The organism is Sporolituus thermophilus DSM 23256, assembly GCF_900102435.1.
In the GTDB taxonomy this organism is placed as follows: Bacteria; Bacillota; Negativicutes; order Sporomusales; family Thermosinaceae; genus Thermosinus; species Thermosinus thermophilus.
The window spans coordinates 1-57,671 of record NZ_FNBU01000001.1 but is presented as its reverse complement, the minus strand read 5'-3'; the positions used below and the strand labels follow the sequence as shown (position 1 = coordinate 57,671).

General features: G+C 57.7%; 56 protein-coding genes and 1 pseudogene (1 of these 57 running past the window's edge). 56 read left to right on the top strand and 1 reads right to left on the bottom strand.

The window, feature by feature from the left end:
* The 19 genes from BLQ99_RS00290 to spoIID all read left to right on the top strand — a co-directional run.
* Positions 1-860, top strand: the 3' portion of a protein-coding gene (locus tag BLQ99_RS00290) for a CaiB/BaiF CoA transferase family protein (RefSeq protein ID WP_093686987.1). It extends 334 nt beyond the left edge of the window; the window shows 860 of its 1,194 coding nt (coding positions 335-1,194); its start codon lies beyond the left edge, outside the window; it ends in the stop codon at positions 858-860.
* 13 nt (positions 861-873) lie between these two features.
* Positions 874-1,791 carry a hydroxymethylglutaryl-CoA lyase gene (locus BLQ99_RS00285; protein ID WP_093686985.1) on the top strand — a complete coding sequence of 306 codons (918 nt, stop codon included), beginning with the start codon at positions 874-876 and terminating at the stop codon, positions 1,789-1,791.
* A gap of 346 nt (positions 1,792-2,137) precedes the next feature.
* Positions 2,138-3,166 carry a glycosyltransferase family 4 protein gene (locus BLQ99_RS00280; RefSeq protein WP_093686983.1) on the top strand — a complete coding sequence of 343 codons (1,029 nt, stop codon included), beginning with the start codon at positions 2,138-2,140 and terminating at the stop codon, positions 3,164-3,166.
* A 107-nt stretch (positions 3,167-3,273) separates the two neighbouring features.
* Entirely contained in the window at positions 3,274-4,470 is a 1,197-nt protein-coding gene (gene wecB, locus BLQ99_RS00275) for a non-hydrolyzing UDP-N-acetylglucosamine 2-epimerase (protein WP_093686981.1), read from the top strand.
* Positions 4,471-5,019: 549 nt separating this feature from the next.
* Complete coding sequence (locus BLQ99_RS14695; RefSeq protein WP_143005849.1) at positions 5,020-5,187, top strand: anion permease; 168 nt, start codon at positions 5,020-5,022, stop codon at positions 5,185-5,187.
* A 3-nt stretch (positions 5,188-5,190) separates the two neighbouring features.
* Entirely contained in the window at positions 5,191-5,523 is a 333-nt protein-coding gene (locus BLQ99_RS00270; protein WP_245690195.1) for an anion permease, read from the top strand.
* Between the two features lie 224 nt (positions 5,524-5,747).
* Positions 5,748-5,960, top strand: a complete 213-nt coding sequence (locus tag BLQ99_RS00265) for an AtpZ/AtpI family protein (RefSeq protein ID WP_093686979.1) — start codon at positions 5,748-5,750, stop codon at positions 5,958-5,960.
* Between the two features lie 6 nt (positions 5,961-5,966).
* Positions 5,967-6,371, top strand: a complete 405-nt coding sequence (locus BLQ99_RS00260) for an ATP synthase subunit I (protein ID WP_093686977.1) — start codon at positions 5,967-5,969, stop codon at positions 6,369-6,371.
* 4 nt (positions 6,372-6,375) lie between these two features.
* Entirely contained in the window at positions 6,376-7,056 is a 681-nt protein-coding gene (atpB, locus tag BLQ99_RS00255) for a F0F1 ATP synthase subunit A (RefSeq protein WP_093686975.1), read from the top strand.
* Between the two features lie 55 nt (positions 7,057-7,111).
* Positions 7,112-7,363: a F0F1 ATP synthase subunit C gene (atpE, locus tag BLQ99_RS00250; protein WP_007289588.1), complete on the top strand. Its 252-nt coding sequence runs from the start codon at positions 7,112-7,114 to the stop codon at positions 7,361-7,363.
* Positions 7,364-7,435: 72 nt separating this feature from the next.
* Positions 7,436-7,939, top strand: a complete 504-nt coding sequence (gene atpF / locus BLQ99_RS00245) for a F0F1 ATP synthase subunit B (protein ID WP_093686973.1) — start codon at positions 7,436-7,438, stop codon at positions 7,937-7,939.
* Positions 7,933-8,499 carry a F0F1 ATP synthase subunit delta gene (locus tag BLQ99_RS00240; RefSeq protein ID WP_093686971.1) on the top strand — a complete coding sequence of 189 codons (567 nt, stop codon included), beginning with the start codon at positions 7,933-7,935 and terminating at the stop codon, positions 8,497-8,499. Before atpF ends, BLQ99_RS00240 begins: the two co-directional genes overlap by 7 nt.
* Position 8,500: 1 nt before the next feature.
* The gene (gene atpA / locus BLQ99_RS00235) at positions 8,501-10,042 is read left to right on the top strand and encodes a F0F1 ATP synthase subunit alpha (RefSeq protein ID WP_093686969.1); all 1,542 of its coding nucleotides are present in this window, start codon (positions 8,501-8,503) and stop codon (positions 10,040-10,042) included.
* Positions 10,043-10,048: 6 nt separating this feature from the next.
* Complete coding sequence (gene atpG / locus BLQ99_RS00230) at positions 10,049-10,900, top strand: ATP synthase F1 subunit gamma (RefSeq protein WP_093686967.1); 852 nt, start codon at positions 10,049-10,051, stop codon at positions 10,898-10,900.
* 12 nt (positions 10,901-10,912) lie between these two features.
* Entirely contained in the window at positions 10,913-12,322 is a 1,410-nt protein-coding gene (atpD, locus tag BLQ99_RS00225; RefSeq protein WP_093686965.1) for a F0F1 ATP synthase subunit beta, read from the top strand.
* 3 nt (positions 12,323-12,325) lie between these two features.
* Positions 12,326-12,742, top strand: coding sequence for a F0F1 ATP synthase subunit epsilon (locus BLQ99_RS00220; RefSeq protein ID WP_093686963.1), 417 nt, complete (start codon positions 12,326-12,328; stop codon positions 12,740-12,742).
* Positions 12,743-13,043: 301 nt separating this feature from the next.
* Complete coding sequence (locus BLQ99_RS00215; protein WP_171904553.1) at positions 13,044-13,823, top strand: YwmB family TATA-box binding protein; 780 nt, start codon at positions 13,044-13,046, stop codon at positions 13,821-13,823.
* A 26-nt stretch (positions 13,824-13,849) separates the two neighbouring features.
* Entirely contained in the window at positions 13,850-15,109 is a 1,260-nt protein-coding gene (gene murA, locus BLQ99_RS00210) for a UDP-N-acetylglucosamine 1-carboxyvinyltransferase (protein WP_093686959.1), read from the top strand.
* A gap of 158 nt (positions 15,110-15,267) precedes the next feature.
* Positions 15,268-16,263, top strand: coding sequence for a stage II sporulation protein D (spoIID, locus tag BLQ99_RS00205; RefSeq protein WP_093686957.1), 996 nt, complete (start codon positions 15,268-15,270; stop codon positions 16,261-16,263).
* 51 nt (positions 16,264-16,314) lie between these two features.
* Here spoIID and BLQ99_RS00200 read toward each other — a convergent pair whose 3' ends face one another.
* Entirely contained in the window at positions 16,315-16,503 is a 189-nt protein-coding gene (locus BLQ99_RS00200; RefSeq protein ID WP_093686955.1) for a hypothetical protein, read from the bottom strand.
* A 206-nt stretch (positions 16,504-16,709) separates the two neighbouring features.
* On the opposite strand from BLQ99_RS00200, the gene BLQ99_RS00195 reads away from it, so the two are divergent.
* From BLQ99_RS00195 to msbA, 37 genes and pseudogenes are all read left to right on the top strand, one after another.
* Positions 16,710-17,435, top strand: a complete 726-nt coding sequence (locus tag BLQ99_RS00195) for a M23 family metallopeptidase (RefSeq protein WP_093686953.1) — start codon at positions 16,710-16,712, stop codon at positions 17,433-17,435.
* A 108-nt stretch (positions 17,436-17,543) separates the two neighbouring features.
* Positions 17,544-17,810, top strand: a complete 267-nt coding sequence (spoIIID, locus tag BLQ99_RS00190) for a sporulation transcriptional regulator SpoIIID (protein WP_093686951.1) — start codon at positions 17,544-17,546, stop codon at positions 17,808-17,810.
* 160 nt (positions 17,811-17,970) lie between these two features.
* Entirely contained in the window at positions 17,971-18,996 is a 1,026-nt protein-coding gene (gene mreB, locus BLQ99_RS00185) for a rod shape-determining protein (RefSeq protein WP_093686949.1), read from the top strand.
* Between the two features lie 38 nt (positions 18,997-19,034).
* The gene (gene flgF / locus BLQ99_RS00180) at positions 19,035-19,778 is read left to right on the top strand and encodes a flagellar basal-body rod protein FlgF (RefSeq protein ID WP_093686947.1); all 744 of its coding nucleotides are present in this window, start codon (positions 19,035-19,037) and stop codon (positions 19,776-19,778) included.
* Positions 19,779-19,937: 159 nt separating this feature from the next.
* Entirely contained in the window at positions 19,938-20,726 is a 789-nt protein-coding gene (gene flgG, locus BLQ99_RS00175; protein ID WP_093686945.1) for a flagellar basal-body rod protein FlgG, read from the top strand.
* Positions 20,727-20,735: 9 nt separating this feature from the next.
* A complete protein-coding gene (gene flgA, locus BLQ99_RS00170) occupies positions 20,736-21,473 on the top strand; it encodes a flagellar basal body P-ring formation chaperone FlgA (RefSeq protein WP_093686943.1) in 738 nt (245 codons plus the stop codon).
* Positions 21,474-21,482: 9 nt separating this feature from the next.
* Positions 21,483-22,079 carry a flagellar basal body L-ring protein FlgH gene (locus tag BLQ99_RS00165; RefSeq protein ID WP_093686941.1) on the top strand — a complete coding sequence of 199 codons (597 nt, stop codon included), beginning with the start codon at positions 21,483-21,485 and terminating at the stop codon, positions 22,077-22,079.
* 14 nt (positions 22,080-22,093) lie between these two features.
* Positions 22,094-23,203 (top strand): flagellar basal body P-ring protein FlgI, encoded by a 1,110-nt coding sequence (locus BLQ99_RS00160; RefSeq protein ID WP_093686939.1) that lies wholly within the window; start codon positions 22,094-22,096, stop codon positions 23,201-23,203.
* Between the two features lie 8 nt (positions 23,204-23,211).
* On the top strand, positions 23,212-23,571 hold the full coding sequence (locus BLQ99_RS00155; RefSeq protein ID WP_093686937.1) for a rod-binding protein: 360 nt from the start codon (positions 23,212-23,214) through the stop codon (positions 23,569-23,571).
* Positions 23,572-23,875: 304 nt separating this feature from the next.
* A complete protein-coding gene (locus tag BLQ99_RS00150; protein ID WP_093686934.1) occupies positions 23,876-25,339 on the top strand; it encodes a phosphodiester glycosidase family protein in 1,464 nt (487 codons plus the stop codon).
* A gap of 40 nt (positions 25,340-25,379) precedes the next feature.
* On the top strand, positions 25,380-25,688 hold the full coding sequence (locus tag BLQ99_RS00145; protein ID WP_093686932.1) for an HlyD family efflux transporter periplasmic adaptor subunit: 309 nt from the start codon (positions 25,380-25,382) through the stop codon (positions 25,686-25,688).
* Positions 25,689-25,693: 5 nt separating this feature from the next.
* Positions 25,694-27,499 (top strand): SpoIVB peptidase S55 domain-containing protein, encoded by a 1,806-nt coding sequence (locus tag BLQ99_RS00140; protein WP_093686930.1) that lies wholly within the window; start codon positions 25,694-25,696, stop codon positions 27,497-27,499.
* Between the two features lie 191 nt (positions 27,500-27,690).
* On the top strand, positions 27,691-28,461 hold the full coding sequence (locus tag BLQ99_RS00135; RefSeq protein WP_093686928.1) for an MlaE family ABC transporter permease: 771 nt from the start codon (positions 27,691-27,693) through the stop codon (positions 28,459-28,461).
* A gap of 18 nt (positions 28,462-28,479) precedes the next feature.
* On the top strand, positions 28,480-29,238 hold the full coding sequence (locus BLQ99_RS00130; RefSeq protein ID WP_093686926.1) for an ABC transporter ATP-binding protein: 759 nt from the start codon (positions 28,480-28,482) through the stop codon (positions 29,236-29,238).
* Positions 29,235-30,509, top strand: coding sequence for an MlaD family protein (locus tag BLQ99_RS00125; RefSeq protein WP_093686924.1), 1,275 nt, complete (start codon positions 29,235-29,237; stop codon positions 30,507-30,509). The genes BLQ99_RS00130 and BLQ99_RS00125 overlap by 4 nt, the downstream gene beginning before the upstream one ends.
* Before the next feature lie 92 nt (positions 30,510-30,601).
* Positions 30,602-31,180, top strand: a complete 579-nt coding sequence (locus tag BLQ99_RS00120; protein ID WP_093686922.1) for a Uma2 family endonuclease — start codon at positions 30,602-30,604, stop codon at positions 31,178-31,180.
* Between the two features lie 390 nt (positions 31,181-31,570).
* Complete coding sequence (locus BLQ99_RS00115) at positions 31,571-32,866, top strand: TolC family protein (RefSeq protein ID WP_093686920.1); 1,296 nt, start codon at positions 31,571-31,573, stop codon at positions 32,864-32,866.
* 78 nt (positions 32,867-32,944) lie between these two features.
* Positions 32,945-33,337 (top strand): hypothetical protein, encoded by a 393-nt coding sequence (locus BLQ99_RS00110; protein ID WP_093686918.1) that lies wholly within the window; start codon positions 32,945-32,947, stop codon positions 33,335-33,337.
* A gap of 147 nt (positions 33,338-33,484) precedes the next feature.
* Positions 33,485-37,816 carry a translocation/assembly module TamB domain-containing protein gene (locus tag BLQ99_RS00105; RefSeq protein ID WP_093686916.1) on the top strand — a complete coding sequence of 1,444 codons (4,332 nt, stop codon included), beginning with the start codon at positions 33,485-33,487 and terminating at the stop codon, positions 37,814-37,816.
* A gap of 16 nt (positions 37,817-37,832) precedes the next feature.
* Entirely contained in the window at positions 37,833-38,480 is a 648-nt protein-coding gene (locus tag BLQ99_RS00100; RefSeq protein ID WP_093686914.1) for a sigma-70 family RNA polymerase sigma factor, read from the top strand.
* Positions 38,481-38,635: 155 nt separating this feature from the next.
* Positions 38,636-39,181, top strand: a complete 546-nt coding sequence (locus BLQ99_RS00095) for a hypothetical protein (protein WP_093686912.1) — start codon at positions 38,636-38,638, stop codon at positions 39,179-39,181.
* Between the two features lie 19 nt (positions 39,182-39,200).
* Positions 39,201-40,961, top strand: coding sequence for a BamA/OMP85 family outer membrane protein (locus tag BLQ99_RS00090; RefSeq protein ID WP_093686910.1), 1,761 nt, complete (start codon positions 39,201-39,203; stop codon positions 40,959-40,961).
* A 74-nt stretch (positions 40,962-41,035) separates the two neighbouring features.
* Positions 41,036-42,331: a hypothetical protein gene (locus BLQ99_RS00085; protein WP_245690194.1), complete on the top strand. Its 1,296-nt coding sequence runs from the start codon at positions 41,036-41,038 to the stop codon at positions 42,329-42,331.
* 97 nt (positions 42,332-42,428) lie between these two features.
* Complete coding sequence (locus tag BLQ99_RS00080) at positions 42,429-42,902, top strand: OmpH/Skp family outer membrane protein (RefSeq protein ID WP_093686908.1); 474 nt, start codon at positions 42,429-42,431, stop codon at positions 42,900-42,902.
* A 125-nt stretch (positions 42,903-43,027) separates the two neighbouring features.
* Positions 43,028-43,960, top strand: a complete 933-nt coding sequence (locus BLQ99_RS00075) for a coiled-coil domain-containing protein (RefSeq protein ID WP_093686906.1) — start codon at positions 43,028-43,030, stop codon at positions 43,958-43,960.
* A gap of 65 nt (positions 43,961-44,025) precedes the next feature.
* Positions 44,026-44,451 (top strand): OmpH/Skp family outer membrane protein, encoded by a 426-nt coding sequence (locus BLQ99_RS00070; protein WP_093686904.1) that lies wholly within the window; start codon positions 44,026-44,028, stop codon positions 44,449-44,451.
* Between the two features lie 108 nt (positions 44,452-44,559).
* Entirely contained in the window at positions 44,560-45,591 is a 1,032-nt protein-coding gene (gene lpxD / locus BLQ99_RS00065; RefSeq protein ID WP_093686902.1) for a UDP-3-O-(3-hydroxymyristoyl)glucosamine N-acyltransferase, read from the top strand.
* A 384-nt stretch (positions 45,592-45,975) separates the two neighbouring features.
* A complete protein-coding gene (locus BLQ99_RS00060) occupies positions 45,976-46,602 on the top strand; it encodes a YjbH domain-containing protein (RefSeq protein ID WP_093686900.1) in 627 nt (208 codons plus the stop codon).
* A gap of 250 nt (positions 46,603-46,852) precedes the next feature.
* Positions 46,853-47,362: pseudogene (locus tag BLQ99_RS00050) on the top strand (type III toxin-antitoxin system ToxN/AbiQ family toxin).
* Positions 47,363-47,687: 325 nt separating this feature from the next.
* Complete coding sequence (locus BLQ99_RS00040; protein ID WP_093686892.1) at positions 47,688-50,048, top strand: ABC transporter permease family protein; 2,361 nt, start codon at positions 47,688-47,690, stop codon at positions 50,046-50,048.
* A 240-nt stretch (positions 50,049-50,288) separates the two neighbouring features.
* On the top strand, positions 50,289-51,062 hold the full coding sequence (locus BLQ99_RS00035) for an amino acid ABC transporter ATP-binding protein (protein ID WP_093686890.1): 774 nt from the start codon (positions 50,289-50,291) through the stop codon (positions 51,060-51,062).
* 83 nt (positions 51,063-51,145) lie between these two features.
* Positions 51,146-51,979 carry a UDP-3-O-acyl-N-acetylglucosamine deacetylase gene (lpxC, locus tag BLQ99_RS00030; protein ID WP_093686888.1) on the top strand — a complete coding sequence of 278 codons (834 nt, stop codon included), beginning with the start codon at positions 51,146-51,148 and terminating at the stop codon, positions 51,977-51,979.
* Positions 51,980-52,000: 21 nt separating this feature from the next.
* The gene (gene fabZ, locus BLQ99_RS00025) at positions 52,001-52,435 is read left to right on the top strand and encodes a 3-hydroxyacyl-ACP dehydratase FabZ (protein WP_093686886.1); all 435 of its coding nucleotides are present in this window, start codon (positions 52,001-52,003) and stop codon (positions 52,433-52,435) included.
* A gap of 162 nt (positions 52,436-52,597) precedes the next feature.
* Entirely contained in the window at positions 52,598-53,419 is an 822-nt protein-coding gene (lpxA, locus tag BLQ99_RS00020; RefSeq protein ID WP_093686885.1) for an acyl-ACP--UDP-N-acetylglucosamine O-acyltransferase, read from the top strand.
* Between the two features lie 230 nt (positions 53,420-53,649).
* Positions 53,650-54,453 (top strand): LpxI family protein, encoded by an 804-nt coding sequence (locus tag BLQ99_RS00015; protein ID WP_093686884.1) that lies wholly within the window; start codon positions 53,650-53,652, stop codon positions 54,451-54,453.
* A gap of 271 nt (positions 54,454-54,724) precedes the next feature.
* Entirely contained in the window at positions 54,725-55,873 is a 1,149-nt protein-coding gene (lpxB, locus tag BLQ99_RS00010; protein WP_093686882.1) for a lipid-A-disaccharide synthase, read from the top strand.
* Positions 55,873-57,594 carry a lipid A export permease/ATP-binding protein MsbA gene (gene msbA, locus BLQ99_RS00005; RefSeq protein WP_093686880.1) on the top strand — a complete coding sequence of 574 codons (1,722 nt, stop codon included), beginning with the start codon at positions 55,873-55,875 and terminating at the stop codon, positions 57,592-57,594. The genes lpxB and msbA overlap by 1 nt, the downstream gene beginning before the upstream one ends.
* The last annotated feature ends 77 nt before the right edge of the window (positions 57,595-57,671 follow it).

The following is a 57,671-nucleotide window of genomic DNA, read 5'->3' as shown; positions in this document are numbered from 1 at the left end:
TGAAAAAAGTCAATCCCCGGCTCATTTATGGCTGCGTGTCCGGCTTTGGCCACTACGGACCATATAAAGACCGCCCAGGCTATGATATCATCGGTCAGGCTATGAGCGGCCTGATGAGCACCACCGGCTGGCCGGGCGGGGAACCTACCCGCACCGGCACGGCCATGGCCGACGTGCTTGCCGGCCTGTCGGTCACAATTGGCATTTTAGCTGCTTTGCGCTATCGCGATGTAACCGGAATTGGTCAGAAAGTGGATGTGGCCTTGGTCGATTCGGCCGTCGCCAGCCTGGAAATCATTAACCAGATTTACTTGGTGGAAGGACGTATTCCTCAGCGCATTGGCAACCGCTACGAGTCCACCTATCCCTATGATTCCTTCCGGGCTAAGGACGGCAGCTTGGTTATTGGCGCTGCCAATGACAAATTATGGCAAAAGGTATGTGAACTCATGGGTGATCCTGACTTAGCCTTCCGGCCTGAATTTGACAAGAATTACAAGCGTGTACAAAACCATGAAGAAGTGAAAAAGCTGGTTGAGGCCTGGACGATGACCAAAACGGTGGACGAACTCGTCGACGCGCTGCTCGCGGCCGGGGTACCGGCGGCGCCTATCAACACTATTGACAAGGTGGTAAATGATCCGCATATCGCCGGTGCCCGTGAAATGTTTATCGAAATCGATCACCCCAAAGCCGGCCGCATGAAGATTGCTGGCACGCACATTAAAATGTCCGACACCAAGCCCTGCGTTAGGACGCCGGCGCCGCTCCTCGGACAGCACAACGATGAAGTGTACCGCGACCTGCTTGGCTTAAGCGCCGACGAGATCGCAGCCTTAAAAGAACAAGAAATTATATAAGCTGGTGATAAGCATGATGGAATTTCCTGCCCGCGTCGAGGTAGTGGAAGTCGGCCCCCGCGACGGCTTTCAAAATATCAAGACCTTTATTCCTACAGCAATGAAACTGCAAGTGATTGAGCAGCTGATTGCTGCCGGGGTGCGTAAGATGGAAGTCACGTCTTTCGTTCACCCCAAGGCCATCCCTCAGATGGCTGACGCCGCTGAAATTGCCGAAGCGGTCTGCGCCAAGCATCAAGGTACTGATTTTGTCCCCCTGGCCTTGGTACCCAACCTGGTGGGGGCCAAGAACGCCTACCGTTGCGGTATCCGTGAAGTCGCTTACGTTACCTCGGCCAGTGAACAGCATAACCTGGCAAACATCAACCGTACCCGCGAGCAGTCGCTGGCCGAACTGGCCAGTATCACAGCCGAACTTCCGGACCTGAAGGTGCGGCTCGATGTGGCTACCGCCTTCGGTTGCCCTTTTCAGGGCCGGGTAAACGAAAACTTGGTGCTCAGTCTTATCGAGGCAGGTCTGCAGCGGGGGGTGGCCACAGTTGTACTCTGCGACACCATCGGGGTGGCCAACCCAAAACAGGTGTATAATTTGGTGCGGGCCGTGCGGGCCGCTTTTCCGGACGTACCACTGGGTCTGCATCTCCATGACACCCGCGGTATGGGCCTGGCCAATACGCTGGCCGGATTGGCGGCCGGCGTGACCATGTTCGAAACATCGGTCGGCGGTCTGGGCGGCTGTCCTTTCGCGCCCGGCGCTGCCGGCAATACAGCTACCGAAGACATGGTAAATATGCTCCACGCCATGGGGGTTGATACCGGCATTGACCTCGACAAGTACCTTGCCGCCGTACAGACAGTGCGCGACCATATCCAGCCGGAACTGACAGGGCATATGGTAAAAGCTTGCAAATATGAGAATTTATCGGAGTAGCACAAAAATAACTCGCTGCTTTAAAGCGGCGAGTTATTTTTGTGCTTAGCCAAGTCTTGACGCAATCTCGCCGCGCCGGCCCAGGTGACAAGCGGTGCTAATTGTGGTACAATGGCAACGGATGATTTAAGCTGCGGCGCTTAGCGGCGGATGAACGTGCCATGCTGTCTTTTTTGATGTATATAGTTATTGGTTATGAAAATAATAATTTTTAAGAGATATTTGGCGGTTAACCGCCGTTTGACACAGTTAGCCGGCGCGGAGTACAATATTCCTGTTTGTTGGAATTTCGCCGTCATTAAGTGGCACTTAAGAAAGTGGCCTTACTAGAAACGGGGTGTTCGCAGTGCAGACATACGTTGTGGCCTTTACCGTAGCCTTGGTTGTAGCTTATTTTGTGACGCCGCATGTAAAAGAACTGGCAATAAAGGCGGGAGCGCTCGACGCGCCCGATGCCCGTAAGGTGCATACCCATCCCATTCCGCGTATGGGCGGACTGGCCATTTATCTCGGGTTTGTCCTGGCGGTGCTGGCCAGCATGCATATTAACCGGGAAATCATGGGCCTCTTGATGGGCGGTACGGTGATTTTGGTTGTCGGGATTATCGATGACCTTAAGCAATTGCCGGCGCGGGTGAAACTGCTGGGGCAGATTGTGGCCGCGATGGTGCTGCTTTTGTTCAACGTGCGCATCGAATGGTTGACCAACCCCTTCGGCGACATGATTTATCTCGATTATTTCTCCATCCCGCTTACCATTTTATGGGTGGTCGGGCTGACTAATACCGTAAACCTGATTGACGGGTTAGATGGGTTGGCGGCAGGCGTTTCGACCATTGCCTCCATCACCATCCTGCTTGTAGCCCTGCAGCAGAATTTCTGGACGGTAGCGATTTTGACCGCCGCCCTGGCCGGCAGTGCGCTCGGCTTTCTCCATCATAACTTTAACCCGGCGAAAATTTTCATGGGCGATACGGGCAGCATGTTTCTCGGCTATATGCTGGCGGCCGTGTCGATTCTCGGCACGGTGAAGAGCGCGGCCACCATTGCGCTGGTTGTGCCCATTGTCGCGCTGGGACTGCCGATTATGGACACCGCTTTCGCCATTATTCGCCGTTATTCCAGCGGACAACCAATCTTTAAGCCGGACAAAGGGCACTTGCACCATCGACTTCTGGCCATGGGCTTAACCCAGCGGCAGGCGGTGCTCTTGATGTATGTGATCAGCGGCTGCCTGGGACTAAGCGCCATCGCGCTTACGGAAGTGAACAAGGTCATAGGCATGCTCATCATTGTGGTGCTGCTGGCGGTGGCGTTCTTTGGTGCAAAGAAAATCGGCGTCTTAAAAGACGTAGACTCGGTAAAAAGCCATTAGTGGAACAAAATGGGCGGGCCTGGGGCCCGCCTGTTTGATTGTGGAAAAGGGAAAGCGGAAAGTGGATAATGGAAACGATAAAAAAGCGGTTTGGAGTGTGATGCAGATTGTCGCCCATCAAAGTCATGACTGTCTTTGGCACCCGGCCCGAGGCCATCAAAATGGCACCGGTGGTGCTCGAGCTTGGTAAATATCCTGAGCTGATTACGCCGGTGGTGGCCGTTACGGCCCAGCACCGGGAGATGCTTGACCAGGTGCTGCATCTTTTCCGCATTCAGCCTCACTACGATCTGGATATTATGTCCCAGGGGCAGACGCTGTTTGATATTACCTGCCGGGCTATGCAGGGGCTCAATGAAGTGCTGATGCGGGAAAAGCCGGACATCGTTTTGGTTCACGGCGATACGACCACGACTTTTGCCGGTGCCCTGGCCGCCTTTTACCATCAGACGGCGGTAGGCCACGTCGAGGCCGGCCTCAGGACCTGCCATAAATATTCGCCCTTTCCGGAGGAAATGAACCGCAAATTGACGGGGGCGCTCACCGACCTTCACTTTGCTCCGACGGCCACGGCGCGGAACAACCTGCTGCGCGAAGGCGTGGACGCCGACGCGATTTTCGTAACCGGCAACACGGTCATCGACGCCCTGATGGCTACGGTGGCCAAAACGTACCGCTTTACCGATGCGGACTTGGCCAAAATCGGCGAAGCCGGCCGGCGGGTGATTTTGGTTACGACTCACCGCCGGGAAAACCTGGGCGAGCCTATGCGGCAGGTGTACCAGGCCCTGCGCGATATCGTGGCCCGCTATGACGACGTGGAAGTTGTCTTCCCGGTCCATAAAAATCCCTTGGTGCGGCAGGTAGTGAACGCCGAGCTGGGCGGCGTCGACCGCGTCACCCTCATTGACCCGCTGGATTATCAGCCCTTTGCCAACCTCATTGCCCGTTCGCACCTGGTTCTCACCGATTCGGGCGGCATCCAGGAGGAGGCGCCGTCGCTCGGCAAACCGGTCCTGGTGCTGAGAGACACTACCGAACGGCCAGAGGCTATCGCCGCCGGCACCGTCAAGTTGATCGGCACCGACCGCGAGCGGGTATACGCCGAGACGGAACGCCTCTTAACCGATAGCGCCGAATATCATCGTATGGCCACCGCCTGCAACCCCTACGGCGACGGCAAGGCGGCGGGGCGGATTGTTGAGACCATTTTGTGGCGGTACGGCTTACGCAGCAGCCCGCCCCGGCAGTTTGACTGCCCCGCGCCGGGGTTGGCCGCGGCCGCGCTGACCAAGGATAAGTAAGCAAGGAAATTAAGGCTGCCCGTGTATTACGGGCGGCTATTTTACTACCGCAAAGATATTCATGCCAATAAATTGGCACCACAAAGCATGAAAAGTAAGTTTATGAACTAATCTCGCGCGACAACTGTCGCGCGCGTAGCCCTTTGCGTTCTTCGCGGCCTTTGCGGTTTTACGCTTTTCAGGGTAGTGCACGAAGAGCACGAAGTTGCGTAAAGTCTTTTTCTTTTTTGGCGCGCCATGCCTCGCGCCCGCTATACCCTTTGCGTCCTTAGTGCCCTTTGCGGTTTCGTTAAAAAGGCGCGCTAGCGCTTTTGTTCTTTTGCTTTTGGCGATGAGAACAGATGGCGTGGGGCTTGGGGGTTCAGCGGTTCGGCGGGGAATATATCGCAATTATCTTGATTATTGGCCTGAATAATCGTAAACTAAAAAGGAATGTGTGCGTAAATTTGATATTTTCCAATTTTTTCGCAGAGGTGGTGGGATAGGCAACGGATAAGTTTGACTATTAAAGCTGTATTTGTTTTGTTTTTGCATGGGGGGAGGAATTAAATGCTTAACAATCGTTTAGTAAGGCTGCTTATTCCTGTTGCGCTGGCCGGCATTTTCTTCCTGACGCCGGCCCCGGTTGGTTTAAAGCCGGCCGCGTGGAAACTGTTCGGTATTTTCATCGCCACTATTGTCGGCCTTGTCGTCCAATCACTGCCGGAAGCGGCCTGACTGATGGTTACAATGACGGCTGCCGCAGTCTTGGTAGTCCATTATTTATTTGCCTCGCTCGTCGGTTATGTCGCTTCGTTCGCCCCGCTGGCCTACTCGGTGATTGCCGCTACTGACGTGCCCCGTTATCCGGCGGTGTTTTTGGTCCTTTTCCTTATGGTTGTTTCCTCCACGCTTACCCATTATGGCAACGGCGTTGGCCCCATTTTGTTTGCCAAGGGTTATAACGATAAAAAGTCGTGGTGGAGCATTGGTTTGCTTGTAACCGCACTGCATACCGTGATCTATTTAACAATTGGTCTGGTTTACTGGAAATTTATTGGACTGTGGTATTAAAAATATACCTACCCCTGGCTGACCGTTGGCAGCCAGGGGTTTAATGCAACTTAGGCCTACTTTCCTTAAAGTGCTATATTTTATCGAAAAAAAGCAGGATTAACTCAAATTGTGACGAATAAAAATAATCTGCCATATAGTTTGGCGGACAAAAGGGATTGTCTTAAATTACCGGATATAGGGCATAATATCTTGCGTAATCCCATCGCACGAGGTGCAAGCACATGGAGGACGACGACAAGCGCCAGCTATTTTCCGCCTTGGGACTGGCCGGAACCATTGGCCTACACATGGCTGTATCGGTGGCGGTAGGCCTTTTCGGGGGACGGATGGTGGACAACTGGCTCGCTACCTACCCGTGGGCCACTGTGGCTGGCATCGTCCTTGGCATGATTTCCGGCCTGTGGAGTACATATAAACGGATTGTGGGAAAGTAGGGTTTTATGCGGGAATACGCCATTGAAGCAAGACGCACGCTGCTGCAAATCGCCGCCCTGGCGCTTTCGGCCATCGGCTGCGCCCTGTTGGCCGGACGCGCCGATTGGGCCCGCGGTTTGGCCTTCGGGTCAGTGGTGAGCGCTATTTATTTTTGCCTGCTGTGCTACCGGGTGCGCCGCAGCGCGGAAATGCCGGCGGCCAAAGCGGTGGCTTACATGCGGTCAGGCTGGCTGGTGCGCCTGGTGTTTATTTCCCTGGCGCTTGTTCTGGCTCTCAAGCTGACAACCGTCAACTTCTTAGCGGCTGTGACGGGATTATTTTCCCTTCATATAGTCATCTTTTTGAATGCCGCCGTTCTGGTAGCTAAAGAGATGCTTAGCAGCAACCGACAATACGCAAGAAAGGGGTGAAGGTATGGGACATGGTGGAGGGCATGAAATTGGCGGTCACAAAGTCGCTTATTTTGCCGGTCTGGCGTTCAATATGGATACGCTGTATATGACCTGGCTGACAATGGCCATTGTCATCATCCTGGCCGTTCTGGCCACGCGGCGCTTAAGCCTGGTGCCCAGCGGCTGGCAGAACGCGCTGGAAATGGTGATATTGGCCCTTTTAGAGCAAATTGAGGCCGCCATGGGACCGAAAGGCAAGAAATTGGCGCCGCTGCTCATCACGCTATTCCTCTTTTTACTGGTAGCGAACGAGCTGGGGCTTGTACCCGGTTTCACGTCGCCGACTAACGACCTCAACACCACCCTGGGGTTGGCGCTGTTGGTCATCGCTGTCGTTCATGTCGCCGGAGCTGCTAACAAAGGACTTTTCAATTATCTCAAGCACTTTCTGGAGCCGAACGTGCTGTTTTTGCCGATCAACATCATCGAAGAGGTGTCCAAGCCTGTAACGCTTTCTTTCCGTTTATTCGGCAATATCCTCGCCGGGGAAATTCTGATAATCATTCTGGGGATTTTAGTACCGTATGTCATCCCCACGGCTTGGTTGGCATTCAGCGTTTTCGTCGGCATTGTCCAGGCGTTTATCTTTACCATCCTGTCGATGTCGTACATTTCCAATGCGTTAAAAGACGACCACCATTAACCAATAACATCAAGCAAAAACACATTTTTTTAAATAGCTGAAGGAGGAGTTCATTGTGGAACACGCCATCATTGTTGCTGCCTCTGTAATTGCCGCTGCGCTGGCCATCGGTCTGGCCGCTTTTGGCGCGGCCATGGGTGACGGCCAGGTAACGGCCAAGGCAATCGAGGGCATGGCACGACAACCGGAAGCCAAGGGTACGATTCTGGTCAACATGCTCATTTCCGTGGGCTTGATCGAGTCTATTCCCATTATTGCCGCCGTTATCGCCATCGTGCTGGTCTTTGCCAATCCGTTTATCAAGTAATTGGGCGTAGATCGGGCGACGGAAAGTTTTTCCGTCGCCTCCCTTACACGCCGGAAAGAGGAGGGGCCCTCGTTGGTTGAACTCAACGCGACACTAATCGCGCAAATTATAAATTTTCTTATTCTGGTGGCCATCCTGACCAAGGTGGCCTATAAACCGCTTATGCAGGCTCTGGCCGACCGGCAGGCCCGCATTGCCGACAGCATTGCGGCGGCCGACCGGGAACGGGCGGCGGCGGAAGAGCTTCGCCGCGAGTACCAGCAGCAGCTCACTGAGGCCCGTACTCAGGCGCAGGCCATTGTCGAAAAAGCAATGAAACTGGCGGAGCAGACCAAAGAGCAAATTTTGGAAGAGGCCCGGGCCGAACATGCCCGGTTGCTCAAGGAAGCGCAGGCCGAGATTGCCCGTGAGCGCGAGCGCGCCCTTGCGCAGATGAAAAACGAAGTGGTGTCTCTGTCGCTGGCCGCCGCTACCAAAATTATCGGCCAAAACCTGGATGAAAAAGCCAACGCCAAGCTGGTGGAAGATTTTATCGACAAGCTTGACCGGCAAAAAATAGGTGGTATGCCATGCTAAAGAGCCAGTTGGCGCTGAAATACGCCCAGGCCATTTTTGAACTGGCCCAGGAAAAAGGCATGCTGGACGAGGTGGAAAAACAGCTCACCCTGGTAGAAAGCACAATTTCCGGCCATGACGACCTGGCCACCCTGTTTTATCACCCGCGCGTGCCGGCGGAAGCGAAAAAGGAAATCATTCGCCAAGTTTTTGCGAGCGAGCTGACCGAATATGTCCGCAACTTTCTCCTGCTGCTTGTTGACAAGCGCCGGGAGACGGCCTTGCGCGCCATTGTCCACGAATTTATCCAGTTAGCCAATCAGGCCCGTAATATCGTTGAAGCCCAGGTCACGACCGCCAGGCCCCTCAGCCCTGAGCAAAAGCAGGCGCTGGCGGCCAAACTCAGCGCCGTGACCGGCCGCAATGTGGTCCTTAAAACCGCTGTGGACGACTCCATCCTCGGCGGTGTTGTCGTAAAAATTGGCGACAAGCTGATCGACGGCAGCGTGGCGCGTCAGCTCACTTCGCTGAAGGCGGCGCTGCTTAGCACTGAACTGACTAAGATTGGGGTGACAGACTAGCATGAAGATGAGGCCAGAAGAAATAACGGCTATCATTAAGCAGCAGATAGAGCGCTATCAGGTGGACCTCAATGTCGATGACGTCGGCACGGTCATCGAGGTGGGCGACGGCATCGCCCGCATTCACGGCCTCGAAAAGGCCATGGCCGGCGAACTCCTGGAATTTCCCCACGGGGTATACGGCATGGTGCTCAACCTGGAGGAAGACAGCGTCGGCGGCGTGCTGCTTGGTGGCGAAACGTTCATTAAAGAAGGCGACACGGTGCGCCGCACCGGCCGGATTATGGAAGTGCCGGTCGGCGAGGCCCTGATTGGCCGGGTCGTCAATCCGCTGGGCCAGCCGCTGGACGGCAAAGGCCCTATTAATGTTACCGAGCACCGTCCCGTCGAATATCGGGCGCCCGGCATCGCTGACCGGCAGTCGGTAAAAGAACCGCTGCAGACCGGCATTAAAGCGATCGATGCCATGATCCCCATCGGCCGCGGCCAGCGGGAATTGATCATCGGCGACCGCGGCACCGGCAAGACGGCCATCGCCGTCGATACCATCATCAACCAAAAGGGCCAGGGCGTTATTTGCATTTATGTCGCCATTGGGCAAAAAGCGTCGACGGTGGCCCGCGTCGTGCGGACGCTGGAGGAAGCCGGCGCCATGGATTATACCATTGTCGTTGCCGCTACCGCCGCCGACAGCGCCCCGCTGCAATACCTGGCTCCCTATGCCGGCGTCGCGATGGGTGAATACTTCATGTACAAGGGCGGCCATGTGCTGTGCGTATACGACGACCTTTCCAAACACGCCCAAGCCTACCGGGCCATGTCGCTGCTGCTCCGCCGTCCGCCCGGACGGGAAGCTTATCCCGGCGACGTGTTCTATCTCCACTCCCGTCTGCTCGAACGGGCCGCAAAACTGTCCGACGCGCTTGGCGGCGGCTCCATCACCGCCCTGCCGATTATCGAAACGCTGGCCGGCGACGTGTCGGCTTACATTCCCACTAACGTCATTTCGATTACGGACGGCCAGATTTTCCTCGAGAGCGAGCTGTTTTACTCGGGTATCCGGCCGGCGATCAACGCCGGTATCTCCGTATCCCGTGTCGGTGGGGCGGCGCAAATTAAAGCGATGAAGCAGGTTGCCGGCCGTCTGCGCCTGGATATGGCCCAGTACCGCGAGCTGGCGGCCTTCGCGCAATTCGGCTCCGACCTGGATAAAGCGACCAAGGCACTTATTGACCGTGGCCAGCGGACGCTGGAAATTCTTAAGCAGCCCCAATACGCGCCCATGCCGGTTGAGGAGCAGGTTATGGTCATTTACACCGCCGTCAACGGGTACCTTGATGATGTGGCCGTCTCGGATGTCACGAAATTTGAGCAGGATTTCTTAAAGTTCATGCGCGCCAACTATGCGGAGATTGGCAAGACGATCCGCGAGAAGAAAGTCATTGACAGCGAAACCGAAGCGGCCCTGCAAAAGGCCATCAAGGAGTTTAAAGACACCTTCGTGTCCATCAGCCAGGAAGGCGCCGCCGGCGCGGCGAGGTGATGACAAATGCCTAGCGCAAGGGATATCCGGCGCCGCATTAAGAGCGTCAAAAACATCCAGCAGATTACCAAGGCCATGAAAATGGTGGCTGCGGCCCGGCTGCGCCGGGCCCAGGAACGGGCCGCCGCCAGCAAGCCTTACACCCAGAAAATCCGGGAAGTGCTGGCTAGTGTTGCTGCCAGTACCCGCGACGCCAGCCATCCGCTGCTGGCGGTGCGCGAGGTAAACCGCATCGGCTATCTCATCCTGAGCGCCGACAAAGGTCTTGCCGGCGCCTACTCGGCTAACCTTATCCGCGAGGTACTGCCCCAGGTTCGCGGCAAAGACAACATCGGGATGGTTATTGTCGGCCGTAAGGCGCGCGATTATTTCAAGCGCCGCGGCTACACCATTGACAGCGAATATATCGGCTTTTCGGAAAAGCCGACCTACGACCACGCGGTGAAAATTGCCAAGGAACTCTCTAGCGCCTTTATTTCCGGGAAATATGACGAAATCCGCCTGGTTTACACCCAGTTCTTTTCACCGATCAACCAGAAACCGACAACCGTCAGATTGCTGCCGCTTACCGATACGCCGGACGGCGGTGAAGCGGCGCAGACCGAATATATTTTTGAACCGTCGGCGGCAGAAGTTTTGGACCTGCTGCTGCCCAAGTACCTGGAGACGGTGATTTACAGCGCCCTGCTGCAAGCAGCGGCGAGCGAGCTCGGGGCCCGGATGACGGCCATGAGCTCGGCCACCGACAATGCCCAGGAACTTATCCAAAAACTCATTCTCAATTACAACAAGGTCCGCCAAGCCACCATCACCCGCGAGATCACCGAAATCGTGGGTGGCGCCGAGGCACTAAAGTAGGAGGGGAAACTGTTGAACACTGGTAGAGTAATTCAGGTAATCGGCCCTGTCGTTGACATAGAATTCCCCCCGGAACAACTGCCGGCTATTTACAATGCCATCAGGATTGAAGGCCAAAACGGCGACGTCAACGTCAAGCTGACGGCCGAAGTCATGCAGCACCTGGGCGACAGCGCCGTCCGCTGCGTGGCCATGTCCTCGACCGATGGCCTGGTCCGCGGCATGACGGCCGTCGATACCGGCGCGCCGATCAAAATCCCTGTCGGCAAAGGTACTCTGGGGCGGGTATTCAACGTACTGGGCGAAACGGTGGACAACGACGACCGGGAGGTTATTGCCGAAGACTACTGGCCCATCCACCGGCCGGCGCCCAGCTTTGAGGAACAGGAAACTTCCACCACCATTCTCGAAACCGGCATCAAGGTCGTCGACCTGATCGCCCCTTATGCCAAAGGCGGTAAAATCGGTCTCTTCGGCGGTGCCGGTGTAGGCAAAACCGTACTTATCATGGAGCTCATCCGCAACATTGCCACCGAGCATGGCGGCTTCTCCGTGTTCGCCGGCGTCGGCGAGCGGACGCGCGAAGGCAATGACCTGTGGATGGAAATGCGCGAGTCCGGCGTTATTGATAAGACCGCCCTGGTATACGGCCAGATGAACGAGCCGCCTGGCGCGCGGATGCGGGTCGGCCTCACCGGCCTGACCATGGCCGAGTATTTCCGCGATGTGCACGGCCAGGACGTGCTGCTGTTTATCGACAACATTTTCCGCTTTATCCAAGCCGGTTCGGAAGTGTCGGCCCTGCTGGGGCGCATGCCGTCGGCGGTAGGTTATCAGCCGACGCTGGGTACCGACGTCGGCGCGCTGCAGGAACGCATCACCTCTACCAAAAAAGGCTCCATCACTTCCGTGCAGGCGGTCTATGTGCCGGCCGACGACCTGACCGACCCGGCGCCGGCGGCGACTTTCGCCCACCTCGACGCCACTACCGTATTGTCCCGGCAGATCGCCGAGCTGGGCATTTACCCGGCCGTGGACCCGCTTGATTCGACGTCGCGGATCCTCGACCCCAACATCATCGGCCAGGAGCATTACGAAGTGGCCCGGGGCGTCCAGGAAGTGCTCCAGCGGTACAAAGAACTGCAGGATATTATCGCCATTCTGGGCATGGAAGAACTGTCCGACGAAGACAAACTCACCGTCGCACGGGCGCGGAAAATTCAGCGTTTCCTCAGCCAGCCCTTCTTCGTTGCCGAGGCCTTTACCGGCACGCCCGGTAAATACGTACCGCTAAAAGAGACCGTTCGCGGCTTTAAGGAAATCTTAAGCGGCAAGCACGACGACCTGCCCGAAGCGGCCTTTTATATGGTCGGCACTATTGATGAAGCGGTGGAAAAGGCGCGAAAAATGAAGGGGGAATAACAGGTGGCCAAAACGGTTAGACTGGACATTGTCACCCCCGAGCGCCTGGCTTATTCCGACGATGTTAACATGGTCATCGCCCGCGCCACCGACGGCGATATCGGCATCTTGCCCGGCCATGCGCCCCTTATCGCCGGACTGGAGATTGCCCCCTTGCGCATTCTGAAAGATGACGGCGAGAAGCGCATTGCCATCTGCGGCGGCTTCATCGAAGTCCGGCCCGATAAGGTGACCGTCCTGGCCGGCTGCGCCGAACTGCCCGAAGAAATTGACGTAAAACGGGCGGAAGCGGCGCGCGAGCGGGCCGAGGCCCGTCTTAAGGGCAATCGTGAAGGCATCGACGTGGCTCGCGCCGAGCAGGCCCTGAAACGGGCGCTCATGCGGCTCGGCGTTGCCGAATTTCACAAATCCAGGATGTAATTAAGTAAAACCGGGTCAGCTCGGAGCTGGCCCGGTCTGTTTTTATATTAGAATTGTATGTTTTTAACCGCGAAGTACACGAAGTTACGCGAAGGGTTGACGGCGCGGCTTCGCCGCGCTGATAAAAAGTTATAAAGCGTGCCCTTTGCGTCCTTTGCGTCCTTGGCGGTTTTGTTAAAAATGCGCGCTTTGGTTGTGGCGAAATTTTCATCGTATAACTCCCCTAAAAACTGGCAAGAATTGTGTTAGGGAAAAAACTGCCGCAAGACGGTGAATTAGACGGGACGGGGAGAAAATGGTTTTGCGCCGCAACGGATGGATTTTCGGCATTATCATCGTTTTGGTTTTCCTGGTGCTAATTGCTGCCACGGACAGCCAGCTGCCAGCCGGGTTGAGCCGGCCCGCCGGCGACCAGGCGGAGACGGCGCTGCTGGTGGAGGCTTTGACGGCTACCGGCGCGAGGCTGCACGATTTCAGTCTGAACGGCTGGGCGGAGTTACCGACGGCCACGGTAACCGACAATGAACTGGAAGAGCTTGTGCGCGTGGCCATGGCGCGGCTCGGTATAGATCCTGCCGACTATAAGCTAAATAATAACCGCGGCCGGCGCCACCGGTTGGTGCGGGCCGATGCAGCCGGCGACCGCATTCACGTTGTCGCGATCGCGCAAGTTATGGAGCTGACGTCGGGCGAAGCCGAAGCCTATCTGGTTGTAAATGTCGATGCCATAAACGACGGTGGGCCCATTGACGCCTGGCGTCATAAAATTGATAATATAATCAGGGATGCCGGCGGTTCGCCGCGGCTTGCTACTTGCCTGGCGGGTTATATTGATGGTAAACTAGAGGAGGCGGAGCGGGCCAAAAGGCTGGCAGCCGCCTTTGACCGCATTGGCGGCACTACTGTCGACCAGGTGCATTACGCCAATTTTTCCAGTTTCAGCGGTTACTCACCGGCAATTGCCGACTGGCTGCAGGTCGGCGGCCAGCGCGTGAACGTTAATATGGCCATGCGCTATAGCCCTTATGATGATCGCACCTACGTTTTAATTGGCTCGCCGGTTATCACGCGCGAGCATTAGCAGCTTGCATTGTGGGAGGAACTTTTGTGGACAAACTTATTATAAGCGGGGGCAAACGGTTATGCGGCACCGTAAAAGTAAGCGGCGCGAAGAACGCCGTCTTGCCGATTATTGCCGCGGCGCTGCTCGGTACTTCGCCCAGCCGGCTGATGGAAACGCCCAAGTTGGACGACGTGCGCACCATATCCGAGGTCATTGAATGTCTTGGCGCCAAAGTGCGGTGGGAAGATACGGACACGTTGGTCGTGGACAGTACCGACATTACGAGCTGTGAGGCCCCTTACGAGCTCGTGCGGAAGATGCGGGCCTCCTTTTTGGTTATGGGGCCGCTCTTGGCCCGCACCGGTTGCGCGAAAATTTCCTTGCCGGGCGGCTGTGCTATCGGCACCCGGCCCATTGACCTACACCTTAAAGGTTTTGAAGCTCTTGGCGCCGAAATCGTGCTTGGCCATGGCTATGTCGAGGCCAAAGCCCCCCGGGGTCTGCACGGGGCCCGCATTTACCTTGATTTTCCCAGTGTAGGGGCTACGGAAAACATCTTAATGGCCGCAGCGCTGGCCAAGGGAACGACGGTCTTGGAAAACCCGGCCGAAGAACCGGAAGTAGTCGATTTGGCCAACTTCCTCAATGCCATGGGGGCCAAAATCCGCGGCGCCGGCACCAACGTGATCAAGGTCGAAGGTGTAAATGAACTGCGGGGCGCCACCCACACCGTCATTCCCGACCGCATCGAAGCCGGCACATATATGGTGGGGGCGGCGATCACCAATGGCGACGTCTACATTGAAAACGCCCTGACCGATCATCTCAAGCCGGTCGTCGCCAAGTTGAAGGAAGCAGGCGTGCGCATCGAGGAAGATATAAACGGCGTGCGGGTGCAAGGCACTGGTTTTCTGCGCACTGTCGATATTAAGACCCTCCCGTATCCCGGTTTTCCCACCGATATGCAGGCCCAGTTCATGGCGCTTATGACGGTGGCGCACGGGACCAGCATCATTACCGAGACCGTTTTTGAAAACCGCTTTATGCATGTGGACGAACTCAAGCGGATGGGGGCGAATATAAAAATCGAGGGCCGCAGCGCCGTTGTGGAAGGCGTGCCCCGTCTCCAAGGCTGCCCGGTTAAGGCGACTGACCTCCGGGCCGGCGCAGCCCTGGTTCTTGCCGGACTCGCCGCCGAAGGCCGGACCGAAATTAGCTGTGTTCATCACATTGACCGGGGTTATGACAACCTCGTTGGTAAACTCAAAAGCCTCGGCGCCGACATTGAACGGGTTACTGGCTAGCACTCATAGATTTTGATAACCAGCGTGCCTCCCGGCTAATTGCCGGGAGGTTTAATTTTTGCGTCCTTTGTGGCCTTTGCGGTTTAATAAATTTTTGGCATTAAGACCGCTACAGTTTGCATAGTATGTACTGCTTACAGGCGGGAGGAGGCGCGGGCGTGAGACAAGTGGCGGCCCTGACGGCGATGATCGTCATATTAATCGTAATTGTCCTGCCGGCAATCATCGTGCGCGGTATCCCCGCCGCCACGGTCGAGCAGCCGCGGACCAAAGTCCACAAGGGAGAGGATATACCCATTAAGGTTTACCTGCACGAGGCGGATAAAATTGTGGAGATGAACCTGGAGGAATACGTAAAGGGGGTAGTGGCCGCCGAGATGCCGGCCGAGTTTGAGCTGGAAGCGCTGAAGGCCCAGGCGGTCGCCGCCCGCACCTATGCCGTCAAGCAGATGGCGCTGTTTGGCGGCAGCGGCCTGCCCGACCGGCCGGGCGCGGATGTGAGCACCGACCACCGGCAGAGCCAGGCATGGCTGAGCGAGGCGCAGCTCCGCCAGCGCTGGGGGCCGTTTAAGAGCGACTTGTACTGGCAAAAAATCAGCCAGGCCGTGGAGGAAACGCGCGGTCTCATTCTGACCTATAGCGGCGAACCCATTCACGCCGTCTTTCACTCGACCAGCGGCGAGCGCACCGCCAGCGCCCTGGAAGTATGGGGCTTTGATTACCCCTATCTTAAAAGCGTGCCTTGCAAATGGGACCAGAAGTCACCCCGTTATGCCGACACCAGGGAAATTACACTTACCGAGCTTGAGCAGCGCCTGGGCGCCGACGCCGGGGTACTGGCGGCGGCCAAAACCGGAGAGACCGGCATAGCCCAAGTCCTTGACCGTACCGAATCAGGACGGGTCGATAAAGTGCGGATCGGGGCTAAGACCTTTTCCGGGACGGCCGTGCGGGAAAAACTTGATCTCCGGTCGGCCAATTTTATCGTAGAAACCAAGGAAGACCGCCTGGTCTTTAAGACCATTGGCTACGGTCACGGCGTTGGCCTGTGCCAATACGGCGCCAACGGCATGGCGAAAGAAGGCCGCACTTTTCGCGAAATTCTTACCTATTATTACACCGGTGTCGCCATCCGGGACATCCATGGTTCATAAAAAAGCAGGCAGCATATCTCTGGTAGAGATATACTGCCTGCTTTCGCTTTGTTACCGGGGCTGCAGATGGGTATGGAGCGAGAAAGAGCCGCCGTCATGACGGTCTTTAGGCCGCAGCAGGCCGGCGACGATAAAGGAAACCGGCGAAGTGACAATCAGCAGGAAGATGAACACCGGCGCCAGGAGACAGCTTAACAGGACAAAGGGGATGCCAAGCACGATTCGCAGTGGGATGGACATACTGCACACCGTCCTTTTTGTGAAAATCCGAACTACCTCTCTAATAACATTATATTATATCTCTATAAGAAAAACCATATAAAATTATAAAAAATTATTATATTTTCAAAATTCTTCCTGGTCAATAACGAAACGGTTATGGCAGTGCGGCAGCGCCTTATAAAAAAGGCAAATTATGGGCATGATGGTAGGGAGGTGATTGTAAGGTGCGCGCTAATTTAGACCAGTTAATAGGACAGACGGCCGGCCTGGTCCGAAAAGCGGCGGTGGCCGCTGGGCTGCTCAGCGTGGCCGGGGTGCTTGTGCTGGCGGTCGTCGTCAGCCTTCACGCGCCGCCGCCAGCAGCCCCGCTATCGCCGCCGCCGGCTGCAGCCGATAAACAACCCGCCGCGGCTTTGGCGCCGGCCGCGGCGGCCACCGCGCCGGCAGGAGCTGAACCGGCAGCACCGGCTGCGGCCAAGGAGCTCGCAAGTCAGCTTGAACCCGCACAATCGGCCAAGTCCGAACCAACGCCGAAAAGTATGCCCCAAGTCCGGCCCGGATCGGCCCATTGGCCGGTAGCGGGGCAAGTGACGCGCGCGTTTGGCTGGTATGAAGATCCGCTGTTTAAGGATTGGCGCTACCATACCGGCATTGACGTGACGGCCCGCGCCGGACAAGCCGTTACCGCCATGTGGGACGGGATGGTCGCCGCTGTCTATACTGACCGGCGCACCGGTCTGACGGTGCGCGTAACGACTGGCGACTATACCGTGGATTATGGCTCGCTGGCCACCGCGGCGGTAGCTCCGGGTGATTATATCCGGGCCGGCATGGCGGTTGGCACGGTTGGCGCGGCTACGGCTGAGGACTATCCGCATCTACACTTAAGCGTGAAAAAAGGTGAAAAATATTGTGACCCGCTAACCATTCTCCCCGCCACCGCCCGCTAATTGCCGAAACTTTCGCCAACTTCTCTTTAATGCGTGGAAATACCCACGCATTTTTTATTTTTGTCCGCATATAGTTTAGCAAATGGAGGCGAGGGGGAGGAAAAACACATGAAAGACTATATCCGCAAGCGGGTGCTGGACATTTGCAACTATATTATCGAAACCAAACAAACGGTGAGGCAAACGGCCACCGTTTTCGGCGTTAGTAAAAGCACGGTACATAAAGACATGATTGAGCGGCTGCCGACCATTAATAAACGACTGGCGAATAAGGTTAAAGCCATTTTAGAAATGAACAAGGCCGAACGCCACATCCGCGGCGGCGAGGCAACCCGTAAAAAATACAAAGAGACAAAAGAAAATAGCGAAAAATAAAGGACTTTTGTCCAAAATGTAGAAAATATACACGCTAAGTTATATGCTCCTTGTCCTGTTCGTTTTGAACTGTTTCTTCACAACTACGCTGATTACGCTCCATTTTTTATTGCTTACGCGCAGGACAAGCTGGCAGCGGCAGGGGAAAGGAGTTTTACGTGTGTTTGGGTCAATGGATATCGGGGTCGATTTAGGCACGGCCAATGTTTTGGTATACATAAAAGGGAAGGGCATTGTGCTGCGCGAGCCGTCGGTTGTCGCTATCGACCGCGACACTAACCGCATTCTGGCCATTGGCGAGGAAGCGCGGCGCATGCTGGGGCGAACGCCGGGCAACATCATCGCCATCCGGCCGCTGCGGGAAGGCGTTATCGCCGATTATGACACGACGGAGAGCATGCTGCGGCACTTTATCCAGAAGGTGGCCGGCAAACGCATGTTTTTTAAACCCCGGATTATGGTATGTATTCCGTCCGGAGTAACGACGGTGGAAAAGCGGGCGGTGCTGGAAGCGGCCATGCAAGCCGGCGCCCGCAAGACTTACCTGATCGAAGAGCCGTTGGCCGCCGCACTCGGGGCCGGTTTGGAGATTTCCGAACCGTGCGGTTCGATGGTAGTGGATATTGGCGGCGGCACGACCGATGTGGCCGTACTCAGCTTGGGCGGCATCGTCGTCAGTGATTCGCTGCGCATCGGCGGTGACAAGTTTGATGAAGCCATTGTGCGCTATGTGAAGAAAGAATACAATGTCATGATTGGTGAGCGCACCGCCGAGGAAATCAAGATAGCGATCGGCACCGCTTTCCCCGGCGAACGGACCGAGACCATGGAAATCCGCGGCCGGGACCTGGTGTCCGGCCTGCCGAAAACGCTGCGCATCAGTTCGACCGAAATGCGGGAAGCGCTGGCCGAACCGGTTTCATTGATTGTGGAATGTGTGAAGGGCGTGCTGGAAAAGACGCCGCCCGAGCTGGCCGCCGACATTGTCGACCGCGGCATCGTCATGACCGGTGGCGGGTCGCTGCTCTCCGGGCTGGACCGGCTGATCAACCGGGAAACCGGTATTCCCACCTATCTGGCTGACGACCCGCTATCCTGCGTGGCCCTTGGCACCGGCAAGGCCCTTGATGCGTTGGAAAGCCTGCAAGATAGTCTGACAACCCTGAAAAAAGGCAGCATCGCCTAGGTGCTGCCGCTTATTCCATGGCAGCGAGGTGAAAAGTTATGATCCGCGGCATCTATACCGCGGCGTCGGGCATGCTGGCCGAAGCGGTCCGGACGGACGTGACCGCCAATAACCTGGCCAATGCCAACACCGCGGGCTACAAGAAAGACGTGGCCCTAAGCCACGATTTTGCCGGAATACTCATCAGCCGGATCAATGACGGTCCCGGCGCACCGGTTATCGGCACTCTGGGACTGGGCGCGGTGGTGGACAATGTTGCCACCATTCATACCACCGGCATGATGCGTCCTACCGGCAATGCCCTTGACCTGGCCATTGACGGACCCGGCTTTTTCGTCGTGGTCACACCGGCCGGGCCGCGCTACACTCGAAACGGCGCCTTTACCAAAAACGCCGGGGGTGAACTGGTCACCCAAGCCGGTTATCGCGTTATGGGTCAAGCCGGCCCTGTCTGGCTGGGCGACGGGGCCAAAGTCGCCATTGACGCCGATGGCCGTATCTTTGTCGACGAGGTGGAAGTTGACCGCCTGCAGGTGGTGGATTTCCCTGACCGGCGTGCTTTGGTCAAAGAAGGCGACAGCCTGTTTGCTGCCCCTGGCGCCGCGCCGCAGGCCGGTACCGGCCAGGTCCGCCAGGGGATGCTCGAACTGGCGAACGTGAACGTGGTAGCGGAAATGGTCACCCTTATTGCCGGGTACCGGGCCTATGAGATTAACGCCAAACTAGTGCAGACTCATGACCAGCTGCTGGATAAGGCCGTTAACGACGTGGCCCGGGTATAACGGCGCCGGGCGGCGAAATTATTGCTTCATCGGCACTTAATAACTTGGCTTGGCTTTACGATATATTAAACAGCAGGGGCTGGACCGAACCGCGGAGGCCCCGGCCGGCCGCCGACCGACTGAAGCGGCTGGCAGCGTAAACGGGGAGGGAAAACAAGGATGATGCGTGCACTTTGGACTGCCGGGTCAGGGATGGTGGCCCAGCAGGCAAACGTTGATGTCATTTCCAACAACTTGGCCAACGTAAATACAACCGGGTTTAAAAAGAGCCGCACCGATTTTCAGGATCTCATGTACCAGACCATCCGCCAGGCGGGGGCGGCAACCGGGGCGGATACCCAACTGCCGACCGGCATCCAGATTGGCCACGGCGTCCGCCAGGTGGCCACCCAGAAAATTTACACCCCGGGCAACTTTCAGCAAACCGGCAATCCCCTTGATCTGGCCATTGAAGGCGACGGCTTTTTCCAGATTACTCTACCTGACGGTACTTTGGCCTATACCCGTGACGGCGCCTTTAAAAAAGATGCGCAGGGCCGCATCGTTACGTCCGAAGGGTATCCGTTGGAACCGCAGATAATTATCCCGGAAAACGCGACCGAACTCTCCATCTCGGCCGATGGCCGGGTAACGGCCAAAATTCCCAACCAGACCGACCCGCAGGATTTGGGGCAGATCCAAATCGTCCGGTTTATTAATCCGGCGGGCCTTGACAGCATCGGCCGCAACCTGCTGAAAGAAACGGCCGCTTCCGGCGCGCCCGTGGTTATGAACCCCGGAACGGACGGGGCGGGGACGCTCGTGCAGCAGTACCTCGAGATGTCGAACGTCCAAGTCGTGGAAGAAATGGTCAACATGATTGTTGCCCAACGGGCGTACGAGATTAATGCCAAGGCGATCACCACCGCCGATGACATGCTGGGCCAGGTCGCCAATCTTAAGCGTTAGGTGACGGCCATGCTGCGGAAAGTCGCGGTACTTTTGGCCCTGTGTCTGCTGGCTGTCGCCCTGTCGGCGCCCATTGCCGCGGCAACAGCCGCCGGCCAGGTGGTTGCCGGCGCTGAGCTGGCCGACGCGGCGGCTAGGGCCGCGAAACAGCGTTTGGCCGGCGTTGACGGCGAAGTAACCGTCAGCCTGGATGCTGCGCCCACCGACCTGGTCGTCCCGGCCGGCGAGCTTAAGCTAACCGTCGAGTTTCCCTACGGCATCCGGTTCAGCGGACTGACGGCGGCAGTAGTAAACGTGCAGGTGGACGGTCGGCATGTGGCGACCGCCACCGTGAAACTGGACATCAAGCTTTACCGCGAGGTTTTGGTCGCGGCCCGGCCGATTGCGGCCCGGGAAATTATCACCGCAGACAGTCTGCGGCGCGAACGGCGCGACGTAGGGAGACTGGCGCCCGGCTACATCACCGATGAACGGCAAGTGCTCGGCCTGGCTGCCCGCCGGGCGCTGGCTCCGGGCGCCGTCATCACCGACAGCGCTCTTACCAAGCCGATCCTTATCCGGCGCGGACAATTCATTGCCATTATCGCCCGCGGCGGCGGCATCGAAGCGGTGGCCGCCGGCCAGGCCCTCCAGGACGGTGCGGAAGGCCAGGTCATCCGGGTGCAGAATATCCAGTCGAAAAAAATCCTGTCGGCCCAGGTGCTGGACGATGCGTCGGCGCTGGTGCTGACTTACCGGGGAAAGTAAGGTGAAAATATGGGCCACAAAGCCGTTGTTATTCTCATCACCGCGGTTTTAATGGCGTCGGCGCTGGCGCCGGCAGCGCCGGCCGCGGCCGCGTCGCTGTGGACCGACAGCGGCCCGGCGGCCAACATGTACGCCGACCGGAAGGCCCACGCCGTCGGCGACATCATTACGATTATCATTAGCGAAAGCTCGAGCGCCAGTCGCACCGGCAAGGCGGAAAATGCCAAGTCAGGCAGTACCGACATGCAGGCCGGTGTCGGCATTTTCCATTGGTTGGCCGACGCCAGCGCCGGCTATTCCGATAGCTTCAAATCCCAGGGGACAATTGCCAACAGCAATAATGTATCGGCCAAGCTGACCGTGCAAGTGGTGGAAGTAAAGCCGAACGGCAATATGGTCGTGTCCGGAACGCAGAGCATTAAACAAAACGGCGAGGAACAGCGGATTACCGTCACCGGCGTGGTGCGGCCCGATGATGTGCGGGCCGATAATACCGTCCTGTCGACCTATGTTGCTGACGCCCAAATCCGCATCGAGGGGCATGGACCGCTGGCCCGCAAGCAGCGCCAGGGCGTCCTCAGCCAAATCCTGAACATTCTGTTTTAACATCCGGAGGAAATATGCGCAAAACGTTAGTCTTGCTGAGCGTTCTCTGTGTGCTGGCCGTCGGCCTTGTTCCGGCCGGGGCAATGGCTGCCGGCGTCCGTATCAAAGATGTGGCCAAGGTCCAGGGGGTGCGCAGCAACCAGCTGGTGGGCTACGGCCTGGTCATCGGCCTGGCCGGTACGGGTGACTCGACGAAGAATTTGGCGACGATGCAGTCGATCGCCAATATGCTCAGAACCTTTGGCGTGACGGTTACGCCGGCCCAGCTCCAGGCGAAAAACGTGGCGGCCGTCATGGTGACGGCGTCCCTGCCGCCGTTCGTCAAGCCCGGCGATACTATCGACATTACCGTGTCTTCTCTCGGCGATGCCAAGAGCCTGCAGGGTGGCACACTGCTGCAGGCGCCGCTGCGGGCGGCCAACGGTCTTGTTTACGCTGTCGCCCAGGGCCCCCTGTCGGTCGGCGGGTATACGGCCGGCAGCGGGGGCGCGAGCCAGCAAAAAAACTTCCCCACCGTGGGGACCATTCCGGGCGGCGCGATCGTGGAGCGGGACGTGCCGGTGGAGTTTACGGCCGGCGGCCAGATCGCGCTGGCTCTCAGCCAGCCTGACTTTACCACGGCCAGCCGCATCGTCCAGGCGATTGACGGCCGCTTTGGCCCGATTGCCGTTGCCCGGGATCCCGGCACGGTAACGGTCAGCGTGCCGGACTTTTACGGCAGCGATATCGTCGGCTTTATTGCCGCTATCGAAGAACTGACGATCGTCCCTGATACGGCCGCCAAGGTAATAATTAATGAGCGGACCGGCACCGTCGTCATGGGCGGCCAGGTGACGATCGACGAGGTGGCGGTAGCCCAGGGCGGTCTGAGCGTGCGGATTACGCGGGACAAAGCGGTTTCCCAGCCGCCGCCGCTATCCGGCGGCAGCACCGTCGTCACCGACAAGACGACCCTGCAGGTTGACGAGGCCAAAGCCAGTATGGTGACGCTGCCGCCGGCGGCCAGCGTCAGTGATGTCGTCGCCGCTCTCAATGCCATTGGCGCTACGCCGCGGGACATTATCGCCATCCTCCAGGCCATCAAGGCAGCCGGCGCTCTGCACGCCGACCTGCAAATAATATAGGTGATGATATGCGAAGCGATTCAATTGGCAGCACCCCACGCGCCTCCTGGGACAAAACGATAAAGGCAAAAGGCGTCGGTTCAGCCGCCAAACGGGGTCAGGCGGACGGCGCGGTCCGCGAGGACCAAAAGCTGCGCCAGGCCTGCCGGGACATGGAGGCCTTGTTCCTGGGCCTCTTGCTCAACCGGATGCGCAGCACGGTCCCGAAAGCGGGACTGCTGGATACGACCCAAGAAGAAATGATGCGCCCCCTGCTCGACCGGGAATTGACAAGCACGATGGCGCAGGCAGGCGGCATCGGGCTGGCCGACATGCTCTACCGCCAGCTTGCCAATGAAAACAAGGAAAAAAGCCAGGCTCCGCGTTAGGGTCTGGCTTTTTGCTCCTATAGTTCGCGGGGTCAGGCTTGACTTTTTGAAAAAATTGACTTATTCGTTGGTAGATCAATATCCACTCTGAAAAGTGTAAAACCGCAAAGTTCACAAAGAACGCAAAGGGCTACGCGCGCGACCTTTGTCGCGCTTGATTGGCTTATTGGCTTGCTGTGTTTCCTTTGGGTTTTGTCAAGTAAGTAACAATCAGCTCACTTTTATTGCGCGTGGTGCCAATGTATTGCATAAGTATCTTTACGGTTTTGAAACGGTAATTAGTGTTTGTGGGGGAGGAGGAGTCATGAACAAAAGCCGCATTACCGCGATCACGCTTGCCTTCCTGCTGCTCTGGGCTTCACTGGCCGGGGCCGCCGCGCCGACCACCGCCCCGGCCAGTGCTCCGGCTGCCGAGTCAGCAGCTGTGCCGGCAGCAGTTGTCAGCAAGATCCGTTCCAGCCAGGCCGCCGATAAGGTGCGCATCGTTTTGGATATGACCGCCGTCCCGGCCTATAAGGTACGGCTGCTGGATGAGCCGCTGCGGCTGGTCGTTGACCTGGAAGGAGCGGTAAACAAAAGCGGCCTGACCGAGCTCAAATTCAACGACCCGCTGGTCGGCGCCGCGCGACTGGCTCAAGCCGAGCCGGGCAAACTGCGGCTGACGATCGACCTCAAGCAGGCCGTAATTTACAATGTATTTTCCCTCAAGGCGCCCAACCGGCTGGTTATCGACCTGGTGAAAGTATATGAACAGAAAGTAACCCAGGAAGTCATGCCGGGGGTTACTTATACGTCATGGCTGAGCGGGCGGCCGTACGGCCCGGTGTCGGCCCATATTTTAACCGTTGACCTCAAACAGGGCTTTGTGTTACAACCGGTCTTAGCTAACGGCGTAGTGCAGGGTCTGGACACCGTTGCCGCCATGGCCCGCGCTTGTCGGGCGGTGGCGGCTGTCAATGGCTCGTACTTTGCCCCGACCGGCGAAATTTTAGGCCTCTTCAAGCTGGACGGCGAAATTGTCAGCACCCCGCCGCTGGCGCGCACCGCCATGGGCGTCATGCCTGACGGAAAAATAATTATCGACCAGGTAACCTATCAGGGCTATGTACAGCTTTCATCCGGCGAACGGCTTGTTATCGACGGCGTCAACCGCGAGCGCGGCCCCGACGAGCTCATTTTATACACCAGCCGCTACGGCGTGACGACCGGCTCCAATATCTACGGGATTGAATATGTAATTGTCGGGGATGAGGTCAAGGCCATAAAGACAAATGACAGCGTTATTCCTGCCGACGGCATTGTCCTGTCGGCTCACGGCCGGTCGGCACAAGCCCTGGCGGCCCTCAAGGTAGGGGACAAAATTAAAATCCACCAGTCGCTCGGACCGGTATGGGACAAGACGGTGCATGTCCTGGGGGCCGGGCCGATGCTGCTAAAAAACGGCAGTATTTATCTTACCACCAAAATTGAGGAGTTCGGCAGCGATGTCGCCGGCGGGCGGGCGCCGCGCACCGCCCTTGGTTTGACCAAGGACGGGCGGGTCCTCCTGGTCGTGGTGGATGGCCGCCAGCCAACCAGCACAGGCATGACCCTCTTGGAACTGGCGCTGTTTTTACAGGAGCTGGGGGCGGTAGATGCCATGAACTTGGATGGCGGCGGCTCCAGTGAGATGGTAGTTAATGACAAGGTGGTCAATAAACCGTCTGACGGCCGGGAACGCAAGGTGGGAAGCGCCTTGGCGGTAATTTCGGCAAGGCTTGCTATTTAAAGCAGATGGAGTATAATGGAAGTAACATGGGGGTGAGGTTATGTTCCGCCGAAAAACCGCCATCCTGCTGCTGACCCTGCTAATGGTTGCCGTGCTTGGCGCCTGGTCGGCGTCAGCCGGGGCGCTAGTCGACCAGCGCAGCGTCCTGTCGGGCCATGTCCTGAGCGTTGTCACGCCCGGCACGGCTGTGCAGGAAGGTACGGTGCTGGTTGTGGTCGGCACGATTACCGGCCCGGTACCGGCCGTACGCGCCACCGTGGACGGCGTGGTCAAAGAAGTAATGATAAGCCCCGGGGACATTATCCGTCAGGGGGATACGGTGGTGCGGATTGAACCGTCCCGCAAGTAGAAAGGATGATATTGTTGGCGCGTTTACAAAAGCCGTACCGGATTGTGCTGCTGGCGCTATTCTTCATCTTGCCGGCGGCGCTCGTGCAGGCCGTGGCCATCATGCCGGTCGACCAGGTACGGCCGGGGATGCAGGGTGTGGGCAAAACAGTCGTTGCCGGGACCCAAATTGAAGAGTTCGGGGTCGAAGTACTGGGGGTCATGAAAGATAAAGGCCCATCCGGCGACCTCATCTTAGTACGTACTTATGGCGATGTAATTGAGCGTACCGGGGGCATCGCTCAAGGCATGAGCGGCAGCCCCGTTTATATTGATGGCAAATTGGTCGGCGCCATCGCCTACGGCTGGTCGCTGACCGACCACCGGATCGGTATGGTGACGCCGATTGCCGATATGCTGAAGCTGTGGGAAATGCCGGATAAGGCGAATAGCTGGGCCAGCCAGCCGCTTTCTGCAGACGTTAAACCGGTGGCGACGCCGGTCATGGCCGCCGGTTTTGGCGAACGGGCGCTGGCGATGCTGGCCGAGAAACTCAGGCCCTTCAATCTGGTCCCGTACGCCGTCGGTGGCGCGGCACCGGGTGAAAGCCAGGCGCGGCTTGAACCCGGCGCCGCCGTGGGCATCGAGCTGGTGCGGGGTGACGTTAGCCTGGGTGCGATTGGCACCGTTACCTACGTCGAGGGCGATAAAGTGCTGGCGTTCGGCCATCCGTTCCTGAAAAAAGGCAATACGAACTTTTTCTTAACCGACGCGTATGTATTTACCACCGTGAAAGGCCTGGAGAACTCCTTTAAAGTAGGTGTTACCGGGAATCTCCTTGGCACGGTCACTCAGGACCGCGGCGCCGGGGTGGCCGGCGTAACCGGCCGCTATCCCAGTGTTGTACCGGTGCGCATTATCATCCAGGACAGCGGCGCCGGCAAAACGACCGACGCCGCCGTGCAGATTGTGCAGGACGAACAGCTGGCGCCCATTCTTACGGCGACCACCGTCTATAGTTTTATCGAAAAGACCATGGACCGCGTCGGCCCCGGTTCGGCCCGCGTCACCTTCGAGGTTAGCGGCCGCAACCTACCGGGGGAAACCCTAAAGCGCGAGAACATGTTTTACAGCCCGGTCAATATTGGCGAGGCGGCTGTCGGCGAATTGTACGAGGCGCTCGCGCTTGTTGCCGATAACAAGTTTACGCCGGTCGATCTTATGGACGTGAAAGTTAATGTCGACGTTACCGCCGAGCGCCGTACGGCCACCATCATGGAAGCGCGGGCCAACGTGGCGACGGCGAAGCCGGGCGATAAGATTGACATAACGGTTAAACTCAAGCCTTACCGGGAAGAACCGATTACCCGCGTGGTCAGCTTCGTCATTCCCAAGGACCAGCCGGCCGGGCCGCTGACGCTGGAAGTGCGTGGCGGCGGCACCGTACCGCTCACGTACGGCTTATTGAAAGACCAGGGGCTGGAAGGGGAACTGGCGCGGCTGGAAAAAAACAAGCACCGCACTTTTGCCGACGTCGTCCGGGACGTGGTGGAGCGCGACCGCAACAATGACATTGTCGTCGAGATTTTGGACCTTGATCTGTTGCAGCCGGGCAGCGGCCTGGCCGGCAGCCAGACCAATCAGCTGAAATTGGGCAACGAGCCCCAACCGGCCGGCGATAAGACCAACCAGGCGAACAAGGCGCGCGGCCCGCTGGGGGACTTTGCGAAGAAGAATGAGGAAAACCGGACCAAATATCATATCACTACCGACTATATCATCGACAGCGACACCCAGGTCGTAATTCAGGTAGTTAAAGACGAAGGCAAATGAGAGGTGCACCCCGCGCAAACGGGGTGCACTTGCTGCCTGGAGCTTAAGGCCTGGCCGTTAAGGCGGCGTATGCCGCCGGACGAAAAAATCGGCTGGGCAGGATAATGGCTGCATAAAATTGAATAATACCAAGCGGTGCGTACTATATTGCAAAAACGACGCCTTTAGCGGGCGCAAGGCAGGATCGACAGATGTTTATACCAATGCTGGAAAAGCTTGGCCGGGCGGTACTTAGCCAACTGGAAACCACCGGCCGCGTTATCCTTTTATTTACCGAAACAATTTACCACCTGCGGCGGTTTAACCTAAAGCTGACGCTGCGCCAGGCAGCCCACCTCGGCGTCGATTCGCTGCCCATCGTGCTGTTAACCATCCTTTTTACCGGCATGGTCATGACCGTGCAGACCGCCCATGAATTTATCAAATATGGCGCCCAGTCTTCCGTCGGCGGCGTCGTCGCCGTGGCCATGGGCCGGGAACTGGCCCCGGTGCTGACCGGAGTGGTGGCGGCCGGTAGGGTTGGGGCGGCGATCACGGCCGAGATCGGTTCCATGAAGGTGACCGAGCAGATTGACGCCCTGCGGGTAATGGCGACCAACCCCATTGCCTACCTGGTCGTGCCGCGGCTGGTGGCCTGCGTCTTTATGCTGCCCATTCTGGTGGTGTTCGCCGACGTCATCGGCACGCTTGGCGGCTATCTGGTGGCGACGCTGTACGCCGGCATCGGCTCTTTTACATATTTGCACTCCATCAAGGTTTTTGCCGCGGTCACCGACGTGACCGGCGGCCTCATCAAAGCCATGGTTTTTGGTGCCATCATCGCCATTATCGGCTGCTACAAGGGTCTTACGACCGACGAAGGGGCCGAAGGGGTGGGCCGGGCCACAACCGGCTCAGTCGTTACTTCCATCATCCTGATTTTCGTTACCAACTACTTTTTGTCGCTCCTGTTATATCGCTAGGAGCCAGAGGTGGCAGGCGTGATTAAATTAGTAAACGTCAATATGTCCTTTCGCGGCCGGCCCGTTCTCCACGACATCAACCTGGAAATCGCCAAAGGGGAAATCATGGTGATCATCGGCCCCAGCGGCTCGGGCAAGAGTACGCTGCTGCGCCTCATCATCGGCTTACTAAAACCCACCGGCGGCGAAATCTGGGTTAAGGGGCAGGAAATTTCCCGGGCCGGCGAAGAGGAAATGAATAAGTTGCGCCGGCATATGGGGATGGTTTTTCAGTATTCGGCGCTGTTTGACTCCATGACGGTAGGGGAAAATGTGGCCTTCGGCCTGCGCCAGCATACCGACCTGAGCGAGGAGGAAATCACCCGCGTGGTGCGGCGGCGGCTGCGGATGGTCGGCCTGGCGGGGCAGGAAAACGTCATGCCGAGCGAGCTTTCCGGCGGGATGAAGAAGCGGGTCAGTCTGGCCCGGGCGATGGCCATCAATCCGGAAATCGTGCTGTACGACGAGCCGACGGCCGGTCTGGACCCGATTATGTCCGGCACCATTGACCGGATGATTACCAGTGCCCGCCGCCTTTTCGGCGTGACATCGGTGGTAGTCACCCACCACATGTCCAGCGCGTTTAACATCGCCGACCGCATCGCCATGATCTACGGCGGCCGGATTGTCGAAATCGGGACGGTTGACGAAATCCGGCAGTCCGAAAACCCTATTGTCCAGCAGTTCATCCACGGTTACAAGTCCAGCGCCCTGGCACGAAGGAGGCAGAAACCATGAATCTGAGCACGGAAGCGAAGGTAGGCGCCGTTACCATCGTCGGCCTCCTTCTCCTCGCCTATATGATCGTCCATTTGGGCGGCTTCAGCTTCAGCGATAAGGGCTATCCGGTGACCGCCACGTTTAACCAGGTAAGCGGTCTGAAAGAGGGTAACCTGGTCCGCTACGCCGGCGTGGAAGTGGGCCGGGTGCAGGCGGTTTCGGTTGCCCCCGAGGGGGTTAAGGTGCGCCTGCTGATTAGCCCAGGGGTAAAAATCCCGCAGGGGGCGCGGTTTACCATCGGTACCGACGGGCTGCTCGGCGAAAAATTTATCAACATTCTTCCCCCCGCGGCCAATTCGGGCTTTCTGCCTCCTGGCGCCCAGGTGCGCGGCGAAGACCCGCAAGGGCTTGACCAGCTGATCGCCACCGCCGACCGGGTGCTCTTAGACATTCAGGCCCTGGTCAAATCGCTGAACGACGTTCTCGGCGACGAAAAAGTGAAGGGGGCCATGAAGCAAACCCTGCTGAACGCCCGCCAAATCACGGACCACCTGAACGAACTGAGCGCGAGTTTAGCCCGGATGGCGCAAAGCAGCGAGGGCGACATCCAGGATACGGTGCGCAACCTGCGGGCCATGTCCGGCAGTTTGCGCGACGTGGCGGCCAGGGTAGACAAACTGGTGGCCAATGTCGATAATAACGGCCAGACGGCTACCGACCTCAGGGAAACGCTTGCGAATTTAAAAGCGACCAGCGCCCGGGTCGAGAAAATGGCCGCGTCGCTGGAAGGGGTAGTTACCGATCCGGAAACCTCCCGCAATCTCAAAGAAACGCTGCGCAACGCCCGGGAGGCCAGCGAGAAAGCCAACCGCATACTGAGCAAGGTGGACGGCGTCAAAGCCGAAGCCGGAATTGAAATGTTATACGACACCGATAACCACAAGTACCGGAGCAGCGCCGATGTGCGCATCCAAACTTCGCCCCGCGACTTTGCCGTTATCGGCGTCAGCGATATTGGCGACAGCAGCAAAACCAACTTTCAGGTAGGCCGCGGCGAGGGTCTGGCCGGGCGCGCCGGCGTCATCGACGGCAAAGCCGGTATCGGCGTTGACGCCAAACTCGGTCAGCAGCTCCGCCTCTCGGTAGATGCTTACGACCCCAACGATGTGCGGGTCAAACTGCGCACCCAATACCAAATTGCCCCTGATACTTTTGTTGTCGGCCAGGTAGACGGCATCAACAAGAGCGCTGATACCAGCACTTCGGTCGGCGTGCGGACGACGTTTTAAAATTCGGAGGCCAGTCCTGACTCTTTTTTAAATCGACTTTTTTAGGAAAAGGGTATAATAATAAATAAAAGCACGCGAAGGAGGAGCAGGCAATGGCAGAGGCGGCGTCAAAACTTGACCGGCGCTATACGTACCGCGACTATCTTGGTTGGCAGGACGGCGAGCGGTGGGAACTTATCGGCGGAGCGGTTTATAATATGACACCGGTGCCGTCGCGGCAGCATCAGGCCTTGGTTGGTAATATTTTTGCGGCCTTGCACGCTTACTTCCGCGATAAAACCTGCGAGGTATATGTCGCGCCGTTTGACGTGCGGCTACCGGCGGCGGGTGAGGATCCGGACGCCGCGAGCAATGTGGTTCAGCCCGATATTGTCGTGGTATGCGATAAAGCCAAACTGGACGACCGGGGCTGCCTAGGAGCGCCAGACCTGGTCGTGGAAGTGGTGTCGCCCGATACCGCCAAGAAAGATATGGCCGAGAAGCTCGACTTATATGAGCGGGCGGGCGTGAAAGAGTACTGGATCGTCCATCCGGGCGATCAGACCGTCATGGTCTTTTGCCTAGGTGATGATGGCAAGTACGGACGGCATAAGATGTACGAAAAAGGGGAAACCCTGGCGGCAGCAATATTTCCCGAGCTTGTCATCGAGCTGGCGGAAATTTTTGCCTAACCGGCCCCACCACTTTCCATTTCCGTTTCCTGCTTCTTTTTCAATATACGCCGGCCCGCGGGGAAAGCTAAAGACGGAGGTGAATTTATGGCGGTCAAGGATTTGACTGACTCGAGCCCTGCCCAAAAAAACCGGCCAGGCGCCGGTCAATTGCCAAGCAAGAACGAGCAGAAGAAAAACATGCCCTGCCCCAAATCACTTCCGTCTTAATTTTTCGGCGCCTCTTTCGGGCGCCGCTTTTTATACAATTCTGTTGCCGCAGGTCTGGCAATTGCTGCCGGATAAGGCGCCATCTATTTATTGACAGTACCGGCAAAGCGGCCTATAATTAAAACATGATTGACTAATCAGTCAGCAGCACAAGCGACATGATTGGGAGGAAAGAGTTCAATGACGGGACAAGCCTATTGGAAAAAGTGCATTACCGCAGCCGTCATCGGCGGGCTGCTGGCGGTCAATACTGCAGCCGCATTGGCGGCGCCGGTAGAGCTGACTCTGGAGGAAAGCATCGCGCTCGCGCTCAAGAACAACCCGGCGGTAAAAATCGCCGAGGCCGATAAGGAAACGGCTGCCGGCAAGGTAACCGAGGCCAAAGGCGGTAAACTGCCGACATTGAGTTATAGCTTTTCGGCCGCCCGGTCGGATGTTCCGGCAAGTTCATCCTCGCCGGACATGATTATTGATAAATTTGACAATAAAGTCACCCTTACCCTGCCCCTTTATACCGGCGGCAAGCTCGAGGGCCTTATTGACCAGGCCAAACTGGGGCTGAAAGCGGCCGATCTGGGGGTAGTCAAATCGCAGCAACAGGTAAAGCTTGATGCCACCACCGCTTACTTCAATCTCCTGCAGGCCCGCAACATGGTTAAACTCAACCAGGAGTCGGTAGACCGGCTGGCAGCCCACCTGAAGAACGTGCAGGCCCAGTATGAGGTAGGCACGGTGGCCAAATCGGACGTGCTGCGTTCCGAAGTGGAACTGGCCAATGCCGAGCAGAACCTGATTAAAGCCCAGAACAGCTATGACCTGGCGGTGGCCGGCCTCAACAATGTTATTGGCCTGCCGCTGGACACCGAAATTTCGGTCAAGGACGACCTCCAGTACGTTAAATATCCCCTTACCCTGGAAGAGGCAATTGATTATGCCCTCAAAAACCGGCCGGAGGTTGCCCAGGCCGACCTCAATGTTAAGAGCGCCGAAGAAGGAATACAAGTAGCCAAAAGCGGCCGGCGGCCGACCGTGTCTTTCCAAGGCAGCCAGGCCTGGTCCGATACCGATCCGGGTACTAGCAGTGACACCTGGGCGCTGGGGCTGTCGGCCAGCTTCAATATTTTCGACGGCAACGTGACCGGCGCCAAAATCAAGCAGGCCGACGCCGCCTTGGCCAAAGCGCAGGAACAGGCGCGCCAGACGCGGGATGCGGTTCAGCTGGAAGTGCGCCAGGCCTATCTCAGCCTGAAAGAAGCGGAAAAACGCATCGAAACAACGAAAGTGGCCGTTGACAAGGCCGAGGAAGACTACAAGATCGCCCAGGTCCGCTACAGTGCCGGGGTGGGCACCAACCTGGACGTCATGGATGCCCAGGTCGCCCTGACGCAGGCGAAGACCAACTATGTGCAGGCCCTCTATGACTACAATACCAGCAAAGCCAAACTGGACAAAGCCATGGGCGTTCCTGTCAAATAAAAGCATGCAGCCGGACTTTCCGGCTGTTAATTTTTTTACTGCCGGCAAATACTAACCTCGCGAAGGAGGTGCGGTATTTTGCCGAAAAAAAATGAACGAACCATTATCGCCCATTTTCCGTCCAGCACCAGGGCGAAGGCGGCTGCTGACGCGCTGGCCGCGGTCGGCCTGACCGACAACCATATTCGCCGCAACACCCGGTTTGGCATATCCCAGGATGATGTCCATAGCGACCCGGTGAGTAATCTGGCGGAGACGTTAACCGGACTGACCGTGTATTCGGCCGATACACCTAACGACGAAAACCGGGCGGCCCGCGTCCTCATGGGCGCCGACCCGTCGGTCAGCGGCTACAGTGCCCGCGGGTACGGGCTGGCCGGCGGCTACGCCTTTACGTTGGTAGCCTTTGTTCCGGACGAGCGGGTAAACGAAGCGGTGCGTATTATTGAGCAGAACAAAGGGTTTGTATAATTTATCGGCTGCCCTGCGGGGCGGCTTTTTTTGTGCGCCTGCATAATCCAAATTTTTCCGTGCAGAATAATATTCCAGCCGGCGCTACAGGAAGATAGACGGTTTGTGTCGAATGTAGCAGGTACTGATTATGCAGGAGGCGCACCGATGCGTCAAAAGTCCCTGTTTTTACTCGTTATTGCCGCTATCGTCGCGATTGTTGCCGGCGCTGTCTGGTGCGGGCAAAGTCAGACGGTGCTGGCCGGCATGCAGGACCGGGTGGCCCAAGAGCTCGGCCGCGCCGCAGGCGGGCGGGTGACCTTCGCCCGGGTGGAAGTAACCGGCTATAACAAGCTGAGCTTTTACGACGCGGCTGTTTATAACGCCCGGGGAGAGCGGTTGGTCGCCAGCGAGCGCGTTACCGTCACGATTGGCTTGATGAGCCTGCTTGGCGGGCATGTCGGTCCGGAAGCTGTCACCGCCGTAACGCTGGAGCGGCCGGCGCTGGAGCTTGTTCAGCGCCATGACGGCCAGTGGAACGTGCAGGATATTCTTAACCGCCGCGGCCGGGACGGGGCAGCTTTCCGGGCCCGCATCACCCTGGCGGACGGCACGGTCAGCGTACGCAGCCCGCAAGGGACGTGGCAGGCGCAGCGGGTCAGCGGCACCATTGATTTCGTACATAATCCGACAATATTCCTTAAGCTGGATAGCACCATCGATGGGGCGAAGGTTGCGGCCGAAGGAACGCTAAATACCGACGGCCAGGGCGTAGTCCGGCTGACGGCGGCAGAGGCTCCCTTAGCGCGCCTGGCCGCGCTGGCGCCGGCCGACAGTAAGGTTAAGCTCACCGCCGGCAATGCCTATGACGTCATACTTACCGTGCGGCGGGACGGGCAGGGTATAACCTATGCCGGCGAGGCGCGCATTGCCGACGCCGCCCTAGATATCGACGGCGTCCCTATTCGCGATGGCAGCGCGCTGCTGACCATAACGCCGCAAAACCTTTATTTATACAAAGGCAAGGCTACTATCTACGGCCAGACGGTCACCGTGCACGGCCGGGTTGCCCTCGATACGAGCGAGCCGGTGCTCAATCTCGCGGTGGCGTCGGCGGCCTTTGACCCGGCGGCTTTGGGCTACGGGCCGCTGCAGGGACCGCTCGCCCTTAAAGTGACGGTTGCCGGAGCGGCGACCAATCCCGTCGTGTCCGGCGAAGTATTCTTGCGGGACGGATATCTCGCCGGCTACCCCGTAACGAGTCTGCGAACGAAAATCTTGCTGCAAAATAAAGTCCTCACCGTCACTGACGCTGCCGCCAACATCTTCGGCGGCCGTATTGTCGCAAACGGTACGGTGGATCTGTCCGGCCAAAACTATGAGCTGGATGTGAAAGCAAGCAACCTGGACGCCGCCGCGCTGCCCGGCGTGTCTTCCCGGCTAAGCGGCCGCGTCGGTTGCGACCTCTTTGTCGCCGGTCAGACAGGAAAAATGCCGACCGTCGCCGGCGGCATAGTCGTGGTGCAAGGCGGACAGGCGGCCGGCGTGCCGTTTGACGAGCTCAAAGCCGGCCTGTATAAATCCGGTGAACAGATTACGTTCGATTATATAAATATTAAAACCGGTCAAGGCCTGCTGACCGCCAGTGGAAAAGCGACAGGGCAGGTACTCGACCTGGCCGTCCACGGTTATCAGGTGCCCCTGGCGGCGCTGGCGCAGGCCGCTCGCGGTTTGCCCCTTGACGGTACGGCCGAGTTCAGCGGTACGGTGACCGGCACGCTCGATCGTCCGGAAGCCAGCATCACTTTCACCGCCGCCAACGGCCGCGTCCTTCATCAGCCGTTCCGGACGGCGACCGGCGCCCTCAGCCTGCAGGCCGGCCGGCTGGTGCTGGATAATATCGTCGCCGTGAACGGGCCGGCCGTCTACCGGGTGAGCGGGACGATTGGCCTTACCGGAGCCCAGGAAGTCAATCTCGCGGTGACGACTCGCCAGGTGCGGGCCGAGAACCTTATTGCCCTGGTGGCGCCCGGTGAGCGCCTGACCGGTAATGTGGATAGCGACCTGGTGCTCACCGGGCCGGTTAGAAACCCCAATGCCGTCGGGACGGTAACGCTGACCGAGGGCAGCTTCCGCGGTCAGTTGATTGCCAGAGCGGTTGGCCACTTCCACCGCCGGGATGGCGTCACGGTTATTGATGACGCGCTCATTCACTCGCTTAACACGGAAATTCGGCTTAGCGGCCGCGTGGACGCCAATAATGAGCTCAATATTAAGCTGGCCGCCCAGGACATCGACCTGGCCCGGTTCAACTATGGTCTGCCGTATCCGGTTGCCGGCCAGGCCACCTTTAGCGGCGCCCTGACCGGTCCGGCTGACGCCCCTGTTTTCCAGGGGGAAGTGACGGCGGCCAAATTGGTCCTCAACGGCCGCGAAGTGGAAAACGTGCGCGGCGCCATCAGCGTCAGCGCGGGCCGGATTCAGATTCCTCATTTCGGCTTTAGTCAGGCCCAGGGGTCTTACGCCTTCAGCGGCGCCTTTGATCTAAATACCCGCTGGGTGTACGGCAACCTCGACGTAACGAACGGCGACCTGGCCGGCCTGCTGGCCATTGTGCGCATACCGGCCAAGGGCATTGAGGGGCGGCTGGACGGCCATGTCCTGGTCAACGGCGCTGCCGACCGGCCGAATCTGGCTGTTACCGGACGGCTCCGGCAGGGCAAAATCAAGAATTATCCCCTTGACAGCATTGACCTTGATGTCGAGCTCACTAACAATATCCTTACCATCCATAATTTCACAGCTCACCAGGGGCAGGGAATTTTGGCGGCTCGCGGCACCGCCGACCTGGACGGACCGCTTAACTTGGAGGTCGGCGGCCGGGACCTCGACGCCGGCCTGCTTACGGCCTGGTTTGACGCGGCGGTGACCACCAAAGGCAAACTAAGCTTCGCCGCCCAGGTTTCCGGCACGGCTAAGCATCCCCACACGGCGGTATCCATGGAGATTGCCGGCGGCCAGCTGGGCAGCGCCACCTTTGACAGCCTGTATGGCCTGTTTATCATTGACAGCGGCAGTATCCGCGTCGACCAAATCCTGCTGACCAAAGGCCCCTACCGGGCCAGCGCCTACGGCGTTATCCCGCTGGCGGCGCTCAGCCGCGAAGGGCGAAGCCAGGCGAGCATCGCCGACCAGATGGACCTGAAATTGCGCCTGGAACAAGCCAACCTCAGCATTCTGCCGCTCCTCACGCGGGAAGTGGCTTGGGCGGCCGGCGAAACGAAAGGCGAGCTGACCATCGGCGGCACGCTGGCCGAGCCGACCCTCAATGGACAGGTTCGTATCCTGAGCGGGGCGGTCAAACTGGCTTCGCTCGCCGAGCCAATCCAGAATGTGGCGGTTGATATTCAGTTTGCCGGTGATAAAATTAATATAAAAAGCTTTGACGGGCAGATGGGCGGCGGGTCCTACCGTCTGGCCGGTACGCTGCGCCTAAAAGGGATGGCGATTGATGACTACGATCTGCTTCTTGTCCTTGATAAACTGGGCGTCAGCCACAAATATTTCCACGGCCCGCTAAACGGGACCTTGACCCTGACCGGCCGCGGCGGCAAGCCGCTCTTGAGCGGCCGGTTGCTACTCGACAATGTCGACATCGACATCCCGCTCGTGCCTGAATTCGGCACGGCCGACTGGGATATGGGGCTGGACGTGGAAGTGGTGGCCGGCAACAAGGCTAGGTTGCATAACCCGTATATGTACGATATCATTGTCACGGGCCGGGCCAAGTTCGCCGGCACTGTCCGGCAGCCTGCCGCGACCGGCCGCTTTGAGGCGGTGCGCGGCACGGTCAGTTATTTGCGCACCCCCTTCCGCATTAAGGAAGGCCGGGCCGAGTTCACCCAGTTCGGTTCCTTTGAACCGGTCATCCACCTGAGCGCCGAAACGCGCTTGGAACGGACGCAGGTGCGGCTTGACCTCCACGGCCCGCTAACCGCCATGGAAATGCGTCTCACCTCCGAGCCCGCCATGAGCCAGCAGGAAATTCTGTCCCTGCTCACTTTGCGCAGCCGCTACTTTGACAAGCAGAAGAGCGGCAGCACCGGGCGGGATGCCGGTCTTGACCGGGAGGAAGTGATGAGCCTCCTCGACGTGGGCTTGCAGATGCGCTTCATTGCCGAGATGGAAGATGCCTTCCGCCGCGCCTTTGGTCTTGACGAATTCCGCGTGGTCCGCGGCACCCTGGCGGCGGACGGCCAGACCGATAAAGACGCGACGGACAAAGCGGAGCGGGAGCTCTACACCGACCGCGAGGTCTATAACATCGAAATCAGCAAGTATGTAAATGACCGGCTGATGTTCAGCTACACGCTGGGGGTCGGGCACAACGAGCGGACGATTGGTTTTCGCTACGACCTGACTCGCCGCTTCAGCATTACCGGCTCGGTCGATGAACAAAACCGCCGCCGGTTTGGCCTGGAAACACGGTTTAGTTTTTAGTAAAGGATGATGGTCCATGCTTTTTGCCCAGTATCTGGATGAACTGAAGAAAATCCGCCTGCTCGAGCCGGAGGAGGAAGCGGCGTTGTGGCGCGGCTTCAAAGCCGATGGCTGTCTCGACTGCCGCCGCCGGCTGATCGAGCACTACCAACCCCTGGTCTTCAAAGAGGCCATGCGCTGGCGGGCGCGCGAGCAGGTTGTCATGGACCTTATCCAGGAGGGTACCGTCGGTCTCATCGAGGCGGTGGAAAACTTTGAGCCCGAGCGGGGCGTAGCCTTCAGTCTTTATGCCCCGCACCGCATCCGCGGCCGGATGCTCAGTTATATTGAGCGGGAAGGCAAACGGGAGTGGGCGTCCATTGACAGCCCGGCGGGCGAGATTGATGGCGATACGCTGGCCGACCGGTTGGTGGATGAGGCGGCGCCCGTTCCCGAGCAGGCCGAGCGCAACTTTTTAATCGAGCAGGTGCTGCAGGCGCTGGGGCGGTTACCGGCCAAAGAGCAGCTGGTGCTGAGCGGCATGTACCTCCAGGAGCGGGAACCTAAGCAGCTGGCTGAGGCGCTGGACATGAGCCTGTCCCACCTGTACCGCCTGCAGAAGCAGGGCATCCGCCGCGTACGGGGCATGCTGTCCAGGCTGATGCACGAACTAAAAGTAAAATAAAGTTTATAGTGGCGAAAATAAGTAGAAAACAGGCGTATTCACGGCAAATTTTGCAATAATGCCCCAATAGGCCTGTTTTTTGCCTGTGGGGTAAGCCCAGAATCTGGCCCCTTCTCAGGATTATAAAGATGTAGGTGTAATAGAGGGGTGGTGAAATGGCGGACATCAAGCAGCGTATTTCCCGCAATCTCCGTTCCGCCCGGCAGTGGCTCACCCGGGCGGAAGAAGCCTTTAACCGGGACCAGGGTATTCGGGGCGAGCTTGATCTCTTGCTGGCGCAGGCCGAGCTGCAGCATGCCAGGGAGCAGCATCGTTTACGGCAGTGGCGCTATAAATATCCGCTGCTGCGTCATGGCCTGGCGCTCGTCCTCGCCGTCAGTGTCGCCGCTGGCGGGGCGGGCGCTTACTGGTGGTTGCAGCGCCAGGAAGCCGCCATGCCAATTCCGCTCGCCACGCTTGAGCCGCGGCCGGCGGCGGTGGAAAAGACTGCCCCGCAAGGCCCAGAGCAGCCGCGGCCGGAAATTGCCAAACCGGTAACTGTCGCGGCCCAGCCGGCGACTGAGCCGCCCAAGCCGGCAGCGACGGTGCGCCAGGAACCAGCGGTGAAGGAGGCCCGCCCAGGCGGTCATGATGTTAATCTGCCGCCTGAGGAAATACAAAAACTTATCCGGGCGGCCGGCAAATCCTTGCGTGGCCAGTAACTTAATAAGGAGGTAATGCATGACGAGAAATCGACGCTACGGGCAGCTATTTCTTGCGGCTATTTTCACACTCAGCATCGTACTTGGCGCCTTGGCGCCGGTGATGGCCGCCGACCTTGCGGGCCGGACGGTGACGGCGGTGGCCGTTGCCGGCAATAAGGCCGTGGCCGAAAGCACTATTCTGGCCGCGATCAAGACCAAGCCGGGCGATGCATTTAGTGCTGACAAGATTAAAGAGGACATGCGGGCAATTTACGAACTCGGCTATTTCTTCGATGTCGTGGCTAATTTCACCGAAGTTCCGGAAGGCGTCAAAGTAGTCTATACCGTTTTGGAAAACCCCGCTCTGCAGGACGTTGTCTTCAAAGGCAACACCAAGGTGACGACGGACAAGCTTAAGTCGCTTGTTACCGCCGAAAAGGGCAGGACGCTGAACACCAAGACGCTCAACGACAACATGCGGGCCATTGAACAGTATTACCACGACCAGGGCTATATTCTGGCACGGGTAAGCGATGTGTCCATGAGCCCGGACGGGGTGCTGACCGTGACCATTAACGAAGGCATCCTGGAAGACATTGTCGTTAAGGGCAACGACAAAACCAAGAAGTATGTCATTACCCGGGAAATGAAGGTCAAGCCGGGCGAGCCGTTCAACGTCAAGGACGCCCGCCGCAGCATGCAAAAAGTGTACAATCTCGGCTATTTCGAGGATGTCAACATGAAGCTCAATCCCGGGAAAGAGCCTAACGGCGTAGTGTTGGAAACCAGTGTTGTCGAACAAAAGACCGGTACCTTCTCCATCGGCGCCGGCTACAGCAAGGCCGACGGCCTGGTCGGCATCATCGAGCTGGGCGACAACAACTTCCGCGGCACCGGCGACAAGGTGAAAGTGCACTGGGAGTTTGGCGGCAACGGCGGCAACAACAACTACGAATTCAGCTACCTGCGGCCGTGGCTGGACAGCAAACAGACCTCCCTTGGGTTCAACATCTACAACATGACCAACGAGTACAGCGACTACGGCTACCAAGGCAATGACGAAGCGCTGCGCTCGACCTATGAGAAGAAACGCAAGGGCTGGGACATTACCCTTGGCCGGCCGCACGGCGAATATATCCAGAACTATATCACGTTTAAAAACCGGGACGACATCTATGTCCGCAACGTCGATGAAGACGGCGCGCCGGTAGACTACAGCAATCCGCCGGCCGAATACGCGAATTATCTCCAAGACAACTTCGGTCTGACCCGCAGCATTACCCTCATGCGGGTCTATGACTCCCGCGATAACGTCTTCAATCCCACCGAGGGCCGACGGTATTCGCTTTCGGCCGAGTTTGCCGGCGGTCTGCTTGGCGGTGACTTTGACTTCAACAAATACACCGCCGAAGGCCGGCAGTACCTGAAAGTCGGCCGGGAGCAAGTAGTGGCCTTGCGTCTTACCGTAGGCTATGCCGACGGTAAGATGCCGGAAGCCGGTAAGTTTGCCGTGGGCGGCGCCGACACCCTGCGCGGTTACAATGATGACCAGTTCAAGGGTGACAAAATGATTGCCGCTACGGCCGAATACCGCTTCCCGGTGGCCAAGAAGGTCCAGGGCGTTGTGTTCACCGATGTGGGCAAGGCCTGGGACGGTGACCATTATAAGCTCAACGACCTGAAGGCCGGCGCCGGCGTTGGCCTCAGGGTAGCCACCCCGATTGGACCCATTCGCATTGATTACGCCATCGGCGAACAAGGCGGCAAGACCCACTTCAGCTTCGGCGGCCAGTTCTAATAACCGCACACGCTGCAAACCGCAAGAGTCAGGCCGGCTGGCCTGACTCTTGCGCTAAGGTGCGCTAAGGGAGGTTGACGGCCATTTTTGTCAGAAGGTTTTTCATCGGCACGCTCGTTATTTTGCTGGCCTTTGGCGCGGTGCCCGCGCCGGTCGGGGCCGCGGAGCCGACGGTAGACGCCATTACCGTCACCGTCCTGTCACCGGCCGCGCCGCCGGCGAAAGCGGCCAGGCGGATGGAGGCCAGCGTGCAGGTCATTGGCCAAAACCTGCTCGTCGGCCGCAAGGTCAGCGATGTCACCGCCAGGCTTGACGGCTATGCCAACCTCATAAAGGAAATTTTCGACCGGGTGCTGGTAGGCTATACGGTTGAGCGGGTGGACATTACGCCTGGCAGCACGGCCCATATCGCCGTCACGGTTACGCCGTGGGGCGATGTGGTTCGCGAGGCTATCCTGGAATTGGACTTGGCCGGCATTTCGCCGGAAGTAGTTCCCTTGCTCAGGGCCGATGCCGGCAACCTGGAGGAAACCGTCCAGAGCGTCCTCGTCGGTTTGCCCATCGATGCCGTCGAGTGGGCGGCCGGTATTACCAAGACGGTCGTGCGGGATGAACTCGCCGCCCGGCTGCCCGAGTTTGGCGCCGCCCTGGATATTCAGCCCGGGCCGCGTACCGTTGTCAAGCTGGCGCTGGCGCCGCAGGGGCCAACCGTTCAGGACGTCACCGTCAACCTCAAGTCTGAGATGCTGCCCAATTTCCTGCTGCTGGCCGCCCGCCCGGCCGTGCTTGATGCGGCCAGGGTCATGCGCGGACTGCCGGTGGCGTTTGTCGAGCGGCATCGCGACTATTTTGCCGGTAAGGTGACGGCGGCTGCGGCCAGCCACCCTGTTGCCCGGCGCTACGGCCTCACCTTTCAGCCGGTTATTTCGCCGGCGGCGGTCACCGATGTCGTGCTGACGGCCAACACGACCAAGTACAAGGTGACGCTGGAAGGTTACCTGGACGTCGGCCGCACAGGCGAGGACACGGCCTCGCTGCGCCTCCATGCCGGGAAACGTCTCGGCGGTGGCCACGAAGCATTTATGGAAGTCGATTTCCTGCCCGGCACGGTCACTTGGCAGTTTTTACCAGGATGGGGCTATCAAATCGGCGCTGCTACCACCGTCGGGCTTAAATACAACCTCTCCGAGCACCGGAATGTCCTCTGGCTGCAGCAGCAGGTCAGGCCGGACTGGCTGCTGCGCCTGGAGCGCACGCCGGCGACCGGCTATAATGAGGTGGGCCTTCGCTACCGGATCCATGAGTTTTTGGGCGCCGAATATGTCCTCGCCAATGATGAACAATGGCTCCGGCTGGTGGGCAATTTGTAGTTTCCAGTCGACTGGAAGTGATTGAATAAGCCGGCCTGCCCTGTTATAATGAAGAGGGACAAAAACTGTGCCGATAGGCGAGAAAGAAGGGGTATAAGTGTTCAAGGACAAAAAACAGGTAAAATTCGTAGCCTTAGCCGTAGCGCTGGTGTTTCTCCTTGGCGTTGCCGCCGTGGCGGTGACGCAGACTACTACCGGCATGGCCGCTGCCGCCGGCGGTTCCTCAAACATTGGCGTTGTCAACCACCAGCTGCTTGTTTCCCAGCACCCCGACATGGCCAAAGCCCAGGAAGCCATGCAGGCAGAAGTTGACCAGGCCAGGAAAGATTTTGAGAGCAAAGCGGCCACGATGAATGACAAGGAAAAACAGGACTACTACCTGCAGCTCCAGCAGCGGCTAAGTCTCAAGCAGCAGGAGCTGGTCGGTCCCGTGTTTGACAAAGTAAACGCCGCCATCAAGGCTGTCGCTGATGCCAAGGGCTTGGTCGTGGTCCTGGACAAAAGCCAGGTTATCTATGGCGGCCAAGACATCACCGACGAAGTTATGAAGAAAATCGGCGCAGCAAAATAGCAAAATAGGGTAAAGGATAAGTAAAAAGCGGTTAAATCCGCTTCATAAACGTCATATGCAGTAAACGGCCGAGCCTGTATGCTGGCTCGGCTGTTATTTAGCCGATTGGAAAGAGGGTGTTTGGTGTGACCAGACGCAGGACGCTTATTCTCCTCGTTTTTCTCCTCATCGCTGCCTTCAGTGCCGGCTGCTTTCGGTCGGCGTCCGACACCAACGCTCCCCCCAAACCCCAAGTGGGCATTCTCGATGTACAAAAGGCGGTAAAGGCTCACCCGAAATACGCCGAGCTGGAGCGCCGGCAGCAGGAGCTTAACACGCTGCTGGCCCAGGCCGAAGCCGAAAAGAAGCAGGCCGCCCCGCCGCCAGCCCGGCCGGCTTTGCCGGACGGTGCCGCCGGTGTGGACGAAGCGCTGGCCCGGGAATTTGACGCGCGTGTCGCGGCCAAGCAGGCCGAAATTAAGGCGCGCCTGGATGCCAAAGCGGCCGAAGTGCGGGAAGAACTCCACCGTCAACTCGCTGCTTATACGCAGGAGGTGGACAAGGAGTACCACCCGCAGATTTTCAGCCTGCAGCTTAAACTCAAGACGGTGCAGCTGACCAAAGACGAAATGGAGGCCCTGCAGAAGCAGCATGACAATCTGCAGCGCGAGCGGGCCGCCAAAATCGCGGCTAAGGAGCGTGAGCTGGCCGCCGAGCTCGAGCAGCGCCTGGCGCCTGCGCAAAAAGCCGCCGAACAGGAACTGGCCGCCTACGCGCAGCAGCTAAACGCAGCATTTGCCCAGCAGGCAGCGGCCAAGAAGCTGGAAATGACCGAACGGCTGCCAGGCGGGCAAACGCCGGCTCCGGCCGCCGGTCAAGCGCGCACGCCCGCTGAGCAGCAAGCGGCGCTCAAACGGGCGGAGATCAAGGTTCTCCAGGACTTTATCCAGAAGGATATTGCCGACAAGGCGGCCAAAGCGGCGGGCGAACGCGGTCTGACCGCCGTCCTTGCCACCTATAAGGTCAATATATCGGCTGTCGATATAACTGACGCCGTCATTGCCGAGTTTAAGAAATAACCGACCGGCGTATAATATCCAGTAAGGATTGTTAACTTGCTGAGTAAAGAATGGAGGCCACGGGAATGAACAGTAAACGCAAATTGGCCCTGGCGGTCGTGCTCGTTTTTGCCGCCGCCTTACTTCTCGGCGGCTGCGCCGGCGTTGGCCAGCAGGGTGTTGGCGTATTGGACGTCAACAAAGTCATGGCCGAGAGCCCGAAAGTCAAACAGTTTCAGGAACAGCTCAACGCCAAGGGGAAGGAACTTACCGACCAGCTGGAGAAGGACAAGCCTAAATTGAGCCAGGAGGAATTCCAAAAGCGCCAGGAGGCGGCCTATGGCGAATTCCTCAAGACCAAGCAGGACCTCGAGAGCCAGATCGATGCCAGCATCAAGCAAGCGCTGGACCAGGTCGCAAAAGAGAAAAAGCTCGGTATCGTCCTGTATAAAAACGGGGTAGCCCAAGGCGGTACCGACATTACCGACGACGTGATCAAGAAAATGCAGTAAAGGTGTATTACCGGGGGAGACTGCCCGTGCGGCAGCCTCCCTGTACATTATAGGCGTGCGGCTAACTAGCCCGTGCGTGGACAATCACCGTTGATAGGAGTGTTTCGCTTGAAAAAGACGTTGGCCGAACTGGCTGAACTCTTACGGGGCGAAGTGCTGGGCGACGGCGCGGTGGCGGTTACCGGCGTCACCAGCATCGACGATGCCGGGCCGAACGATATTACTTTTGCCGTGCCGCCCCACCTGGAGAAAGCGGCGAACTCTGGCGCCGCCGCTGTCGTCATTCCGGCGACAGTCGACCGTTTTCCCAAACCTGCCATCCGGGTGGATAATCCCCGGGCGGCATTCGCCCAGCTTTTGGAACTGTTTACACCGGCCCCGGCAGTGCAGCGGGGCATCCACCCGATGGCCATGGTTGGCCAGGGCGTCCGTCTGGGCGAGAATGTGGCCATCATGGCCTATGTGGTCATTGACGACGGCGCCGCTATCGGTGACAATACGGTAATTTATCCCCATACCTATATCGGCGCCGGCACGCAGATTGGCGCCGATACTCTGATTTATCCCAATGTAACCATTCGTGAGCACTGCCGCATCGGCAGCCGGGTAATTATCCACAGCGGCGCGGTTATCGGCAGCGACGGTTTCGGTTTTGTCACCATCGGCGGCCGGCATAAAAAGGTGCCGCAGATTGGCAACGTGATCATTGAAGATGATGTGGAAATCGGGGCCAATGTGGCCATTGACCGGGCCACCACCGGCAGCACCATCGTCCGGGCCGGAACCAAAATCGATAACCTGGTCCATCTTGCCCATAATGTGGTTATTGGCGAAAACTGCTTTCTGGTCGCTCAGACCGGCATCGCCGGCAGCGCCAAAGTGGGGAACAACGTTACCTTTGCCGGCCAGTCCGGTAGTGCCGGCCACCTGACCATCGGCGACAACTGTGTGTTCGCCGCCCGCACCGCGGTTATCAGCGACGTGCCGGCCGGCTCGTTCTACGCCGGTTTCCCGGCCCGGCCCCATAAGGAGTGGCTGCGCGGCGAGGCGGCAATCCAAAAAGTCCCTGACCTCATAAAAAAGGTGCGCGACCTCGAACGGCGGTTAGCCGTGTTAGAGGGAAAAGAAAAAGAACAATAGCACGTTCAAGATTTTTAAACCGCCCAGGCAGGGTTTCCGTCGCCTGATGTAGAAATAAATCTAACGATGTAGAAAAATGTCATAGATAAAAAGCGCACATGCGCCTTTTTAACAAAACCACAAAGTACACGAAGGCCGCAAAGGGTATACCGGGCGCGACATAGGTTGCGCCGAGAAAATTCTTTGCGTAACTTTGCGTCCTACCCTGAAAAGCGTAAAACCGCAAAGGCCGCGAAGAACGCAAAGGGCTACGCGCGCGACAGTTGTCGCGCGAGATTAGTTCATAAACTTACTTTTCATGCTTTGTGGTGCCAATTTATTGGCATGATTATCTTTGCGGTTCAAAACGTATTTGTCATGAAATTTGGACAGAGGAGGCTACTTATGAAAAAGACTTTGCTTGCCGCAGTTTGCGCATTACTGGTTGGCACGGCCAGCGCCGCCGCCGCGCCGTCGGTCAACGGCTCGACCGGCCTCATCAACACACCGAGCGCTGACACGCTGCATTCCGGCCAGTTCAGCCTGGGCTACTACAATTTGGAAGACGGCGGTGTCGGCGTCTTCAATATGAATCTGGCCAAAAACCTGGAAATAGGCGTAGCCGGCTTCCGCTATGACAGCAAGGCCGACGACACTTTCCTCAACGCTAAACTCAGCCTGGTACCGGAAACGGTGCTTTCGCCCGGCATCGCCATCGGCCTGGAAGACATCAACGATGAGCGCGAGCGCACCGGCTATATCGTCGCCAGCAAGGCGCTGCCCTTTGGCTTCCGCGTTCACGCCGGCGTAGGCGACGGCCGCTATGACGGCTTCTTTGCCGGTCTGGAAAAAACGATAAATCCGGTCAGCATCGTCACCGGCAACAGCACTTTCCCGGCGACGACGCTGATTGCCGAATATGACGGCAAGGACATGAACTACGGCGCCCGCCTGTCCATCGTGCCCGGTCTCAAAATCGACGCCGGCTGGCGCAACCACGACCCCTACATCGGCATCAGCTTCACGAAATAAGTTAAAGCCAACCGTCCCTGTGGCAAACCTGTAGCAAAAAATTGTCAAAGTTGGCTTTCTGCAATACAGTGGTGTTGTCAAATGACCGTGTTTAGAGTATAATATAAAAAGATGATAAAATGAAAAAAGTGGGGAAACCTCGCCCCTAACCGAGGATGAAAAAAGCGGGGAAACCTCGCCCCTAAACCGAGGATGAAAAAAGCTGATGAGGTAGCAATCGCTACCTCATTTCTCTTGCGAGGGAAAATAAATGAGTGAGATACTGATGTGCCGGATTGACATCGCATATTTAAACTATCTGCGCCAGTTTGATAGCAGAGTTAGTTACAACGATTCTGGTACACGCATGTTTGTGGGAATTTTGCTGGAAGTCAACGGTCAAAAATACTATGCTCCATTGTAGTCGCCAAAACCTAAACATGCTAAAATTAGCAGTCAGGCTGCCGATATTTATAAAATTGATGGAGGAAAGCTTGGTGTTATCAATCTTAATAACATGGTTCCCGTGCCAGATGCAGCTATTATTGCGATAGACATTAATCAAGAACCTGATGAAAAGTATCGCGTTTTATTGCAAAACCAAATGCGCCAGATCAGAAAAGATGCCGCGCGGATCAAGAAAAAAGCACAGACGCTTTATCATTTGATAGTACAGAAGAAAGTACCGGTATTAAGTAAACGCTGTTGTGACTATGCGTTGCTGGAAATGCAGTACGCTAAGTATAGTCAGCAGCTTTCCGCTAAAAGTGGCGGTTGTTGAGAAAAGAAAAAATGCTGACCCATTGAAAGTTAGCCCAATAAGGCCATTCTGCCATGATTTACGTGCTTAATATCGCGAGTGTAAGTGTAGGTTGCTAACAACAACCTACACTTTTTTATTATGCCTATTTTCTCCTGCCGCTTTCCTTCCGCCTGCCGTTTCCCACCATCTCCTCTCCACTTACCGCCTATTATTTTCCTCTTCCCCACTTTCCACTTTCCGTTTACCCTCCAAGTATATACAAAACGCCTTAAAACATATATACTTCTGGACAAATTTTTGATATATGTGGTATAATCGGTGAGTGAAAAGAGGTGAAATAGTTATGTCAACTATTCTGGCAAAATGCAAGTACTTTATCAAACGGAATATTGGCGACACTTTTAACCGTGACGTGCTGATTTTGCTTGTCGTGAGTATTGTCATCGGCTCGCTGCTGGCCAATTCGCTGGCCTATGCGGCCAACTCCTATTTTGCGAAAACATTGTCCAATCTGGTCGGTGACTACGGCGAATATGACGTGGTCGTGAACGTCCGCGAAGAGATGAAAGAGGAGGCGGCGGCGCAAATCCAAAAGATTATCAGTGACGCCTTGCCCGGCGCCAAAATGAAGGAAGGGCCCACCCTGGCCGGCAAGACTAACTTCCTGATTGCGCTGCCCGATGAATATAAGACCAAACAAATATACGAAGATTTGGGGAAAATTTTCGGCAGCATCCCCGGGGGTGGCGGCATTAGTGTCATGACCGAGCCGCGCATCACTTTGCGCGGGGTGCCGGACGGCGCCAAAAATATGCTGATCGACCGCATCGGGGCGATGGACGGTGTCCGGTTCGTCTTCCGGGACGGCGGCTCCATTGGCGTGATTTTGACCTCGCTGGACAAAGTTACGCCGGTCACCAATGAAATAAAAAATGTCCTGAACCAGTATCAGGTCATTGAGGTCGCCTTTCCGGTGGGCAGCGAACCCGCTAACCCCATCCGTCTCGGGGAAACCATTGCCAAGGACATGCAGGAACAGTTGAAGGTCCAATATGCGCAAAACGTGTCGGTAGATGGCAAGAATGACGACATGACCTACCTGGTCAGCACCATGATGGAGCTCAAGCGGTTTTTAAGCGCCTACGCTTCCCAAGTGACGATTACGCCGGCCGGCGGTGTCAAGCTGACCAGGGGCGATGTCCTTGCCTTTCAGGGCGCCGCGGCAAATCCCCCCGCGCCCGGTAAGGCGCCGGAGCGCGGCAACGTCCTGGTGGAAATCACCGCCGTCCGTGCCGATGGCGTGGCGGAAGGGGTAGTGACCCAGGGTGACGCTGCCCAGCTTACCCGTAACCAAGGTTATAAGGTGGAAACCGGGGTAGTCGGCCCGCCGGCCGGCACGGCTATCTGGCGGAGCCCCCGCCAGGAACTGGCGGGCGCCCTGACGGAAACCACCAAAGTGGTGGGACAAATCCCCGGTTTTGCCCGCGACACGCAGAACATGAGCAACATCGCCCTCACGGCGCTCAATAACTATAACGGCAGCCTGACGGCCATCGAACAGACGCTCAGCAGCCTCCAGACGGCCGGAGCGGCCATTCAGGCGGCGACAAGCGGCCTGGCAAGCCTCGATACCAGCAGTATTCAGTTCCAGCTCGAGAGCTCGTCGCGAGCCCTCGGCAGCCTCGTGAACACCATGCAGGTATTCCGGCTGGTCGACGCCGATGCCGCAGCATCCACCAGCAGCCTTGTTGCCGCCCAGCGGAACCTGGACAATCTGCGGGCCACGCTGAGCGCCCTGGACAACGTGGCGGCTGATGCCCGCCGGGCCAAAACAGCGGTTGACAGCATCGTAGCCAACGGCCAAACCACGGTGACGGCGCTGCGCGCTTTTGACGTAAACGGGGCGCGGCAAAGCCTGACCGATGCCAATAACCGGCTGGCCCAGGTGCAGCAGCTCAACGTACCGCTCATCACCGCCCAGCTCCAGTATCTGGCGCAAGCGGCGCCCAACCTCAAAGACGAGGATATCAGCCACTCCGTCAAGCTGTTGGATAAGTTCATTGCCGGCCAGGTTATTCCCGGCCAGCGGATCCAAATCCTGACGACCGCCAACATCGGTGTCGACGCGGTAACTCCCATTGTTCACAAAGCAGTGGGGCACAGCAATGTTTCGCTCTATTCGTCCGCCTTAGGCGTTATTGAACCTAACCCCCGCGGCGAAGTGATGATGATTATGCAGCAGGTGAAGGCCGTGCTGGCCGGCATGGCCGCCATCATCGCGACCATCCTGTTTTTGGTGCTGGACCACACTGCCATTATGACCGCCATCCGCCGCAAGCGTTTGGCAACCAAGGTGGAAGTGACCGGCTGGCGAAGAGTAGTGCGCCGCTTTACGCTCACCTTCACCGCGCCGGAACGGCGGTACGGCATGGCCGTGGGGGCAGTGCTGCTGACAGCGATATTTGTCCTGGCCGGCGGCGGCATCCCGTACCTGCCCTGGATCGGCGTGCCGGTGCTGGGTGCCTTGCTCGGCCTGATTGTGGCCAACAATGCGGAAAAAATCAGTCCCATTAGCGCGGAAGAAGTGATGGCCGGCGAAGCCCTTGGCCTGTCGTTTGACGAAATCATGCGGGAAATCGTTATTCCGAGCGGCCGGCCGGGCCTTATGCAGAAACTTAACCGCCGACAGCTAAAATTTAAATAAGCAAACGCTAAAGATAACCACTCCAAAAATTTGACACCACAAACCATGCCCTTTGCGTTCTTTGCGCCCTTTGTGGTTTTACGCTTTTCATTAGATGCTCATGCCAGTAAATTGGCACCACAAGGCATGAAAATAGTCATTTTGTTAACCAGCCGCGATAACTGTCGCGGCATAACCCTTAGCGTCCTTAGCGTCCTTTGCGGTTCTGTAATTTCCCTGGGTAGAAAGGAGGTAACCGACATGCTGGTCATTCAAAACTTGTATAAACAGTTCGGCAGCTTGATTGCCGTCAACGATCTCAGCCTCGAGGTCAACAAAGGCGAAACGGTCGTGCTCATGGGGCCGTCGGGCTGCGGCAAGTCAACAACCATCCGCACCATCAACCGCCTGGTTGAGCCCGACCGGGGTTCGATCTACTTCGGCGGCATTGACATTACCGCGCTGCCCATTGATGAGCTGCGCGCCGTGCGCAAACGCATCGGGTTCGTCTTCCAGCAGTTCAATCTTATCGGCCGACTGACGGCACTGGAAAACGTCATGCTGGGCCTGGTGATGAGCGGCGTGCCGCGCGAACTGGCCCAAGAAAAAGCGCGGGAAGCGCTGCGCAAAGTCGGTCTGGAAACCCATCAGCACCATAAGCCGGGCGAAATGTCCGGCGGCCAGCAGCAGCGGGTGGGTATCGCCCGGGCGCTGGCCTATGAGCCGGAGCTCATGCTGTGGGACGAACCGACGGCATCGCTTGACCCAATCTTAGTGCGGGAAGTACTGGTCGTCATGGAGGAGCTGGCGCGCTACCGCGCCAGTACCATGTTGGTCGTGACCCACGAACTCTCCTTCGCCCTGCATGTGGCCGACCGCATCGTCCTTATGGACAAAGGCCGGATCGTGGAGGAAGGTCCCCCGGACCAAGTTTTCGTTAAGCCAGTGTCCCGTATCGGCCAGCAGTACAAGGAACTTATCGAATACCAGCTGCATACCAGCGCCCAAAAGCTGGCCGGCAAGCACATTGCCTGACAAAAAAAAAGACGCATATACTTGCAGAAGCTAAAATAATTTTATAGAATGTATCTGAGTTAGCGGTTTAGGAGGACTTTTTCGTGCAGCAAGCAACCGTCGCCAAAGCGGTATCATATACCGGCATTGGCCTTCATTCGGGCCAGGATGTAACCATTACCTTGCGTCCGGCCCCTGTCGACACGGGCATCGTGTTCGCCCGCACCGACCTCCCCGGCGCGCCGCAGGTGGCCGCCCGGGCGGGCAATGTGACGAACACCCTGCGTGCCACTACGCTGGAAGACGGTCCGGCCAAGGTCTTTACCGTCGAGCATTTACTGGCCGCCTTTGCGGCGATGGGCGTGGATAACTGCTTGGTGGAAATCACGGCGGTCGAGCCGCCGGTAGCCGACGGCAGCGCCCTGCCGTTTGTCCGCTTAATCGAAGAGGCGGGCATCAGCCGGCAGGACGCGCCGCGCCGGACCCTGGCGGTAACGGAGGCGCTGGCGGTGCGCGCTCAGGATAAATTTATCACCATTCTGCCCTATGACGGGCTACGGATCACGTTTACTTCGGTCAACCCGCACCCCCTTATCGGCATCCAGTTCGGCGACTACGAAATTACGCCGGAAGTTTTCGTCCGGGAAATTGCGCCTGCCCGGACGATCGGCTTCATGCACGAAGTGGAGGCCCTTAAAGCCCAGGGTTTGGCCCTTGGCGGCAGTCTGGAGAACGCGGTCGTCTACGATGACGATAAAATACTCACCCCGCTCAGGTTCAGCGACGAGCTGGTCCGCCACAAAATCCTCGACATCATCGGCGACCTGGCGCTGGCCGGCTGCGTGCGCGGCCATGTCATCGCCGTCAAGTCCAGTCACGCGCTGAACACGGCGCTGGCCAAACAAATTTCTGCAAGTGTTTATGCCAAAAGGCAATGAGATGAGGAGGCGCTAGCGAAAATGTTGTCTGTAACGGATATTCAACAGGTGATTCCCCACCGTTATCCATTTCTGTTAGTGGATCGCATCATCGAGCTGGAGCCGATGAAGCGGGCCGTCGGCATCAAAAACGTGACGGTCAACGAAGCGTTTTTTAACGGTCATTTCCCTGGCCAGCCGGTCATGCCCGGCGTGCTGCTTTTGGAAGCAATGGCGCAGGTTGGCGGGGTGGCTATGCTGTATCCCAAGGAATACCGCGGTAAACTGGCATTCTTCGCCGGCATGGATCGCGTGAAGTTCCGCCGTCCCGTTGTCCCCGGCGACCAGGTGCGCATGGTGGCCGAAATCATTAAAGTCCGTGGGACCATGGGCAAAGTGTGGGCCGAGGCCTTTGTCGATGACCAGCTGGTGGCCGAAGGCGAATTCCTCTTTGCCTTGTCTTCCACGCAAAAATAGACGAAAACAGGACATAATCAGTCGGTTTTGTGTGAAATTTAGCAATAATACTGGTGTATGCCAAATTCTCTTTGATTTTGGTAAATTTCGGCGCGGCAACTTTCGACTGAGGAGTCGGATTATATTAGCAGCAAGGCTAAGGGATAAGGAGTTGATATGCAGATGAAGCCGGAAACGGTTGTAATACCTATTCGCAAAATTCACGAAACAGCGGTCATTCACCCTGGCGCGCGCATCGGTAAGGACGTGGAGATTGGACCGTATGCCGTTATCGGCGAAAATGTCCTGATCGGCGACGGCACGAAAATCGGTGCCCATGCCGTTATTGACGGGTGGACGAGTATCGGTAAAAACTGCATTATTTACCCGGGCGCATCGATTGGCCTGGAACCGCAGGATCTTAAATTCCGCGGCGAAAAGAGCTACGTATTCATCGGTGACAATACCAAGATCCGGGAGTTCGCCACCGTTAACCGGGCTACCGGTGAAGGCGAAGAAACCCGCATCGGTTCTAACTGCCTACTCATGGCCTATACCCATGTGGCCCATAACTGCATTGTGGGCAACAATGTCATCATGTCCAACGCCGCGACGCTCGCCGGTCATGTTATCGTTGAAGACCGGGCGGTGATCGGCGGCCTGGCCGGTGTGCATCAGTTCGTAAAAATCGGCCGCAACGCCATGGTGGGCGGCGCCTCAAAAGTAGTGCAGGACGTGCCGCCGTTTGTCATCGTCGACGGTCATCCGGCCAAAGTCTGCGGTCTTAACAACGTGGGCATCGCCCGCGCCGGCCTTAATGAAACGGCCAAGCGCAACCTCAAGAAGGCCTACAAAATCCTGTACCGCTCCGGGCTGAGTCTGGCCCAGGCCATCGCCGTCATGGAGCAGGAACTGGAAGCCTGTGAGGAAGTTGAACATATGCTGCGTTTCCTGCGCAACGCCGAGCGGGGCATTTGCCGCAGCCGCAGGGAAGCAGGGGAATAGCCGTTTGCCAGATTAAAACCGCTAAGAACACAAAGAACGCAAAGGGTAAACATGCGCGACAGTTGTCGCGAAAGCATTACTTTCTAACTTAAACATTTAATATTTGCCATTTTGAGCGCGGCAAGCGCCGCGCTAACAGTCCTTCGCGTACTTCGCGTACTTGGCGGTTTCAAACCTCAAACCTCATACCTCATACTTCATACCTCATACTGAATATTTCAGGTGATATGATGAAACCAATAGGTCTTCTAGCCGGTGTCGGCCGACTGCCGGTTGAATTCGCCCGTGCCGCCCGCGGCATGGGCTTTAGCGTGATTGCCGTTGCCGTGACTGGCGGCGTTGACGACGAGCTGGCCGCGGCCGCCCACAAGTTATATACCATCAGTATCGGCGAAGTGGACAAAATTATTCGCACCCTCAAGGCCGAAGGCGTCGGAGAAGTGACCATGCTGGGCAAGGTGACCAAAGAACTCATGTTCAGCGGCGCCGTGAGCCTGGACGAGCGGGCCCGGCGGGTGCTGGCGGGCCTGAAGGATAACAGTGACGACACGATCATGCATGCCTTTGTGCGTGAACTGGCGGCCGAGGGCATCGGTGTCCTCGACCAGACCGCTTTCATCCGGTCGCTCATGCCGGCCCCCGGTACGCTCACCAAACGCCAGCCGACCCCGGCGGAGCGGGCCGACATGGAGTTCGGCTACGCCATGGCCCGCCAGATCGGCGGCCTGGACATCGGCCAGACCGTGGTGGTAAAAAACAAGGCCGTCATGGCCGTCGAGGCGATCGAGGGCACCGACGCGTGCATCCGCCGCGGCGGCGCCCTGGGACGGGGCGGCGTCACCGTCGCCAAAGTGGCCAAACCCAACCAGGACATGCGGTTTGACGTGCCCGCGGTCGGCGTGGGCACTTTGGAAGCCATGATAGAGGCCGGCGCGACCGCCCTGGTCATCGAGGCCGGCAAAACGCTGGTGGTCGACCGGGAGCGGGTGGTCGCTTTGGCTGACCAGCACAATATTACCATTGTGGCCATGTAGCACAGCATGCCCTGTCGTCGCGCCCGGCGACGGCAGGTTTTTGGTTATATGGGAATTCAACCGCAAAGTGCGCTACCCTGAAGAATACAACCGCGAAGTACGCGAAGTGACGCGAAGGGGTGGTGCCAATTTATTGGCATGATCATCTCCGCGGTTCCATATAAAAAAATTCAAGCGCGACAACTGTCGTGCGTAGCCCTTTGCGTTTTTTGCGTCCTTTGCGGTTTTCTTAAAAAAGCGCGCTAGCGCTTTTTACAGGAGGCCTTACGGCATGTACAAAGTTATGCTGTCGGTCGGCGAGGCGTCAGGCGACCTGCACGGCGCCAGTCTCGCCGCCGCTCTGAAAACGCTTTGCCCCGACATCAAGCTAATCGGCATGGGCGGTCAGGCCATGCGGGCGGCCGGAGTGGAAATTATCTACGACATTGCCGACCTCGGCGTCATTGGTTTGGTCGAGGTGCTGAAAAACTTGCGCAAACTCTTCAAACTGCGGGACATGCTGGCCGATTATCTGGAGCGGGAGCGCCCCGACGTCCTGGTCGTGATTGATTACCCCGGCTTCAACATGCGCCTGGCGAAAATCGCCAAGGCCAAAGGCATCCCGGTCGTATCTTATATTAGTCCCTCGGCCTGGGCCTGGGGACGGGGCCGGGCCAGGGAAGTGGCCGAAGTGGTAGAGCGGGTAGCGGCCATCTTTCCCTTTGAAGCCGAGGTGTACCGTGAGGCAGGGGCGAATGTTACCTTTGTCGGCCATCCGCTGCTAGACGTGGTCAAACCGTCGCTGACCAAAGACGAGGCCTACGCTTATTTCGGCGCCGATCCCGGGCGGCCGCTGGTCCTGCTGATGCCTGGCAGCCGCCAGCAGGAAATCGCCAACTTGCTGCCGGTCATGCTGGCGGCCGGGGAAAAAATTGCGGCCCAAGTACCGGGCTGCCAGTTTTTTCTGCCCGTCGCCTCGACAATTTCCCGGGAAATGTTACAGAATATAATCGGAAACTACAATTTGCCAGTCAAGCTCACCACCGACCGCAATTATGATCTAATGAATATCGCCCAGGTGGCCATCGCCGCTTCCGGCACGGCGACGCTGGAGACATCGCTTATGGGCGTGCCGACGGTAATTATCTATAAAGTGGCGGCCCTTACCTATTTTTTGGGGAAGTTCCTGGTCAAAATTCCCTATATCGGCCTGCCCAACATTATCGCCGGGCGGCAGGTGGTGCCTGAGCTCTTGCAGGATGCCGCCAATCCCGACAACGTGGCCCGCGAGGCCCTGGCCCTGCTCACCGACGACGCGCGGCGGGCGCAGACGCTGCGCGATTTGAGCGAGGTGCGCGCCAAACTCGGCGAGGCGGGCGCCGTGCAGCGGGTGGCCCGCGTCGTGCTCGAAGTGGCGGCCAACAACACGGGAGGAAAGTAATGACCCTTTACTTGCGCCTGTTAAACTATGTTCGGCCCTATTGGCCCCGGTTGGCCGCGGCCCTCTTCTGCATGGTCATGGCGGCCGGCTCCAATCTGGTCGTGCCCTGGATTATCAAAGACGTGATCGACAAGGTGTTGGCGGCCAAAGACATGGTGACCCTCAACCTGATTGCCGCCGGCATCATTGTCCTGTTTCTCCTGCGCGGCGTATTTTATTACGGCCAAACTTACCTCATGTCCTATATCGGCCAACTGGTGGTAAACGATATCCGCGAAAAGGTGTACCGCCACCTCCAGCGGCTGTCGTTGGCCTATTTTGAACGGCACCAGACCGGCACGATCATGAGTTATATCACCAACGACGTAGCGGCGCTGCAAAACGCCCTGGTCCAGAACGTAATCGAACTGGTCACCGAGGCGATGGTGCTGATCGGCTCCATGGGCGCCATGTTCGTTCTCGACTGGAAACTGTCGCTGCTGACTTTTATCACCTTGCCGCTGGTGGCCCAGGCCATGAACGTCTTTGGCCGCAAGCTGCGGCATGCCAGCCGGATTACCCAGGAGCGGGCCGCCGACATCACGTCGGTGCTGCAGGAGACCATTTCGGCTATCCGGGTTATCAAGTCGTTTGTCCGTGAAGACTATGAAATTGCCCGGTTTGAACGGGAAAACTACCACAACTTCCGGGCCAACATGAAAACCGCCCAGCTATCAGGGATGCTGACGCCGGTAGTCGAGTTCCTGGCGGCCATCGGCGTAACGGTCATTATCTGGTACGGCGGCCGCGAGGTAATTAACGGCGACCTGACGGCCGGCGCCCTGATCGCCTTTCTTATTTATGTGGTAAACATCTCGAACCCGGTAAAACGGCTCAGCCGCGTCTATGCCAACATCCAGCGGGCGCTGGCGGCCGCCCAGCGCATCTTCGACGTGCTGGACACCGAGCCGGAAATTAAGGAAATGCCCGGCGCCGTGGAATTACCGCCGATTAACGGGCATGTGGCTTTCCACAACGTGACGTTTGAATATACCGGCGGCAAGCCGGCATTGATCGACATCTCCTTTGAAGCCAAGCCCGGCCAGATGATTGCCATTGTCGGACCGAGCGGCGCCGGCAAGACAACAATCGCCAACCTTATTCCCCGGTTTTATGACCCCACGGCGGGGTATATCACGATTGACGGGACGGATATTAAGACCGTTACCTTAAAATCGCTGCGCGAGCAGATCGGCATTGTGCCGCAGGAAACCGTCCTGTTCAACGGCACGGTCTATGAAAATATCCTGTACGGTCGCCTGGACGCCACCGCGGACGAAGTCATCGCTGCGGCCAAAGCGGCCAACGCCCACAGCTTTATCACCGCCATGCCACACGGCTATGATACCCAGATCGGCGAGCGGGGGGCTAAACTGTCCGGCGGCCAGCGGCAGCGGATCGCGATCGCCCGGGCCATTCTCAAGGACCCCCGGGTGCTCATCCTGGACGAGGCGACGTCGGCGCTGGATACCGAAAGCGAAAAACTCGTTCAGGAGGCGCTGGACAAGCTGATGGTCGGGCGGACCGCCTTTGTTATCGCCCACCGCCTGTCGACCATCCAGCGGGCCGACCTTATTCTCGTCATGGACAAAGGCCGCATCGTCGAGCGGGGAACCCATGCCGAACTGGTGGCCGCCGGCGGCCTGTATAGCAAACTTTACCAGGTGCAGTTTAAGGAGTAACGATTTGAACCGCAAAGATCACGAAGAACGCAAAGGGCTACGCGCGCGACAGTTGTCGCGGAGGGAAAATTAAAGCT

What these genes read in the sequence shown, in the direction of transcription:
- BLQ99_RS00260 (WP_093686977.1), top strand. Translation starts at nt 5,967, where the DNA reads ATGCGGGAATACGCCATTGAAGCAAGACGCACGCTGCTGCAAATCGCC.
- BLQ99_RS00125 (WP_093686924.1), top strand. Translation starts at nt 29,235, where the DNA reads ATGAATCTGAGCACGGAAGCGAAGGTAGGCGCCGTTACCATCGTCGGC.
- BLQ99_RS00160 (WP_093686939.1), top strand. Translation starts at nt 22,094, where the DNA reads ATGCGCAAAACGTTAGTCTTGCTGAGCGTTCTCTGTGTGCTGGCCGTC.
- fabZ (WP_093686886.1), top strand. Translation starts at nt 52,001, where the DNA reads ATGTTGTCTGTAACGGATATTCAACAGGTGATTCCCCACCGTTATCCA.
- BLQ99_RS00285 (WP_093686985.1), top strand. Translation starts at nt 874, where the DNA reads ATGATGGAATTTCCTGCCCGCGTCGAGGTAGTGGAAGTCGGCCCCCGC.
- atpB (WP_093686975.1), top strand. Translation starts at nt 6,376, where the DNA reads ATGGGACATGGTGGAGGGCATGAAATTGGCGGTCACAAAGTCGCTTAT.
- BLQ99_RS00150 (WP_093686934.1), top strand. Translation starts at nt 23,876, where the DNA reads ATGAACAAAAGCCGCATTACCGCGATCACGCTTGCCTTCCTGCTGCTC.
- BLQ99_RS00155 (WP_093686937.1), top strand. Translation starts at nt 23,212, where the DNA reads ATGCGAAGCGATTCAATTGGCAGCACCCCACGCGCCTCCTGGGACAAA.
- flgF (WP_093686947.1), top strand. Translation starts at nt 19,035, where the DNA reads ATGATCCGCGGCATCTATACCGCGGCGTCGGGCATGCTGGCCGAAGCG.
- BLQ99_RS00265 (WP_093686979.1), top strand. Translation starts at nt 5,748, where the DNA reads ATGGAGGACGACGACAAGCGCCAGCTATTTTCCGCCTTGGGACTGGCC.
- lpxB (WP_093686882.1), top strand. Translation starts at nt 54,725, where the DNA reads ATGTACAAAGTTATGCTGTCGGTCGGCGAGGCGTCAGGCGACCTGCAC.
- BLQ99_RS00015 (WP_093686884.1), top strand. Translation starts at nt 53,650, where the DNA reads ATGAAACCAATAGGTCTTCTAGCCGGTGTCGGCCGACTGCCGGTTGAA.
- BLQ99_RS00270 (WP_245690195.1), top strand. Translation starts at nt 5,191, where the DNA reads ATGGTTACAATGACGGCTGCCGCAGTCTTGGTAGTCCATTATTTATTT.
- BLQ99_RS14695 (WP_143005849.1), top strand. Translation starts at nt 5,020, where the DNA reads ATGCTTAACAATCGTTTAGTAAGGCTGCTTATTCCTGTTGCGCTGGCC.
- BLQ99_RS00135 (WP_093686928.1), top strand. Translation starts at nt 27,691, where the DNA reads ATGTTTATACCAATGCTGGAAAAGCTTGGCCGGGCGGTACTTAGCCAA.
- atpG (WP_093686967.1), top strand. Translation starts at nt 10,049, where the DNA reads ATGCCTAGCGCAAGGGATATCCGGCGCCGCATTAAGAGCGTCAAAAAC.
- BLQ99_RS00105 (WP_093686916.1), top strand. Translation starts at nt 33,485, where the DNA reads ATGCGTCAAAAGTCCCTGTTTTTACTCGTTATTGCCGCTATCGTCGCG.
- BLQ99_RS00035 (WP_093686890.1), top strand. Translation starts at nt 50,289, where the DNA reads ATGCTGGTCATTCAAAACTTGTATAAACAGTTCGGCAGCTTGATTGCC.
- BLQ99_RS00100 (WP_093686914.1), top strand. Translation starts at nt 37,833, where the DNA reads ATGCTTTTTGCCCAGTATCTGGATGAACTGAAGAAAATCCGCCTGCTC.
- flgA (WP_093686943.1), top strand. Translation starts at nt 20,736, where the DNA reads ATGCTGCGGAAAGTCGCGGTACTTTTGGCCCTGTGTCTGCTGGCTGTC.
- BLQ99_RS00115 (WP_093686920.1), top strand. Translation starts at nt 31,571, where the DNA reads ATGACGGGACAAGCCTATTGGAAAAAGTGCATTACCGCAGCCGTCATC.
- flgG (WP_093686945.1), top strand. Translation starts at nt 19,938, where the DNA reads ATGATGCGTGCACTTTGGACTGCCGGGTCAGGGATGGTGGCCCAGCAG.
- BLQ99_RS00165 (WP_093686941.1), top strand. Translation starts at nt 21,483, where the DNA reads ATGGGCCACAAAGCCGTTGTTATTCTCATCACCGCGGTTTTAATGGCG.
- BLQ99_RS00060 (WP_093686900.1), top strand. Translation starts at nt 45,976, where the DNA reads ATGAAAAAGACTTTGCTTGCCGCAGTTTGCGCATTACTGGTTGGCACG.
- BLQ99_RS00145 (WP_093686932.1), top strand. Translation starts at nt 25,380, where the DNA reads ATGTTCCGCCGAAAAACCGCCATCCTGCTGCTGACCCTGCTAATGGTT.
- BLQ99_RS00140 (WP_093686930.1), top strand. Translation starts at nt 25,694, where the DNA reads ATGATATTGTTGGCGCGTTTACAAAAGCCGTACCGGATTGTGCTGCTG.
- msbA (WP_093686880.1), top strand. Translation starts at nt 55,873, where the DNA reads ATGACCCTTTACTTGCGCCTGTTAAACTATGTTCGGCCCTATTGGCCC.
- BLQ99_RS00090 (WP_093686910.1), top strand. Translation starts at nt 39,201, where the DNA reads ATGACGAGAAATCGACGCTACGGGCAGCTATTTCTTGCGGCTATTTTC.
- BLQ99_RS00095 (WP_093686912.1), top strand. Translation starts at nt 38,636, where the DNA reads ATGGCGGACATCAAGCAGCGTATTTCCCGCAATCTCCGTTCCGCCCGG.
- atpA (WP_093686969.1), top strand. Translation starts at nt 8,501, where the DNA reads ATGAAGATGAGGCCAGAAGAAATAACGGCTATCATTAAGCAGCAGATA.
- spoIIID (WP_093686951.1), top strand. Translation starts at nt 17,544, where the DNA reads ATGAAAGACTATATCCGCAAGCGGGTGCTGGACATTTGCAACTATATT.
- lpxA (WP_093686885.1), top strand. Translation starts at nt 52,598, where the DNA reads ATGAAGCCGGAAACGGTTGTAATACCTATTCGCAAAATTCACGAAACA.
- BLQ99_RS00040 (WP_093686892.1), top strand. Translation starts at nt 47,688, where the DNA reads ATGTCAACTATTCTGGCAAAATGCAAGTACTTTATCAAACGGAATATT.
- BLQ99_RS00240 (WP_093686971.1), top strand. Translation starts at nt 7,933, where the DNA reads ATGCTAAAGAGCCAGTTGGCGCTGAAATACGCCCAGGCCATTTTTGAA.
- BLQ99_RS00200 (WP_093686955.1), bottom strand. Translation starts at nt 16,503, where the DNA reads ATGTCCATCCCACTGCGAATCGTGCTTGGCATCCCCTTTGTCCTGTTA.
- BLQ99_RS00070 (WP_093686904.1), top strand. Translation starts at nt 44,026, where the DNA reads ATGAACAGTAAACGCAAATTGGCCCTGGCGGTCGTGCTCGTTTTTGCC.
- BLQ99_RS00120 (WP_093686922.1), top strand. Translation starts at nt 30,602, where the DNA reads ATGGCAGAGGCGGCGTCAAAACTTGACCGGCGCTATACGTACCGCGAC.